Annotated in this window: 42 protein-coding genes, 1 tRNA gene and 4 pseudogenes (2 of these 47 cut by a window edge); 28 read left to right on the top strand and 19 right to left on the bottom strand. The window is 62.7% G+C overall.

Translation table 11 applies throughout. The features are described 5' to 3' along the window. Positions 1-320: the 3' portion of a helix-turn-helix domain-containing protein gene (locus tag ACFWFP_RS13240; protein WP_379294978.1), read on the top strand. 88 nt of this gene lie to the left of the window's left edge; 320 of the gene's 408 nt are visible here — the last part of the coding sequence; the start codon falls outside the window, past its left edge; the stop codon is at positions 318-320. Between the two features lie 20 nt (positions 321-340). On the opposite strand, the gene ACFWFP_RS13235 is transcribed toward ACFWFP_RS13240, so the two are convergent. Next, positions 341-1,393 (bottom strand): fused (3R)-hydroxyacyl-ACP dehydratase subunits HadA/HadB, encoded by a 1,053-nt coding sequence (locus ACFWFP_RS13235; RefSeq protein ID WP_379294977.1) that lies wholly within the window; start codon positions 1,391-1,393, stop codon positions 341-343. A 49-nt stretch (positions 1,394-1,442) separates the two neighbouring features. Further along, positions 1,443-1,934 (bottom strand): DinB family protein, encoded by a 492-nt coding sequence (locus ACFWFP_RS13230; RefSeq protein ID WP_379294976.1) that lies wholly within the window; start codon positions 1,932-1,934, stop codon positions 1,443-1,445. Between the two features lie 423 nt (positions 1,935-2,357). Here ACFWFP_RS13230 and ACFWFP_RS13225 point away from each other — a divergent pair. The 3 genes from ACFWFP_RS13225 (at position 2,358) to ACFWFP_RS13215 (ending at position 5,124) form a co-directional block, all read left to right on the top strand. Beyond that, positions 2,358-2,431, top strand: a tRNA-Pro gene (locus tag ACFWFP_RS13225). 846 nt (positions 2,432-3,277) lie between these two features. Continuing rightward, complete coding sequence (locus ACFWFP_RS13220) at positions 3,278-4,216, top strand: DUF2510 domain-containing protein (protein ID WP_379294975.1); 939 nt, start codon at positions 3,278-3,280, stop codon at positions 4,214-4,216. Continuing rightward, on the top strand, positions 4,213-5,124 hold the full coding sequence (locus ACFWFP_RS13215) for a thermonuclease family protein (RefSeq protein WP_379294974.1): 912 nt from the start codon (positions 4,213-4,215) through the stop codon (positions 5,122-5,124). The genes ACFWFP_RS13220 and ACFWFP_RS13215 overlap by 4 nt, the downstream gene beginning before the upstream one ends. Positions 5,125-5,560: 436 nt before the next feature. Here ACFWFP_RS13215 and ACFWFP_RS13210 read toward each other — a convergent pair whose 3' ends face one another. The 3 genes from ACFWFP_RS13210 to ACFWFP_RS13200 form a co-directional block, all read right to left on the bottom strand. Further along, entirely contained in the window at positions 5,561-7,906 is a 2,346-nt protein-coding gene (locus ACFWFP_RS13210) for a WD40 repeat domain-containing protein (RefSeq protein WP_379294973.1), read from the bottom strand. Beyond that, positions 7,903-9,945, bottom strand: a complete 2,043-nt coding sequence (locus tag ACFWFP_RS13205) for a hypothetical protein (protein WP_379294972.1) — start codon at positions 9,943-9,945, stop codon at positions 7,903-7,905. Before ACFWFP_RS13205 ends, ACFWFP_RS13210 begins: the two co-directional genes overlap by 4 nt. Positions 9,946-10,017: 72 nt before the next feature. Then, positions 10,018-11,361: a lipase family alpha/beta hydrolase gene (locus tag ACFWFP_RS13200; protein ID WP_379294971.1), complete on the bottom strand. Its 1,344-nt coding sequence runs from the start codon at positions 11,359-11,361 to the stop codon at positions 10,018-10,020. A 106-nt stretch (positions 11,362-11,467) separates the two neighbouring features. Here ACFWFP_RS13200 and ACFWFP_RS13195 point away from each other — a divergent pair, with 106 nt between their 5' ends. Both ACFWFP_RS13195 and ACFWFP_RS13190 read left to right on the top strand, forming a co-directional pair. Beyond that, entirely contained in the window at positions 11,468-13,765 is a 2,298-nt protein-coding gene (locus ACFWFP_RS13195; RefSeq protein WP_379294970.1) for a WD40 repeat domain-containing protein, read from the top strand. Positions 13,766-14,607: 842 nt separating this feature from the next. Continuing rightward, complete coding sequence (locus tag ACFWFP_RS13190; RefSeq protein ID WP_379294969.1) at positions 14,608-15,381, top strand: glycerophosphodiester phosphodiesterase; 774 nt, start codon at positions 14,608-14,610, stop codon at positions 15,379-15,381. Between the two features lie 91 nt (positions 15,382-15,472). On the opposite strand, the gene ACFWFP_RS13185 is transcribed toward ACFWFP_RS13190, so the two are convergent. Beyond that, positions 15,473-19,645 carry a hypothetical protein gene (locus ACFWFP_RS13185; RefSeq protein WP_379294968.1) on the bottom strand — a complete coding sequence of 1,391 codons (4,173 nt, stop codon included), beginning with the start codon at positions 19,643-19,645 and terminating at the stop codon, positions 15,473-15,475. A gap of 19 nt (positions 19,646-19,664) precedes the next feature. Between ACFWFP_RS13185 and ACFWFP_RS13180 the strand changes: the two genes are divergently transcribed. The 3 genes from ACFWFP_RS13180 to ACFWFP_RS13170 all read left to right on the top strand — a co-directional run bounded on the left by ACFWFP_RS13180 (position 19,665) and on the right by ACFWFP_RS13170 (position 23,137). Beyond that, positions 19,665-21,050 carry an esterase/lipase family protein gene (locus ACFWFP_RS13180; RefSeq protein ID WP_379294967.1) on the top strand — a complete coding sequence of 462 codons (1,386 nt, stop codon included), beginning with the start codon at positions 19,665-19,667 and terminating at the stop codon, positions 21,048-21,050. Positions 21,051-21,125: 75 nt separating this feature from the next. Continuing rightward, entirely contained in the window at positions 21,126-21,563 is a 438-nt protein-coding gene (locus ACFWFP_RS13175; protein ID WP_379294966.1) for an NUDIX domain-containing protein, read from the top strand. Positions 21,564-21,922: 359 nt separating this feature from the next. Further along, the gene (locus ACFWFP_RS13170; protein ID WP_379294965.1) at positions 21,923-23,137 is read left to right on the top strand and encodes a cytochrome P450; all 1,215 of its coding nucleotides are present in this window, start codon (positions 21,923-21,925) and stop codon (positions 23,135-23,137) included. Positions 23,138-23,201: 64 nt separating this feature from the next. On the opposite strand, the gene ACFWFP_RS13165 is transcribed toward ACFWFP_RS13170, so the two are convergent. The 3 genes from ACFWFP_RS13165 to ACFWFP_RS13155 form a co-directional block, all read right to left on the bottom strand. Beyond that, a protein-coding gene (locus ACFWFP_RS13165; protein ID WP_379294964.1) for an IS5 family transposase occupies positions 23,202-23,998 on the bottom strand; the annotation gives its coding sequence in 2 pieces (ribosomal slippage) (positions 23,202-23,653 and positions 23,653-23,998; 798 coding nt in all). A gap of 141 nt (positions 23,999-24,139) precedes the next feature. Continuing rightward, positions 24,140-24,862, bottom strand: coding sequence for a restriction endonuclease (locus tag ACFWFP_RS13160; protein WP_379294963.1), 723 nt, complete (start codon positions 24,860-24,862; stop codon positions 24,140-24,142). 807 nt (positions 24,863-25,669) lie between these two features. Continuing rightward, a complete protein-coding gene (locus tag ACFWFP_RS13155) occupies positions 25,670-26,656 on the bottom strand; it encodes a hypothetical protein (RefSeq protein ID WP_379294962.1) in 987 nt (328 codons plus the stop codon). Positions 26,657-27,557: 901 nt separating this feature from the next. Between ACFWFP_RS13155 and ACFWFP_RS13150 the strand changes: the two genes are divergently transcribed. Further along, positions 27,558-29,054: a tetratricopeptide repeat protein gene (locus ACFWFP_RS13150; RefSeq protein WP_379294961.1), complete on the top strand. Its 1,497-nt coding sequence runs from the start codon at positions 27,558-27,560 to the stop codon at positions 29,052-29,054. A gap of 77 nt (positions 29,055-29,131) precedes the next feature. Here ACFWFP_RS13150 and ACFWFP_RS13145 read toward each other — a convergent pair whose 3' ends face one another. Further along, positions 29,132-29,326 carry a hypothetical protein gene (locus ACFWFP_RS13145; RefSeq protein ID WP_379294960.1) on the bottom strand — a complete coding sequence of 65 codons (195 nt, stop codon included), beginning with the start codon at positions 29,324-29,326 and terminating at the stop codon, positions 29,132-29,134. Between the two features lie 809 nt (positions 29,327-30,135). On the opposite strand from ACFWFP_RS13145, the gene ACFWFP_RS13140 reads away from it, so the two are divergent. The 10 genes and pseudogenes from ACFWFP_RS13140 to ACFWFP_RS13095 all read left to right on the top strand — a co-directional run bounded on the left by ACFWFP_RS13140 (position 30,136) and on the right by ACFWFP_RS13095 (position 41,492). Beyond that, complete coding sequence (locus tag ACFWFP_RS13140; protein WP_379294959.1) at positions 30,136-30,642, top strand: hypothetical protein; 507 nt, start codon at positions 30,136-30,138, stop codon at positions 30,640-30,642. Positions 30,643-31,087: 445 nt separating this feature from the next. Beyond that, positions 31,088-31,606 (top strand): hypothetical protein, encoded by a 519-nt coding sequence (locus tag ACFWFP_RS13135; RefSeq protein ID WP_379294958.1) that lies wholly within the window; start codon positions 31,088-31,090, stop codon positions 31,604-31,606. 1,250 nt (positions 31,607-32,856) lie between these two features. Further along, positions 32,857-33,332 (top strand): annotated as a pseudogene (locus ACFWFP_RS13130) (DUF6283 family protein). A 201-nt stretch (positions 33,333-33,533) separates the two neighbouring features. Continuing rightward, positions 33,534-33,716 (top strand): DUF2510 domain-containing protein, encoded by a 183-nt coding sequence (locus tag ACFWFP_RS13125; protein ID WP_379294957.1) that lies wholly within the window; start codon positions 33,534-33,536, stop codon positions 33,714-33,716. Positions 33,717-34,325: 609 nt separating this feature from the next. After that, a pseudogene (gene groEL, locus ACFWFP_RS13120) lies at positions 34,326-35,642 on the top strand (chaperonin GroEL); the annotation flags it as partial. A 12-nt stretch (positions 35,643-35,654) separates the two neighbouring features. Next, positions 35,655-37,313, top strand: coding sequence for a CHAT domain-containing protein (locus ACFWFP_RS13115; protein ID WP_379295136.1), 1,659 nt, complete (start codon positions 35,655-35,657; stop codon positions 37,311-37,313). Between the two features lie 14 nt (positions 37,314-37,327). Then, complete coding sequence (locus ACFWFP_RS13110; protein ID WP_379294956.1) at positions 37,328-38,503, top strand: hypothetical protein; 1,176 nt, start codon at positions 37,328-37,330, stop codon at positions 38,501-38,503. Between the two features lie 1,453 nt (positions 38,504-39,956). Beyond that, positions 39,957-40,382, top strand: a complete 426-nt coding sequence (locus ACFWFP_RS13105) for a hypothetical protein (protein WP_379294955.1) — start codon at positions 39,957-39,959, stop codon at positions 40,380-40,382. Beyond that, complete coding sequence (locus ACFWFP_RS13100; protein ID WP_379294954.1) at positions 40,375-40,734, top strand: hypothetical protein; 360 nt, start codon at positions 40,375-40,377, stop codon at positions 40,732-40,734. Before ACFWFP_RS13105 ends, ACFWFP_RS13100 begins: the two co-directional genes overlap by 8 nt. A gap of 128 nt (positions 40,735-40,862) precedes the next feature. Next, positions 40,863-41,492, top strand: coding sequence for a hypothetical protein (locus tag ACFWFP_RS13095; RefSeq protein ID WP_379294953.1), 630 nt, complete (start codon positions 40,863-40,865; stop codon positions 41,490-41,492). Positions 41,493-41,591: 99 nt separating this feature from the next. Here ACFWFP_RS13095 and ACFWFP_RS13090 read toward each other — a convergent pair whose 3' ends face one another. Then, on the bottom strand, positions 41,592-42,362 hold the full coding sequence (locus tag ACFWFP_RS13090; protein ID WP_379295135.1) for a class I SAM-dependent methyltransferase: 771 nt from the start codon (positions 42,360-42,362) through the stop codon (positions 41,592-41,594). A gap of 32 nt (positions 42,363-42,394) precedes the next feature. Here ACFWFP_RS13090 and ACFWFP_RS13085 point away from each other — a divergent pair, with 32 nt between their 5' ends. Beyond that, complete coding sequence (locus tag ACFWFP_RS13085) at positions 42,395-42,847, top strand: hypothetical protein (RefSeq protein WP_379294952.1); 453 nt, start codon at positions 42,395-42,397, stop codon at positions 42,845-42,847. Positions 42,848-43,926: 1,079 nt separating this feature from the next. Here the strand turns inward: ACFWFP_RS13085 and ACFWFP_RS13080 are convergent. After that, a complete protein-coding gene (locus ACFWFP_RS13080) occupies positions 43,927-44,760 on the bottom strand; it encodes an enoyl-CoA hydratase/isomerase family protein (RefSeq protein WP_379294951.1) in 834 nt (277 codons plus the stop codon). 122 nt (positions 44,761-44,882) lie between these two features. Between ACFWFP_RS13080 and ACFWFP_RS13075 the strand changes: the two genes are divergently transcribed. Both ACFWFP_RS13075 and ACFWFP_RS13070 read left to right on the top strand, forming a co-directional pair. Continuing rightward, positions 44,883-45,263, top strand: coding sequence for a winged helix-turn-helix transcriptional regulator (locus tag ACFWFP_RS13075; RefSeq protein ID WP_379294950.1), 381 nt, complete (start codon positions 44,883-44,885; stop codon positions 45,261-45,263). Then, complete coding sequence (locus ACFWFP_RS13070; RefSeq protein ID WP_379294949.1) at positions 45,260-45,418, top strand: hypothetical protein; 159 nt, start codon at positions 45,260-45,262, stop codon at positions 45,416-45,418. The genes ACFWFP_RS13075 and ACFWFP_RS13070 overlap by 4 nt, the downstream gene beginning before the upstream one ends. 37 nt (positions 45,419-45,455) lie before the next feature. Here the strand turns inward: ACFWFP_RS13070 and ACFWFP_RS13065 are convergent. Then, positions 45,456-47,008 (bottom strand): annotated as a pseudogene (locus ACFWFP_RS13065) (DNA/RNA non-specific endonuclease). A gap of 246 nt (positions 47,009-47,254) precedes the next feature. Between ACFWFP_RS13065 and ACFWFP_RS13060 the strand changes: the two are divergent. Next, on the top strand, positions 47,255-48,658 hold the full coding sequence (locus ACFWFP_RS13060; RefSeq protein WP_379294948.1) for a sulfatase: 1,404 nt from the start codon (positions 47,255-47,257) through the stop codon (positions 48,656-48,658). A gap of 16 nt (positions 48,659-48,674) precedes the next feature. Here ACFWFP_RS13060 and ACFWFP_RS13055 read toward each other — a convergent pair whose 3' ends face one another. The 5 genes from ACFWFP_RS13055 to ACFWFP_RS13035 all read right to left on the bottom strand — a co-directional run bounded on the left by ACFWFP_RS13055 (position 48,675) and on the right by ACFWFP_RS13035 (position 54,245). Next, positions 48,675-49,598 (bottom strand): formylglycine-generating enzyme family protein, encoded by a 924-nt coding sequence (locus ACFWFP_RS13055; protein ID WP_379294947.1) that lies wholly within the window; start codon positions 49,596-49,598, stop codon positions 48,675-48,677. Then, positions 49,595-51,490 carry an adenylyl-sulfate kinase gene (gene cysC, locus ACFWFP_RS13050; RefSeq protein WP_379294946.1) on the bottom strand — a complete coding sequence of 632 codons (1,896 nt, stop codon included), beginning with the start codon at positions 51,488-51,490 and terminating at the stop codon, positions 49,595-49,597. The genes ACFWFP_RS13055 and cysC overlap by 4 nt, the downstream gene beginning before the upstream one ends. After that, positions 51,490-52,446 (bottom strand): sulfate adenylyltransferase subunit CysD, encoded by a 957-nt coding sequence (cysD, locus tag ACFWFP_RS13045; protein ID WP_379294945.1) that lies wholly within the window; start codon positions 52,444-52,446, stop codon positions 51,490-51,492. Before cysD ends, cysC begins: the two co-directional genes overlap by 1 nt. After that, positions 52,443-53,234: a Stf0 family sulfotransferase gene (locus ACFWFP_RS13040; protein ID WP_379294944.1), complete on the bottom strand. Its 792-nt coding sequence runs from the start codon at positions 53,232-53,234 to the stop codon at positions 52,443-52,445. The genes cysD and ACFWFP_RS13040 overlap by 4 nt, the downstream gene beginning before the upstream one ends. A gap of 585 nt (positions 53,235-53,819) precedes the next feature. Next, positions 53,820-54,245 (bottom strand): hypothetical protein, encoded by a 426-nt coding sequence (locus ACFWFP_RS13035; protein ID WP_379294943.1) that lies wholly within the window; start codon positions 54,243-54,245, stop codon positions 53,820-53,822. Between the two features lie 320 nt (positions 54,246-54,565). Between ACFWFP_RS13035 and ACFWFP_RS13030 the strand changes: the two genes are divergently transcribed. The 3 genes and pseudogenes from ACFWFP_RS13030 to ACFWFP_RS13020 all read left to right on the top strand — a co-directional run. After that, a complete protein-coding gene (locus ACFWFP_RS13030; RefSeq protein ID WP_379294942.1) occupies positions 54,566-55,015 on the top strand; it encodes a helix-turn-helix domain-containing protein in 450 nt (149 codons plus the stop codon). 207 nt (positions 55,016-55,222) lie between these two features. Further along, complete coding sequence (locus tag ACFWFP_RS13025; protein ID WP_379294941.1) at positions 55,223-55,426, top strand: recombinase family protein; 204 nt, start codon at positions 55,223-55,225, stop codon at positions 55,424-55,426. 48 nt (positions 55,427-55,474) lie between these two features. Continuing rightward, a pseudogene (locus ACFWFP_RS13020) lies at positions 55,475-55,717 on the top strand (recombinase family protein); the annotation flags it as partial. Between the two features lie 118 nt (positions 55,718-55,835). Here the strand turns inward: ACFWFP_RS13020 and ACFWFP_RS13015 are convergent. Continuing rightward, positions 55,836-56,639, bottom strand: coding sequence for a SigB/SigF/SigG family RNA polymerase sigma factor (locus ACFWFP_RS13015; RefSeq protein ID WP_379294940.1), 804 nt, complete (start codon positions 56,637-56,639; stop codon positions 55,836-55,838). Between the two features lie 687 nt (positions 56,640-57,326). On the opposite strand from ACFWFP_RS13015, the gene ACFWFP_RS13010 reads away from it, so the two are divergent. Beyond that, positions 57,327-57,671 carry the start of an anti-sigma factor RsbA family regulatory protein gene (locus ACFWFP_RS13010; RefSeq protein WP_379294939.1) on the top strand. It continues 585 nt past the right edge of the window, so the window shows 345 of its 930 coding nt (coding positions 1-345); it begins with the start codon at positions 57,327-57,329; the stop codon falls past the right edge of the window.

Genomic DNA, 57,671 nt, shown 5'->3' with positions numbered 1-57,671 from the left:
AGATGCTCCAGGCGGCCGGTCACCGCGTCTCCGCACCCTATCTATCCCAGCTACGGTCCGGGCATCGCGACAACCCTTCACCGAAAACTGTTGCGGCGCTGGCCGAGTACTTCCAGGTCAAGCCCGATTACTTCTTCCTCGCGGCGCATCATCCCGGCGTCGACGATCACACCCTCATCCGAGCGCTCGAACTCGAAGAACCGCGCGCCCTGCTGCTGCGTGCCGTCGGCTTGTCGAGTGAAGCCATGGATATCCTCGTCGCGATGGCCGAGCGTCTCCGCGTCAGCGACAGATTGCTCGCCATTTGCCTCGACGACTGACGTGGGGTTCCGGCTGCTAACTAGCGGTCCGCGCACTGGATCACCGCGACCGCTCGTCCGAAGATCTTCCTGCCGTCCTGTTTTGCGGTGATCGCGATCGTCGCGGTCTTGCGGTCCGCATCGACCGCCTTCACTTTGCCGGTATATTCGACGATCGCCCCACTGTCGCTGACGTAGACCGGGCTGGTCAATCGCACCGCGTATTCGGTCACCACACCGGGTCCGCCCGCCCATGCGGTCACATACCCCGCGCCGATCCCGATCATCAGCATGCCCTGTGCGACAGGCCATTCCAGATTCACCGAGGCCCCCGCCGCCCTGCTCCAGTGAATGGGGTTCGGGTCACCGGCCACGCCGGCGTAGTTGACCAGGTCACCCAGTGTCACGGCCACGATCCGCGGCGGGAGCTCGTCGCCGACGGCGACGGCGCTGAACGGCAACATGTTCCGGTTCTGGTCCGCGGTCGATGCCGGGCGCGGTGGCACGGCATGCTCGGGTGCGTGGTGTTGTCGCGGAATCGACGTGCCGTGCCGGAAGTTCTGCATCAGCAGTCCGTCGCATACACGCGCTGCGGCGAGATCGACCTCCGGCCGGCCGACGAACGACGTTCGGGTGATGACGACCTCGTCGCCGTGCTGGTTCGTGACCACACACTTGAATCCGAAGATGTCGCCCCCGAACGCCTTTCGGCGCGATTCGAGTTCGACCTCGAAGCGCAACGCATCGCCGGCGAGGATCGGCCTGGTGACGGTGAGGCAGTGGTCGGTCTGCATGATCTGGCTCAGGTCATAGCCTTTGGCGACTCGATCGAACATCTCGATCTGGGCGAGAAACGCCGGGATCGAGACGAAAGTCAACGGTGCGACCAGGCCACCATAACCCTGGCCGTCAGCCGCCTGCTCGCAGCGGTGAGCGGGATGATCATCCTGCACCGCACGGGCGAACTCCCGGATCTTCTCGCGCCCGACGACATAGCAGTCGCCGGTTCGATAGGACTGCCCGACCGCCGTCGCGGAGGCGACCGAATCGGCGAGTGAATCGAGCAACCTGGAGTCGTCTGGAGTTGTCCGCACACCCAGTAAGGTAACCACTCGTTAGCCGTGCGAGTGATATTTGCTCTTCTCAGAGTGTCGCCGTCTGATCGATCTGCTCGCGCAAGATATCGCCGTGACCTGCATGGCGGGCGAATTCCTCGATCATGGCGAGCAGAGTCCACCGCATGCTGACAACCCCCTCGCGGGGATTGAGCTTGGTGTCGTCCAGATCGAACCGGGCGGCAATCGCCCGTGATCGGCCGCTCGCACGCTCGAACTCGGCGATGACGTCGGCCAGCGACTCGTCATCGGCCACGGCGAACGTGCCCTCGTCGCGTTTCGAGTACCCGTCGCACTCGGCTTCGTCGAGCCCCGCCCAGAACCGCTGGAACCAGATCCGCTCCGCGGCGGCGGCATGCTTGATCAAAGAGATCGGTGTGGTCAACGACGCGACAAGCCGCCGCCGCGCATCGCCATCGGTCAACCCGCGAGCGGTCGCGATGAGCGCCTCACGGTTGCGATCGAGCGTGTTCTCGATGAGCGCTCGCTCGGCGCCGGTGGTAATCGTGTTGGTAACCATGGACTTTCACTCCATTCTCTTGCTGATCGAAGACTCAGCGGCATCGGCCGCTCGGCGCGATGCAACTCGGTGACCCGGCGCAGCGAATCCGTTGACGGAGACGGACCAGGGGATCTACACGCTTGCCGCGGAAGGCGAGCTGAGGAAGGCGGTGCGGGACGATCTTCACCGCAACCGAGACCGGTCGAGCGCCGAAAACTCGACGCCGCCTCCCGCCAGTCTGTCATGCCACCGCACACCGCGAAACCCCGCGCATCGAACCCGGAACCAAGTGGAACCTCGACGAACTCAGCGCTCTCGTCAGCTCCGCCGCAACACTGCCGACGCTCCTCAGGATCGGCAAAAGGTGCATCTACCAGCCGATTAGTACCTTCGCCACGAGGTGAGGTAATCTTTTCGAGCACCCGGAGACGGGGGCAAGAACGGGCTGTGGCGCAGCTTGGTAGCGCACTTGACTGGGGGTCAAGTGGTCGCAGGTTCAAATCCTGTCAGCCCGACAGTGAAAACCCCCTCTGACCTGGGTCGGAGGGGGTTTCGAATTTTCGGAGATTTGACGTTTTTCGGCCAAATCCCACAGAAACCCCACGTTTTTGAACTTCGCGGCCTGCCGAAGACGCGGGAGTAGCCACCCTCGCGGCGCCCGTCGGCGAGTTCAGCGTGACTCGCTTTCACCCTCACTCGGAGGGGTTCCATGAGTCCACCGCCCTCGGTCGGCCCGCCCCAATGTTCAAGCGTATGGCGGGGACCTGACGGCTGATTCTCGGGGCGGCGACCGGTGAGCAGGAGGCATGGGAGGACCTACATCTCGGGATATGGACTGCTCAGTTGTCACGCTGCTGGCACCTATGGGCGCCGCGGCGGGGGCAGCGAGCAGGTTCGCGTGTATGACCTTGTGGCATTCGTCAGTCGGGAGGTCAATGCGAAGGAATGCGGGACCCATTGCTGCCGAACAGGATCCGAGCCTGCGATGTCAGGTAGGCGGGGAGCTGGCGTTGCTGTCTTCACCGGCACTTGGCCCTCGGCTCGACTTGGTTTCCGTCATCCGTTCTTGCCTCCGGTCGGTCGTGAGTTCTCTAGCCTGCGTGGCCACGGCCTCCCAGCGTTGGTGCTCGACGCTTGGGCGGCATGCATCGACAAGCTAAATGACCTCCAGATCGTCACCATCAACCTGGGTCGCTTTCTTACCGGAGGGGACGTTCTGGTGACCGCATCCACCTCGTCAGAAGGACCCGGGATTCGAGCCGGTTCTTCGGTCAGTTGGGCGCGAGCCGATCAAAGCCTGAGTAACAAACTGGCTCTGTACTGCGATTTTGCAGTTGTATACCGAGCGAGGTGAGCGACCGGTGGACGACCAGGAAAACGAAGGCGGCGGGCAGACCCGTGCTGCTGGGCCTCCGACCTCGAGGGCAAACCCGGCGGAGGTGCAACCGGGCCCGCCCAAACAGAGCTCGCGGACACCGCTCGCGCGGTCGATCATCGTCAAAGGCCACGACGGCACCGTCACCTTTGATGGCTGGTGGATCGAAATACAACGCACCGGTGGCCTCGCAAGGATCTCGGCCAAGATCAACTCCTTCGAGTCGAAGTGTTTCCCGATCAGCCGTGTCGAGCAAGTCGTGTGGAATCGCCCGTCGATGCTGGTCAATGGGTATCTGGAATTCGTGGTCAGGGGCGAGCAACGTCTCCACGGCAAGATCACGGCGGCCGTGGCCAATCCCTACGCTGTTCTGGCGACAAAGCAGATGGCCAAAGATTTCGAGCCGCTGTATGCGGCACTGTTGGAAGCGCTCGCCGACAGCCGCCCCACCGGGACCCCACTGGTTCGGCACACCTCGCACGAGTCCGCGAAGGCGGTCTCAGTATCTGTTGCTGCACTAGCGGGGTGGTACCCGGACTCCGCTAACCCGGAGGTCCTGCGCTGGTGGGATGGTCGGGCGTGGACCGAACACATCACTGCCACCGCGAGCTACAGACCTGGCACCGAGACAGTCCGCGGCACTGAGCGCGCGGGCACCGGTAGACGTGTCGAGCATGCGCCTCGTCGGCACCTGACTATGTTCGCGTGGGCCGGTCTGGCTCTTGGAACCTTGTTCGCATCCGCCGCCGCCGTCGACGTCGAGATCGGGATCTTCCTGCTGTTCGGTGCCTTGGCTGGGTGGTGCGGCTGGTGGCTCATCCGCCGCGATCGCGAACAGGACCGAGCCGAGCAGGAATCCTTCGGGGCACCAGCTGATCGGCACGGTCGGCAACCGCTTCCGAACCGGCCGAGGAGGGTCCGATGACGGGCACCGCGAAGATGGTCGTCGCTGTCGCGGGTGTGGCGGCGCTGGCAGGTATCGGCATCGGGCTGGCCCCGGACCAGGAGCGTTCTTCGGTTTCCAACAGCACCAGCTCAGCGCCGGTCACGACCGTCACTCCATCGGCACAGTTCGTCTCTCCCACAGTCGAATCCGACGATGTGAGCACCACCTCCGGACAGTCGAATGAAGGTATTGCCATCGCACCGACGGGGGTGCCGGCCGACGCGCAGCAAGCCGTGGTTCGGCGCATTGTCGATGGCGACACGCTCGCGGTAGCCGCGGTGACAGCGGGCGCGGCATTGGCCTCTACCAGCACGGTCGACGTTCGACTGCTCGAGATCAACGCGCCGGAGACAAAGGATCCGAACACGCCGGTCCAGTGTTTCGGCCCGGAAGCGACCGCGGAACTTACGCGCCTCGCACCGGTCGGGTCAACGGTGTGGGTGCAGCGCGATCAGGAGTTGCGTGATCGGTACGGCCGATACTTGCTGTACATATGGGATCCCCGAGGCGAGTTCGTCAACCTATCGCTGGTGCAGTCCGGTCATGCCGAAGCGGTCCTGTACCAACCCAATGACAAACACTGGTCGATGATCAGCGCTGCGGAGCCGACCGCGCGAGCAACGAACGCCGGAGGGTGGGGGACATGCCCGGTATTCGGAGACCGTGCACAGGAGATGGTGACCACTCAGCCACCGGCACCAGCCCCGCAGAATGCGCCACCACCACCGCCACCTTCACAGCCACCTGCGCAGACTGGTCTTCCGAATCAGCGGATGGGCCCCGATACCGACTGCAGCGACTATCCGGGGCCTGTTGTTGTTGCGCCCGGAGATCCGCATCGGCTCGACAGGGACGACGACGGCATCGGATGCGACGCCAACGGCTAGAAGATCGGCCGTGACCAGGCCGCCGAATGAAGGTCGACTCCTGGACCATGCTGACCACTCAGCCGTGTGTTTCCACCAGGTGATGCTCCGCAGGCGCAGCCGGAGAAGTGTTTGCGCAGGCAACGCGGCATGGATTTCCTAGACCAGGCGGGCGCCCGTGTGGGGTGCGTGTTTGGTACCGATCGCGGTGAGTTTGCGTCGACCCGCGGCCCTGATTCTTCGCGCAGTTCGCGTTCGCAGTTCGCGGCGAACCACTTGATCAACGTAGAACCGCTGGGCACCGCGGGTGGCGAGTCCGCGGCGCACGGCGATGCCGCAGGAAGGGCAGCTCTGGGCCAAGAGGATCTGATCGTGTGGACAGCACACGGCGATCCCCAGGCGCCACCACAGTTTCCAGATGCAGTTGGCCACTATTTTGTCACCGCCACTCACCGTTTCACAGCAGTGCCACTCGTCCTTCTGATGAGGCCAAGGCTCTCAGGTGAATCTCGCTTGAACCGCTAGCCAATAGCAACGAACGATCGGCGCGGACCCCGAACGCCACAGCAAACACCTCGCCAGTGTGGCCGGTCAACGTGGGCCCGACCGTTTGTTCGGTCTCGGGATCCCACACCCGCACTGTGCCGTCGCCGCTGCCGGAGGCCAACAGCGAACTCCCGTCGGGGCACGACCCGAACGCCACCGACCACACCGGGCCGGCGTGTCCGGTCAACGGCGACCCAACTGGTTGCCCGGTCTCGAAGTCCCACAACCGCACCGTGTTGTCGATGCTGCCGCTGGCCAACAGCAGGCTCCCGTCAGGGCGCGAACCGAACGCCACCGATCGCACTGGGCCGCTGTGACCGATCAGCGGTGACCCGACTGGTTGCCCAGTAGTGGTGTCCCAAACTCGCACCGTGCAATCGTGGCTGCCGCTGGCCAACAACAGGCTCCCGTCGGGGCGCGAACCGAACGCCACCGACCACACCCAGCCGGTGTGGCCTGTCAGTGGTGGCACGACCGGTTCCCCGGTCTCAGGATCCCACACCTGCACCGTGTCATCGTGGAGGCCGCTGGCCAACAACAGGGTCCCGTCGGGGCGCGCACCGAACGCCACCGACAACCCCGACTCATTGTCGTGGCCGGTCATCGGTGATTCGACCTTTCGCCCGGTCTCAAAGTCCCAGACCTGCACCGTGTCATTGGCGCTGCCGCTGGCCAGCAACAGGGTCCCGTCGGGGCGCGCACCGAACGCCACCGACCGCACCCAGCCGGGACCGGTAACCGGCAACCCGATCGGTCCCCCGGTCTCGGGATCCCACGCCTGCACCGTGCGATCATCGCTGCCGGAAGCCAGCAACAAACTCCCGTCGGCGCGCGCACCGAACGCCACCGACCGCACGGGGCCGGTGTGGCCGGTCAGTGGTGACCCAGTCGTTCCCCCGGTCTCCAAGTCCCAGACCCGAACCGTGTCGTCGTGGCTGCCGCTGGCCAGCAGCAGGCTCCCGTGGGTGCGCGAACCGAACGTCACCGACCGCACCGGCCCGCTATGGCCGGTCAACGGCGACCCGACCGGCGCCTCGGTCTCGGGGTCCCATACCCGCACCGTGCGGTCGTCGCTCCCGCTGGCCAGCAGCAGGCTCCCGTCCGCGCGCGCCCCGAACGCCACCGACCACACCCAGCCGGTGTGGCCCGTCAACGTCGGCCCCACGGGTGATCCGGTCCCGGTATCCCACAACCGCACCGCACGATCGTGGCTCCCGCTGGCCAGCAGCAGGCTTCCGTCCGCGCGCGCCCCGAACGCCACCGACGACACCACACCTGTGTGGCCCGTCAACGTCGGCCCGACCGGTTGTCCGGTCTCGGGATCCCACACCCGCACCGTGTAGTCACGGCTGCCGCTGGCCAGGAGCAGGCTTCCGTCCGCGCGCGCACCGAACGCCACCGACCGCACCGGGCCGCTGTGGCCGGTCAACGGCTCCGACCGCACTATGCCAGCGTGCCTGATCGTCGGCGGCCCGACCCGTCTCCCGGTCTCGGGATCCCACACCCGCACCGTGCCGTCATCGCTGCCACTGGCCAACAGCAGGCTTCCGTCCGCGCGCGCCCCGAACGCCACCGACCACACCGCGCCGCTGTGGCCCGTCCACGTAGGCCCGACCGGTTGTCCGGTCTCGGGATCCCACACCCGCACCGTGGCGTCATCGCTGCCACTGGCCAACAGTAGGCTTCCGTCCGCGCGCGCCCCGAACGCCACCGACCACACCGGGCCGGTGTAGCCGGTCAACGGTGCCCCAACCGGTTGCCCGGTCTCGAAGTCCCACAACCGCACCGTGCCGTCGATGCTGCCACTCGCCACCAGCAGGCTCCCGTCGGCGCGCGGACCGAACGCCACCGCATTTACCTCGCCGACGTGGCCGGGGAGTGTGCGGTGCAGGGCGGTGCTCGAGGAGGTTGTCGCGTGTGGTTTCCAGGGGTGTTCTGGTGTGGTGGTGAGGCTTTGAATTGCTTGTGGTTCGTCGCGGAGGGCGTAGGCGTGCAGGATGGTGGCGCGTTCGACAGGGTCGGTTGTGGTGCGCAGGGTATCGAGTGCGCGACGCAGCAGTCGAGTGATCGGGGTATCGGGCAGGTCGTGGCCTGTGAGTGCCAGGCTGAGGCGGTCGATATCGGTGTAAAGCCAGAATCGGGTGTCGCGCAGCAGTTCTGGGAGAACATCGCCTGTCGCTGCGTGTCCGGACAGGTGTCGGCGCAGGTAGGGGTTGGTGTGCGCCCAATCGCGTTGAGGTTGTTGTGGGGTGGTCATGAGGGGTATGTGAGGTCGAGGAGTGTGTGGGTGATGGTGCGTTGGACCCAGGCGTGGTCGATGTTTAGTTGGAAGTAGTCGTTGAATGCTTGGTGGTAGAGGCGGTAAACGGTTTGGCCGTCTTCGCCGGATTCGATGATGTGGGCTCCGGCGTGTTCGAGGACCCAGGCTATGTCTTGTTCGGTGTAAGTGATGCCGGGGCGCGAGAGCGCGTTGGCGAGGGCGAGCCAAATGTCGCGGCGGGGCAGCCCGGCGCCTTGGGCCCATGCGAGTGGAGCCAGGAGGTCGTAGACGCGGTCCCGATCGGATCCGTAATGGGTAAGGTCTGCCTCGAAAGCTTCCCTGACTCCGCCGTTCAACAACCCGTCGGCGTCGCTGGTGATGAGGTCGAGGGGCGTATCGCGGTTGATCAGGGCCCGGGCGATAAGACGAGCGAACAGGAAAATGCCGTTGCTGTGGGCGGCGATGATCCCTGCGGTGGTTCCGGCGAGGGAGATGTCACCGCGGTAGGGAGAGGAAGTAGCGGGGTCGAGCAGGCGGTTGGTGAGATAAGTGGTGATGGCGTGGGTAGATCCGGGGTCGATGTCGAGGCGGATAACCCGGCTGGATTCGGTGGTCAAGGCGCGGATCAGTGGTCCGTCTGCGGTCCAAGGACCATCGGGTGTGATGGCTCGGTTTCCGGGGTCTTCGCGGTTGGGGCGTGTTCCGACAATGACACGCACGCGGGGTTGAGCGGCGAGGGCAGCGAGCAGGTCGACCGCTATGCGGGATTGGTCAGCGGGGTATGCCTCATCGAGGGCGTCGAGCAGGATCGTGACCGGGTGACCGTTTCGTTCGGCAAGGGCGGCGATCCGCTCGACCAGGGGGCCGGGCTCTTGCCATCCGCCTCCCGGTGGGGTGAGCTCAAGCGCATCGCCGAGGAAGGCGACGCATTCCTGCAGGGTGTGTTGTTTGGCATGGATTCCGGCATCGATAGCACCCTCGGGAGGAAGATCGATGTCTGCGAGGTGGCTGATTTTGTCAGCGGCTTCCCTGTGGTAGTCGGGGGTGGACATCGCGGCCAACCAACCGAGTAGTGCGGATTTGCCGGAGCCCGGCGGGCCGGTGATCACGAGCATGCCGTCGCCGGTGGACAACCAGTCTGTGATGCGGGCTTGTGGAGCGGGGCGAGGCGCGTAGTACCAGCCATCGGCGCTGGGGGTGTCGATGCCGCGGAACTTGACCAGGAAGTGTTCGAGTAGATCGGTGTCGGCGAAGGCCCGTTCGCGCAAGGTATCGACGGTGACGTCGGGGCGGTGCGGGTGGTGGCGTACGTTCTCGAAAAAGGGGAAAAACCCGTCGACGGCGCGTTCTTGGGCGAAGTCAGGCCGTTGATCGGCGCCGCTGTTGTGCAGGTGGACACAAAGGGCCTTGTAGAGTTCGGTCGGAGTGATCAGCCTGTCACGGGCCGTCCAGCCGTGGTAGGTGTCGGTCGGTGGTGGTGGGCCTTCGGACAGGATGTGATCCAACGCGGCGGCGAAGACCCCGTCACGGGCGAATTCTTTCGTCCGTGCTGAACTCAGCACCGCAAGCCCGGGTTCATGGCCGAGGGCGAATTCGCGATCCTGAACTGTGTTTCTGAAAGCATTGACGATTGCCCCGACACCGACACCGCCTTTGCACACGTCGAGGATGACGACGATCTCCACCGCAGAACGCGAGGCCAAGAGTTGCCCCAGGTCGCGCCCGGAGACTTTCGTGAACGGGTGGTCGTGGTAATAATCGCCACAGAACAAGGCGATGTCGTCACCGAGTTCCTGGGCGTGGCCGGTCCAGTACAACAACAACCGCCGCGCGGACGGTTTCCACCCGGTCAGCCACTGCTGCACTTGCGTGGCGGTGGTGTCGCCCTCGCGCAAGTCTTCGGAGAACCCCAGGCTCCGCAGGACCGCGGCGACTTTGGCGGCATGCTTGTCGATATCGGGAAGGTTCAGTGTCGGGTCGTGGTAGTCGCCGATGACGACCGTCGCGAACCGTCCGTGAACGTCGGTTTCCTCCATCTGCTCCTACGCCCTCTGTCGCTGGCTTTCCGGTATGGGCTATCGACGCTCGTAGTTGTGATAGGCCGGGTGTCACACAGCGGTGATGAGATCCTCGACGTACGCCCGCGGTTTTTTGGTGATCTCTTCGACCCTGACCTGCCACACGCCCGCTGGCAGCGTCACGACCGTCTGGTAACGGCGCCCGCTTGCATCCGGTCGCACTGGGACAGGCGTGTCGCACGGTTTGTCGTCGGCGTCGAACACGCTGGCCTGCAACCGCAGATTCGCTGACTCACTGGTCACTACGAGCTCGACCGGTTCGTCGGCCGCGGTGACTTCGGGTAGATGCAATGACAGTTCGTCGAGCGGAGCGAGGATGGCGGCGAGTTCACGGGAATTGGCCTTGGCGATCACATCGTCAAGCAGATCCCGATGCTTGGCCAACGGGCCGTGTTTGGCTGGACGGAACGAGGCATTCTCGTCGCGTGCCCACTCCGAGGGGACCGCGCTGAACGATGGCACCGTTCCGTCTCCGCGGTGATCGATACCTTGCTGAGTCTGCTGGAATCCGATCTCGGTGCCGTTGACCGTGATGCTCTGGTCGGTGGTCTGGAGCTTGCCCGCGAACACATGCAGCGCATACTGTCCGCCACCGTTGCGGGCAACAGCTTCGTCCAACTCGTCGTGGAAGCGGCGACCGCGCACCACCATGTCGGTCGGCAGACCGGGGATCTCGATCTCGGTCAGACTCAATGGTTCCGAGTCCGGACCGGTGTCGACGCAGCGGTAGGTGGGTAGCAGTTCAGCCACCGACGGAAACGTCTCCGCCACCCGGGCAACCCGTTCTCCCAAGCCGGGAATCCGGGGATACAGACCACCGGTCACCGCTTTCACCGCTTTGACCGACCCGCTGAACGGGGTACCGATCGTGATCAACCGGGCCGCGTACGCGCTGCCACCCAGCACCTCCAGGTAGTAGCGGGTGATCAGCCCACCCATCGAGTGACACACAAAACTCACTTTGCTGCCGGGGAATCGGCGCAACGCTTCGTTGACAAACTGCTGCAACTGTGACGCCGTGTAGGCATTCGGTAGCCGCCAGTCGTAAGCGAATGTGAGCACTCGTCCTGGGAGAGCTTTTTCCAGTCGATCGATCAAACTGCCGTACCCGGACCCATGCCAGAATCCTGGCCAAACGTGCAGTCCCCGAATCACTTCCGGTGACTCCAACGCCAACCCCTCATACTCACCTGGGTCACCGGCCACAGGCGGCAGCCGCAACTCGTCGAGGACGTCGCTGGTATGCAGCACCCCCCGGCGCAACGCCGCGGCCGACAAACTCCACAACTCACGCTGGCCGTGAGCAAGCACGCTACCGGTGATACCCGGCACAACTACCACAACATCAGCGCTCATAGAAATCTCGTTTCCCACCTCGATAAGTCCACCCGGCGCAGCCAAAACTAGCCCACTACAACCGATCCCGCCCGACAATCACCACACACCCACCGAGGGCCAACCAGCAAGAGGGACTACCCGGATGAACCCACCACCCGAACGTGACATCCGCCGCCGCGACTGGGCCCACGCCAACCCCTACCTTCACCGATACCTGGCATCACACGCCGCAGCCGGGGAGGTCATCGACGAACTCCTCGACGACTCCCGCTACCTGCTCTACACCGACATCCGCCGCTTCGCCCGCGCCCTCGCAATCACCGACACCGAACACCACCCCAACGCGCGATTGTTCTGGCGCAGCCTCGCAGACCTCACCACAACCACCGACCCCACTCAACGCGCCTCCATCCTCCAAAACACCGCCGCCCGAGACGAACCCAGCAGCGCCGAACTGCTGAACACCTACCCCGAACGCTTGACACGCCTCACATGGACAACCGCAACACCGCGGTCCTTCCACCGCCCACTCCCCGGCCACACCGGCTGGGTGCGGTCGGTGGCATTCGGAACCCGCGCCGACGGGAGCCTGCTGCTGGCCAGCGGCAGTACCGATCGCACTGTGCGACTGTGGGACTCCGAGACCGGGGAACCGGTCGGGTCGCCGTTGACCGGCCACACCAGCACGGTGAACACGGTGGCCTTCGGAACCCGCGCCGACGGGAGCCTGCTGCTGGCTGCCGGCGGCCACGATGGCTCAGTGCGGGTGTGGGACCCCAGGACCGGGCTACCGGTCAGGCTGTGGTTGACCGGCCTCACCTGCCCGGTGTGGTCTGTGGCGTTCGGGGCTCGTGCCGACGGGCGCCTATTGCTGGCCAGCGGCAGCGACGATGGCTCGGCGCAGGTGTGGGACTCCGAGACCGGACATCCCATGGGGGCACCGTTGACCGGGCACTCCAGCACCGTACGGTCGGTGGCATTCGGGGCCCGCACCGACGGGAGCCTGCTGCTGGCTTCCGGCAGCGCTGATGGCACGGTGCGGGTATGGGATTCCGCGACTAGACAACCGGTGGGGACACCGTTGACCGGCCACGCCGGCACGGTGTACGCGGTGGCTTTCGGAGACCGCGCCGACGGGAGCCTGCTGCTGGCCAGCGGCAGCCACGACGGCACGGTGCGGGTGTGGGACCCCGAGACCGGGGAAACGGTGGGGACACCGTTGACCGGCCACAGCGGCCCGGTGTACGCGGTGGCTTTCGGGGCTCGTCGCGACGGGAGCCTGCTGCTGGCCAGCGGCAGCCACGACGGCACGGTGCGGGTGTCGGACTCCGAGACCGGGGAAACGGTGGGGACACCGTTGACTGGCCACACCAGCGAGGTGACATCGGTGACGTTCGGTGCCCGAGCGGACAGGAGCCTGCTGCTGGCCAGCGGCAGCCACGATCGCATGGTGCGGGTATGGGGGGACCCCGAAACTGGACAACCGGTCGGGTCGCCGTTGACTGGCCACACCAGCGAGGTGACATCGGTGACGTTCGGGGCCCGAGCCGACGGGATCCTGCTGCTGGCCAGTGGCAGCAACGATGGCTCGGTGCGTTTGTGGGACTCCGAGTCAGGGCTACCGGTCAGGACACCGTTGATCGGCCACATCGGCGCGGCGAACGTGATGGCGTTCGGGGTCCGCAGCGACGGGAGCATGTTGCTGGTCAGCCGCGGCTACTCTGGTTCAGCGTGGATGTGGGACTCCAAGACCGGGCAACGTCCGTGGTTGAACGGCCCGGTGTGGTCGGCGGCGTTCGGAATCCGTGCCGACGGGAGTCTGCTGCTGGCCAGCGGCAGAGACGATGGCACGGTGCGGGTATCGAACACCGAGACTAGAAGGCTAGCGGAGATAACGTACAGCGGCCACAGCGGCCCGGTGTACGCGGTGGCTTTCGGGGCTCGTGCCGACGGGAGCCTGCTGCTGGCCAGCGGCAGCGCCGATGGCACGGTGCGGGTATGGGATCCGCAGACCAGACAACCCGTCGGGATGCCGTTGACCGGACACAGCGGCCCGGTGCGGTCGCTGGCATTCGGCACCCGCACCGATGGAGGCCTGCTGCTGGCCAGCGGCAGCGATGATGGCACGGTGCGGTTGTGGAATCCTGCCACCGGGCAACCGGTCGGACCGCCGTTGACCGACCACACCGGCGCGGTGTACGCGGTGGCGTTCGGAGCCCGCGCCGACGGAAGCCTGCTGCTTGCCTCCGGCAGCGCTGATGGCACGGTGCGATTGTCGGATCCCGAGACCGGGCAACCGGCTGGACCGCCGTTGACCGACCACATCGGCACGGTGTACGCGGTGGCGTTCGGGGCTCGTGCCGACGGGCGCCTGCTGCTGGCCAGCGGAGGCAATCAGCTCAACGTCGAAATGATCCTGCCCCGCGAGCATCACCCATGACGGACCCGCAGTAAGTCGTGCCCAGGCGTTCGGTGCCTAGGTCTGCCCGTATGGACTACCCACAGACGCCACTGCCGCCTGGAGAGGACAACGCTCTCAGATGAATCTCGCTCGATCCGCTGGCCAACAGCAGACTCCCGTCGGCGCGGGTCCCGAATGCCACCGAAAAGACCGTGCCGGTGTGGCCAGTCAACGACCCGACCACAGTAGCAGACTTATGGAATATTCCTTTGCTCGTTGATCTCGTGGTCAATTCTGTTCGAATGCGTCTGCTTTGCAGAAGTAGCCCACGTCGACCTCTGGTTCAAAATGATCCGCTTAAGCGATTCCCGGATCGCTACGTTTGGGGTTCCAGGATCTTTCGCATCGAGCTCCAACACGTCCAAGTCATAGAAAGCAGTCCTATTCGAATGCCACTTTTCTTCGAACCCGCCAATGATGCTTAGAGTCGTTAGGAGTGCGGCAAACGAAGCGCAAATGGTTGCCAGGTTCCCTAACGGCGCTTCAGGTATCTGTAGCGCTAGCGCTGCACTGGCACTCAAGCTAGTTGCACCGATCAGACAAAAATGGTATGTAGTCGCCCAGCCGGCGGAGCCTCGTCGGTACTTCTTGCGCATTTGTTGTAGCTCACTGATAAGATCCGACCGTTGATCGGCGTCAAAGTTGTCGGCTGTGTCGCTGTTAGTCACATTGATCATCCTGACGGAAACAAGCTTCCAAGGGAAGGGCTGCGGGAGGGACTGTAGGTTGCACGTCCTCAGCGCGACCCCCCCGCGAGAGCTGACCTCGGTGCCGCTTGCGGCGCGATCACGTTTTCCGCACGCGTCGAAAGGTCACGGCTTGTGATTCACCACAGGTTACATCCATTTCTAGACTCGCCAACACCGATCGCTTTTGCACATAGGGGGGATGCCACTCATGCTCCGGAGAACACACTTCCCGCTTTCGAAGCTGCCGCGCGCCTCGGCTATCAATATGTCGAAACAGACGTTCACGTAACTAGTGATGGAGTTGTTGTCGCTTTCCATAATCAACGTCTCGACGGTTCCACTAATTGCACGGGAAGGATCGATGAGCTACCGTGGTCAAAGCTTCGGACGGTACTCGTCGATCATCGTGAGAATATTCCAACTTTGGAAGAAATCCTAAGAACCTGGCCGGAAATGCGAATCAATATTGATGTCAAGAGTGATGCGGCTGTAGCTCCATTGGTCGATTTAATAGTCAAGTGCAACGCAAGCCACAGGGTTTGCATCGGTAGCTTTCGCGAACATCGTGTTCGCAGCATTCGCTCGGCGTTGGGTGAAGACGCATGTACTTCTATGGGCCCATGGGCCGCCATTCGCCTGCGCCTTTCTGCATATGGCTTCCCGTTACCGATTGCCGAGGTGCAGTGCGCCCAACTGCCTGCTCGGCCATGGAAGCTGAAATTCATCGACCCAAATGTAGTTGAACTTGCACATAGGCGCGGCATCAAGGTTCATGCGTGGACGGTCAATGAGAAGGATGAGATGACCAGGCTCCTCGACGCCGGAGTGGATGGCATCATGACTGACAGGCCGATGCTACTACGCACGATACTCAAAGATCGCAACCTGTGGCCGGGGCAGCAGTGAACCACATTCGCGGCAGTTCCCAAGTGGCGCGAAAAGTGCCCCAGACGAACCGATCACAAAGTATGAGATTCAAACCGCCAAGGTGAACTGCCTACATCGCATTCTTCAAACTCAGAACTCCCCGATTAGTTGCAAAGAACATCGACTCTCCTGTGCAAGCTACCGCATTTACGCCGTCGATGGGAATACGCACAAGCACACCCGAATCAGGTCGCCACACAATCGCTTCTTCCGACGCCGCTACGATTAACACCACTCGTCGACCTCTGAACAAGCTGGCCGAAATACTGGTTATAGCGCCATCAGTGACCGATTCCTGGAGCACCAGAGAACCGTCAAATTGCCACAGGCGGACAATTCCATCATCACCTCCCGAAACTATCAATTGCTCACCATCGATTACCGTGGGCAAGACCGCTCGAACCCACTCTCGATGGCCACTCATGATTGCACAACACCGCCCGGTTTGCCACTCCCACAATCTCAAGCTGCCATCTGTACTAGCAGTAACCACATACTCCACTTCTCCAACTGTTACGAATCTATTATCACGGATCCACTCGGAATGTCCCGCGAGCGTCGAAACTACTGTTCCGCTGGCCAGATCCCATATCGAAACCACACGATCTTCTCCTCCGACGCAAACAAACTGCCGACCAAGTGATACATGAATATCTACCGTTTGCAGAGACTTCGAACTAGAATACTCAATAACCTTCTGGCCAGAGGTCGACCATAAACAAACACGACCATCGTGACCGACACTAGCGATCGACCAGACATTCAGATCACCAATTGAGGTAATGGCAATATCGGTAACTTCTCCATGATGCGCACGCCATTTTATACGCGGTCTTCCATTTGAACTATCCCAAATTTGCAAAAAGCCAGCAGAATCACCTGACACAACGAACTCAGACCCGCAGCTTAAACTCGCAGAGATCGCGGTAGTGTTCGCAACTATATTCGTCAAAGGAGGTGTTTCAATCTCGCCTCCGGTTTCAGACCAAATCCTAACAGTTCGATCCTGCCCCGCACTTGCAAACAGCATTCGCTGTTGGTTCGCTGGCAGCTCGGTCACCGACCACACAACACCAGAATGACCCTCGCAGATGCGCAAGCACTCGCCACTGAAAGGATCCCAAACCCGCACCGTGCCGTCGTTGCTAGATGAAGCGATGCGAACCTTTCCTTGATCAGAAACCCGCGCGACCCCGGACACCCAGTCGGTGTGACCATCCAAGGTCTTCATCAACTCCATAGCGACAGGATCCCAGACTCGGATCGTTTGGTCCATGCTGCTCGACACAAGTAGGTTCTCACCGTGACTACCCGCTATAAAAGTAAGGTCGGTAACAGAGTCTTCATGTCCATATAGATGCCCGCATTTACCCCAGTTTCCATTGGAGTATGACCAGAGCGAAATAGAATTTTCGTCCCCTCCGCATGCAAGGAGAGTTTCATCGGCGACGATCGCGGACGCCACGGCACGAACCCAATCTCCATGCATCAACTCGCCTGAGCATCGATTTTCATTGACGATCCAGATTCGAACACTTCCGGTATCGCCGGCGATTGCAAGAGCATTTGCACGGCCAGGCAACGAACAGAAATCGAGTATCTCACCGACGCCAGCATCAAAACTATCGATCAACGTAAACGAATCTGAGGACCACAGTTTCAATATCCTCCCCTCGGCAGAAAAGAAACATCCATTGTTTTCTGTAGACAGCCCAACCGATCTAATCCACGTCGAACTTGGACTCAGACGGCCAATACTGCTACCGACGCTCAGATCCCAGATTAGTGCAGATCCGTCCTGCGCTCCGGAGATCAGCAACGGCCTATCTAATAACTTGCCTCCTGATACCGTAAAAACTGGACCGCGGTGTCCAAGCATTTTCCTGTGAAACGCTGGCGGCCTAATTGCCGCCCAATTGGGCCACCAGAGACTGTCATCTTCACTGCGGTACGGGCAATCGATTCTATTTATCGCGAACTGTAGAGCCAGCATCGCTCTGCGCTCTGCTGGTGTTCTGCCACGCAAAGATTCTCCGATTTGAATGTAAAGGCTGAGCAGTCCGATGATAGGTAGCGTACGACACGACCAAACAGACTCGATCAAAACTTCGGGATCAGCTACTACCATGAAACCAGGATCATTTACTAGATCGGAAAGATCATTGCTTGCGCCAGCATGCGCACTCAGATAATGCCGGATATATGGATTGGCATCTGCCCATTCTTCACTTTTTCCGATCTCTATCATACATTGAGTTACTCTATGAGAAATCTCTGCAGCCTCCTCGGGGTCACTCGCCAGAGCTGCCGACAGGAGATCGCTGATTGCCTCATGGAAGATTCGATAGACAACCTGATCACCTTCCAATGATTCAATAAGGTACCAGGCACCTTCATTGACCAAAGCTAATGCATCGGCTTCGGTGTACGTACGGCCAGTGGGTGAAATTTCGCTCGCTACCGCGGGCCATATCTCACGGCGCGGCAGCCCTTTTCCATATGAATATCCTAGAGCGCTCAGCATATCTCGCGCCCTTTCGTAATCATCAAACCTCGCGAGATCCCGATCTACTGCAGCCTGCAAACCATTCGATGCGACATCACCAAGGACCACAGAAACCCACGAAGGATCGTAGACACAATTACTATTACGTCCTTCCAAAGCCCGCACAGCAAACCGGGCAATAAGAAATACGCCTGCTGCGATGGCAGCTACGCCTGTACCAGCAACCCGAGTCGCCTCTAGATCAGCCCAATTCTGCGTGAGCCGCTTTTCCACGTAGGCTGAAATACTTGAATCTGCGTCCGCATCATCCCTCAAATTGAAGGCCACAGAGTCACCGTCGGCGTCAAGTATCAATCCAATGATACTACTCGGCCCGTCACCAACCGGCGTACTTGTTGTCACCTCACGTGTTCCCACAATGACGCGAACTCCTGGCACCCTAGCCAGACCGACTACTAATTCGGACGCAATTGCAGCAACATATCCGTGCAAAGCCTCGTCAAGTGCATCGAACAGAATGAGGCGAGGTTTTGCAGATTGTGCCAGCAGGCATTCTATAACAAGTGACGCAGCAGGTTCCAAGGTCGAAGTCGGAATATTCAACGCGTGTGCGACTTCTCGCACAGAATCGTTGAGGCTTCGGTTCTTCAGATGAATGACAGCATCGAATAACCCAACTCGTGGACGCATGCCAGGATCCCCTGTAGTTAACCCTAGCGCCTCACACGCGCCTTGACTATTGAGATCTGCGAGTACGGCGAGTCGCCCGAGTATAGCCGATTTTCCCGATCCTGGCGGCCCCGTCAGTACGAAAACTCCGCGGTCGGCGTTATCTGCCCATTCAAGAATACGAGACGTCACCGAGCGCCGACCAGAAAAGTACCATCCAATATCGATCACATCCGCACCGGATGCCTTAAGTAGGAAGTGTTCACGTTCATTCGCTCGCAGGTGAGATAATAGATTGCCAAACTCTGCTGGTCGATCCGGGGCAGGCGGCACGAAAAGCGGATTCGGTATGATCCGGATCGAATCGCGCCCGGCGACTGTAGCGTATTGGTGGCTCCCCAATCGATCGACCAGTTCATCACACAACTCTCCAGCAGTTATGAAAGGATCTATATTCCGCCAATGCGCTTGCCCCACTGATCCATTGACGATGGCTTCAACTACTGCCTCTACAAATAACCCCGAATAGGAGAGTTCATGATGTAACGCTGACGCGATGACAGCGATCCGCGAAGGAGTGCTAGCTACGGAGTATGTGTGGCGTCCAAGAACCTGTTCCATTTCTAATGCGCCAGACCCCGACCGACAGCCATCGATCATCACCAACGCCTGGGTGACTCCACTGTTAACGATACATTCAACGATGTCGATCGTACTTATAGCATTTAGTGCCGTATACGGTGGCTTCGCTGGGCTGTTCCGAGCTAAAAGAAAGTAACGGCCCATATGCAGCCTACCATGAGCGCCTATATACAGGACTAGTTTGGCCGAAGGCATAGACTGCGCGCTGCTTGTCGCCCAGTTGGTGATAACTTGTAGTATCTCTATCGAGTCGGCTTGCTCTATCTGTTCAGGGACATGACACGCCGGGAACCCCAGCTGGCTGAACAGTCCAGCCAACCTCTCGGCACCGCTAATAGTCTCCGGCAGCGGAGGATGAGAGGTTCCTGCATAGTCAACCCCGATAGCGAGGATCGATCCCACATCTGGGGGGCGGAGGGTGTGCACGGGTGCCATACTATGCGAAATGACCTCACCGAGGTACCACTACGAAGTTTGGACAAACAAGGTGCAAGATTTCGTCGTTTTCATACCTGGAGTTCTCGGCAGTGTCCTAAAAAAGGACAGCACCGAAGTGTGGGGATATCATGCTTTGCTGGGGAGACCCGGCAGCGTCCGTACACGCTTGCTGAACAACCTAACTCTTCCAATAGATGCATTCGATAGTGAGGCAACTTCATCGGGAAGTCAGATCGCAGCCGATCGTATACTTCCGACTCCCGCACTTCTGCCTGGATTCTGGCGAACCGCAGGTTACAGGACTATTCTTAGCGCTCTTGAATCGGTCGCACCCGGAAGGGTATTCACCTTTCCGTACGACTGGCGACAATCAAATCGGATTACTGCACGCCTGCTGCGAAAATGGTTGTATGGCGAAATATTTCAATCCAATGGTATCGGTTCAGGAAATAGGATAGTCTTTGTCGCTCATTCCATGGGCGGTCTCGTGGCTCGATATTTTGCCGAATGTCTCGACGATGCACGCGTCACAACCAGAATTATAACGATCGGTACACCCTACCTCGGTGCAGCCAAAGCTCTAGCTTCGATCATGGACGGCACCGTCAAAATTGGGCCTGTCAGTTTGGGCTTGCGAGAGCTTTTGCTTTCATTTCCATCTGTGGCCGAACTGCTTCCGGTCTATCCATGTATAGTGGACGACTTATCTGCGTCACCGCGGAGGGCGAACCTTGCTTCGTTTGATCAGCGCGTTCTCGACCTTCTTGATCATGGAGATAGATTCCATCGAGAACTACATATTCGTGCTAAAGAAAATGAAGGATCAGGCCCGCGATACAGTGCAATACTAGGCAATCGAAGCAGGACAGAACATATGTTCCGATGGGATGGCAAGAACCTTGCCAGCCATGAGACCACTGACCCCTATTCCGATGGGGACGGCACGGTCTCCAGAATCTCTGCATCGCCGCCAGAATGGTTTGACGACTCCGCAGCAACGTTTGTAAATGGTCGACACGCTACCTTGCATGAATCCAGGCGAGTTCAGCGTCAGATTTGTGGAATAATTTCCTCACGTCCGCGTGAACCGATGGATGTCGGATTTTCGGAGTTTACTATTGATTCGATCGATGAAGTTGTCTTGGCCGGCGGCATACTTAAAGCTGCCGTCAGATCGACGTCCGGCTCGCCACTACCGCCGTTGCTTTTTTCACTTTTCGACTCTACTGGGCGACGGGTAGGTGACGTTGTACCGTTCCGTTCTCATCGACACACAAATTCGATCGCGGCAATGACTCTCGAAAAACCAGGTGTTTACAGTTGGGAGATCCGCTCTCCACTGGGTATGAGCTCAGCGATAGACCCTATAACTGACGTCGTTTGGGTGGCGTGATTGGCACTAGCGGAACTCTATTGACAGTTCAAATTTGCGATTCGGCAATAATTAGACAGACAGAAAGGCTACAAGATGCGTCCTCAGGACCAGACTTTCGATAGAAATACAAATGCGATGCAAAAAGTTGGTGCCGTCATCATCCACGATCGCAAAATTATGGTTGTGCGAAAGAAGAACGAAGAGCAGCTTGAGTGCATCATGCCAGGGGGAAGAATGGAGCTTGGCGAATCGCAACTCGAGTGTTTGACTCGAGAGTTGGCCGAAGAATTGAACGTGAGACTTCTGCGCGAGGAATACATAGGAACGTACAAAGATATTGCCGTCTTCGAGGGCGTACCGTTGGTGATCCACGCATATCTTGCAATCATAGAAGGCGATCCTATGCCTGCCAATGAGATAAAAGAATTTTTGTGGATAGACTCCGCCTTCGAGCAGGATGGCATCCGTGTCGGATCGATAATGGCGCGTAAAGTAATTCCAGAAATGAAGCGACGAGACATTATAGACTGATGGTTAGCGGGTGCCTCGTCATGCAGTCTTACTTAGGTAACCAGGCTGCGGCTGGCGAAACTGTCCGCAAAATCATATATCGGTCGATCGCCGGGCTGCAAGGTTAAGCCTTGCGAGGTCATGTATATAGTCGGAGGTCAGTGTGCAATGGTCGGAAGGAGCGATGGCATTAGCGTAGTGCCGACAGTTTGCTGCGACGTGCGGCTGGCGATTCACTAGCGCATGTCATACGCGCTGCTAGACATTGCAACCTTGAGTTGCAAGATAACGACGATCAGTACTGATTCATATCGAAACTAACTACTTGGGCGAAGCGCTGGTTGCCGACTCGGTGTGGCAGATACTCGAAGGTAGGATATATGCTCAGATTCCCGCAAGATTTTCCAGTATCTGGAGATCGTCCGATCCCGTCTAAGTTGCTACACATACTCGAATCAGGTTCTATTGTTAAGGTAGAAATGCCTAGTAGCGAGTGCGCCTGGTTAATTACCGGGTATCACAACGTTCGTAGGTGTCTTTTGGATCCGGCACTATCGCGTGCGATTGCGTATGGTGGCGCACCACGTCTATTCGGCGATGACATTACGTCGGTGCCCGGCTGCGTTTTTAACATGGAAGGACGACGTCATCAGCAACTTCGTGGCGCGATTTCGCCGCTGTTTACGGAGTCTGCGCTGAGGCATTGGGAATTCCGTGCCGGGGTGATAACAGAGCGACTGTTCAGAGACATCTCTGAGAGCTCAGCATTTGACGCCACCGATGCCATCGCGAAGCCGCTTGTGCTGCGACTCGTGAGTGAAATGCTCGGGTTATCCGTTGCTGAGGCACAGACTGTCAGGGCTTTGATCGCCGAGCAAACAAGTCTGGTCGGCGACCCCAAAGCTGTGCGGTTAGCAACTGAAAATATCGTAAGGCTGGCAGAGACTCTTTTGATGAACGTACCGCAGCACGGATTGTTTTCAACACTGTCCCGTCAAGGAAAGAAATCAGCGGCAGTACGCGAAGACGAACGCGTTGGCACGGCGGCGATGCTTCTCTTCAATGTTGTGGAGCCAATGGTTCCCATTCTGGCCTTTGCGATGGCGCGATCTGTCTTATGCATGTCTATTATCGCGCCCGACGGGACAATTGCCCTCCCTGCGACACCAGATATTTCGCTGCTTCGAGGGGTCATTGCGGAGGTGCTTAGATTTTACAATAATGGACCTATCAATATGCCGAGAGTCGCCGTATCGAAGGTTGATATAGGTGCCGTTTCGATCAAACGTGGCGACGCTGTACTTACATCAACGCTATCCGCGGGTTGGGATGGGAGTGTATATGCTAATCCGGAAGCATTTGATCCGTGGCGGCGGACTTATCATTCCCTTGCCTTCGGCACAGGAAGACATCGGTGCATGGGTGCAGAATTTGTGCAACGTGTTTCCGCTGTGGTCGCTGGCCGTTTCTTGGCTTTGCTAGCACATCGCGGAGTGCTTGCCATAGATTCTTCTTCCGCTCCTCCGCTGTTTAATCGTGAACGTAGCTCGAATTTTTTGTATAGCCCGAGCTCTTTTGTATTTCACCTACGATGACCCGACTTGACAACGCCTTTTTCTGGTCGTCGCCTGAGCAATCGTGAAGGGCTTAGAGCTCCGATCAGATTCGATTGCTGAGTCGTCGCCAGCAGATCAGCGCAGCGGCGAGGTCGAGAAATCCTTGATGGATGTCGGTGCGACGTTCCCAACGGACGGCCAAGCGCCGGTATTGGTGCAGCAAGGCCAGTGTTTGCTCGATGATCCAGCGGCCGGCGGTCACTTTGTCGCGGGTGCCTCGGCGTGGGATGTAGCCGGTGATCCGCCGACGTTCGAGTTCGTCGTAGACCCGCGGATAGTCGTAGCCCTTGTCCGCGATCAGGGTCGTGATCTTCTCGCGTGGTCGCCCGAGACGTCCTCGTAGCGGCCGCACACGATCGAGCAGTTCGGGCAGCACGAGATGGTCGTGCACGTTGGCCGCTGACTGAACGACCGCGAGCGGGAGCCCATTGCCGCAGGTCAGGATGTGGTGTTTCGCTCCGGTTTTGCGGCGGTCGACCGGGCTTGGACCTGTGTCGGTGCCCCTTTTTTCGCCCGCACGTGTGAGCCGTCGGGGATGACGCGGCCGAAATCGATCAGTCCCGCGCGGTGGCAGTGGGCGAGCATCGTGGTGTGCATGGCCTCGAACACCCCGACGGTCTGCCAGTCACGTAGCCGACGCCAGCAGGTCATCCCAGACCCGAACCCCAGCTCCTGTGGCAGGTCTTCCCACCCGATGCCGGTGATCAGCACGAACAAGATCCCTTGCAGGACGAGCCGATCGTTCATCCTTGCTGGTCCCGGTGTTCCCGGCGGCTTGACCGGTAGTAGCGGTTCGATCACTGCCCACAGCTGGTTGTCCACGATCCACGGCGCTGCCACGACGAAACATCTTGCACTACAATAGAACTCGTCGCTACCTACCAGAACCTGTTAGGAGCTCTTAGCTCCAAATAGACATCCAGGTCAGAACCGGTTTCAAACCGGTTCTGACCTGGTATATTCGGCCCAACCGGACCCGACTTATTTGGATAGATCCGACTTTGGACTGATCAGGTCGAATTCGGCAGCCAGCGTCGGCCAGCGTCGCAGCATCCGTTCGAGTTCACTTGATGACCACAGTGTGATCAAGGGGCGGTCGCCGGCGCGGTTGTGGTTCTCAACCCACTGAACAGCGTCGCGGGTGAATGAGCCGGATGTAGCGATAGTCAGCCGACGCACCGGCTCACCCTCCCACAGCGGCATTTTTGCGTACACCAGGTCGCTGATGTCGGATGTGCTGACACCTCGTCCGGGCCAGTGCTTGGCTTGGACGATCAGACGCTCAAGTGTTTCCGCTCCAAGACCATCGCTGACCTGTAAGAAGGCCTCGATGTCGCGGCCACAGTCGGGTGCGTTAACGTTCATCAGACGGTTGATCTTCGTGTAGGCTTCCGACACTTCCAACAGCCGGGCGATCAACTGCTCGAACCGGTCGGCGTCGACGCGCTGCCAGTTCAGTGTCAGCTGACTGAGTACGTCAGCGGCGCCGAGGATCTCGATCAACTGCCGAGCTGACGCACGGTCGAACTGCATCGAGGCGCTGGACTTGAGCTGGCCGTGGCGACCTTCCCGGAGGCTCAAATGCAATAAAGGCGTTCCGTCGTCGGCCTCGATCACGTGGTAGGTGCAGATCTGGTGGTCTCTGACGCGGTGCGGTCTCGGAGACTCTCCGACCCCCGGCTCGATGTTGGTAATAAGCGCCATCGCAGTCCCCTTCGAAGGTCGGGCAGTCATCAACTTTGGCTGCACATCGGATCCCGTGGGTAGATGATCGCACTCCCTACCGACAAGTTCAGCGTGCCGAGATCGCCGCTCACTCCGACGGTTCTGGTGCGGTGTCTACGCTGTGTCAGCGATTGGCATTGGGAGGATTTCGACCCCCGGTGGCCTTTGGCAGGTGCGATCGGTGTAGGGCACGCTGACCGCGCGGATATGCATAACCGTGCAGGTACTTGAGGGTGGCCTTAATGTCCTTGGTCAAGAGATAGGGATCGAGACTCGTGGAGTCATTGGGATCGAGAGGCTCGAATCCGAAGCGGTGCCACCAGTGGTACGCATCCACGTTCCGAGCTTGACCAGAACTGTCCGGAATGCGGCGGTTTCATTCAGGCCGACAGCCACCGCGAGGATGTGGGAGACCATTTGTGTACCAAGACCATGGGTTACTTCACTCTCGTCGGTGGCCAACCGCCCGATCGAGAGTGCCGGCACTTACGACCCGACACCGGCAACAACGGCCCGATCCGAGCCCACGCCCGGTCCGCCACCTCACCCGACCAACCACCACCCAGACGTAGCAGTCAACTGCCGCAGTCAATTACAGGACATGGTCTAGATGCTGCTCACATATCGCGGTGGGATCGCCGGTCGGTTCCGAGTCCAGCTTCGGTTCGTACTGCGGTACCGGCTGGACTGCTATGAGTCTGTGTCATGCCTGGTTAGACGTTGCAGAACATGAAACGGTTCCATCGAGTTTCAAGAGACCTCCCGCTCCGTCGACGTGCTCTGCGGTCACTCGACTGTCGGTTGCTGGGTTAGTCGGCGCAGGAATGTGTACTTGGAGAGGTAGTTCGTTTTTGCCGGGATAGCTAGGTCTGCGAGGTGCCGGGTCGTCCAACCCCGAAGCGAGTTGAGTTCTTCGATCATCTCGCTACGGCACTCGCGTTCGGTACCACGGGATCGGAGGTATTCGATCTCGAGCTGCTGGAGCACCGTGCCGGGATGCTCGGGGAATACGCAGCGGTCGGCCATGATCGAGTAGATGTGTCCGGTGTTGACGCTTTCGACGTTGTTGTCGAACCGGGTACGGGTGAAATCCCCGAGGTAGCTGACTTCCAGGCCGAGTCGCTGGTGTAGGTAGGACTGCATCTGCGCGATGTCGGTGAGGGCCTCGGAGACAGTGGTTTTGGTTTCGTAGCGGGCGAATCCGTCCTGGGTGAACCGTTTGCGTTTGATGACGTGACCGCCCGCCCGGCGTGGGATGAACGAGGCGTATCCGCAGTCGGCCGAGGTCGGTCCGGTGACCTCGAACATGTAGCTGTGGAAATGCCACATCTCGCAGGCGTTGGCGAACTCGAGCCGCAGGTAGTCAGGCTCGCCGCGCTCGATCTCGGCGGCGATACCCCGGGTGAGTGCGTAGATGTCGGTGTCGGGGTCGAGGGTGAACTTGTGCTCGTACTCCACCCCGGCGTCGATGGTGAAATACCAGCATTCGTGGCTGCCCACCGTGGCCGAGAACTCCGGCAGCCGGTCCACAACATCGGCAAGGACCGCCGCCGAGGGCTCCGTCGTTGTGGCGCGGCTGTTCTCGGCGAAGCTGAAGACGTGGGCGATCTCGGCGACGCGGTGGAAGAGCCCCGCCTCGTCGTTGAGGCGGGAAGGCACATACACCACCCAGCACCGCTGCCGGAGGTCCGCGGCGAGAACGGCCAGCGGCATCGATTCTCGCCGCGCCGACCCCTCGACGCCGGTGGTGTCTTCGCGCCAACGGTGCGACACCGCGAAGGTGAGCGGTCGTTCTCGTCGATATCCTCGGCGGCGCGTTGTGCGCGAGTCAGTGCTTCTTCGCATTCGTTCCGCAGGTCGAGCACTGCGTAGGCTTGTGCTTGTTCGGCGCCGATTCTGGCTCGCGCGGCAGGCTGCAGGTAATCGGAGACGCCAGCGGCCTCCTTGAGGATCCGGAGTCCGATGACGACGTCGCCATCGGAACTGATCAACGTTGCCGCATCCGAGCGAAGGTTGCTTTCGAAGATGCGCGCGATCCCGCCCATCGTCTTGTCCTGGAGTTGGTCGGCGAGTTTTCGGGCGAACGCGCAATGTGTGAGGGCCATCGGTCGGTCACCGATGGCGCTCCACACCCGGCTTGCCACAACGGATGTCCCGCCCAGTAGTGCCCCGGCGCGCAGCTTGATGCGGTCGTCGGTCGCAGCCCGGAACAAGGATGCGACGGCGTCTCGGTGGGCTTCTATCGGGCCGATCAGCGCATCAGGTGCGATGCTTTGGCGCTGGCCCGCCAGTAGATCGGTGACGGCGGCAAAGCTACCGAGAGAACCTTCTGAAGCCGCAAGCGAGCGCATCAGCGACGAGGCCGCGCTGCCGTCGAAGACTTCGATCGTTCTCCGATCGCTCTCCGCTGGCAGGTAGCTGCCTGTTGGAGTGGCTGTGAGTGCCGCGCTCGCCGGTTTGGCGGTCCCGCGTGAGGTCGCGGGTCGTCGGCCGCTCCATGCGGCCTCGCCCTCTGCGACAATAGGACCGCGTTAGAACCGTAGCTCGACGCGAGCTCGACGCCCTTTACACCGATCATCTAATCACCGAAACCGCACCAGGCCGCTACAGATTCCACGACCTTCTCGGCGAATATGCGCGCACTCTCGCCGCGGAGGATTCTGTCGAGGATCAGATGGACGCGTTCGGCCGACTCGCCGACTACTACCAGCACACCGCGTTGGCAGCCATCAGCCACGCTGACCAATCTAAACCCGACGATGGTCCATCGCGTGTAGCGGCCCCGAAGATCGCTACCTATCTCGAAGCCTCGGCCTGGATGCGAACCGAGCGCCCGAATCTGTTGGCTTGCTTGTTGACTGCGGCATCGCACGGCCAACTCCTGCGAGTGATCGACTTGACTAACGCCCTTACCGGCGAAGTGCACCTACATGGCAACTGGCAACAAGCCGTGGCCATACAACGGCGAGCAGCGGTCGCTAGCGACACCATCGGTGACCGTGCGGTCGAGACCTTCGCCGTCAAGGACCACGGCGTGGCCGGAATTCTCGCCGATGACTACGCCACCGCCGCTGAAGCACTGCACGAACTCCTGATGTCCGCTACGGCTGACGATCGAACCCTCGTCGCGGCGCTTCAGGCTTTGGCCCGCGCCTACTACGTCGCCGGTGACTTCGCCGGCGCGATCACGGCACTGCGACAGGCTCAGCCTCTGTGCCGTAGCGTCGGGTCCCTCAAGGCCGAGGCGACAGTGTGCAACACCTTGGGCTGGGTGATCCACCTCACCGGCGACTACGCTGCCGCGATCACCGTCGTGGAACAGGCATTGACTCTGCATCACGACCTCGGCAACCGTGCCGGTGTCGCTGCCGCGCTGAGCTCACTGGGATGGATTCAGCACCTGATCGGCGACTACACAACAGCTTTCGACCTACTGCAACAATGCCACGACATCTATCGCGACCTCGGAAAGCTGACCAGCCAGGCGTTCACCGCCAGCACCACCGCATGGCTGAGATATTTGAACGGCGACTATGCAATAGCAGAACAAGCCGGCTTGGCCGCGCTGAGGATCTATCGCGAGTTGGGCAACATCGTCGGCGAAGCGACGATGCTCAGCAACTTCAGTTGGCTGCACCTGGTCGCTGGTGACTATCCGGCCGCCGAAGCCTCCGCTCAACGGGCACTGACCATCTACCGCAGCCTCGACAACAAACCTGGCGAAGCGAGTGCACTCAACAACCTCGGGCGAATCCGCGCCTGCGACGGGGATGTCGAGACCGCCAACGAATTCATCGAGCTGGCCGTGCAGATCCACCGCGGTATCGGCAACCGTATCGGCGAAGCCGAAGCACTCAGCAACCTCGGATGGATCCGATCGCTATCAGACGATCACCGCGATGCATATTCGCTGTTGAAGCGTGCCGTTGCGACATTCCGCAGCACCGGACACCGATCCGGGGAAGCTGAAGCATTGAACCGGATCGGTGAGTTGTTGGCTCGGTCTGGCAAGATCACCGAATCGGCGCAGGCTTATCAGCAAGCTTTCGAACTCGCCCACCGCATCAATAATCGCGTCGAACAGGAGAATGCGTTGCGAGGTCTCGCCGGCTGTCACGCAGAACACGATCGCTCACCGTTGGCCCGCAACGAGCCACACGAGTCCCCATGATCCACGGCGATCTGCGGCGAACAGTGCCGACTGGCCACGATGCCGACACACGTCCCTCATGTGTCGGCATCGCGGGCCTATAGAGCGCCGAGATGCACCAACAGCACGACGACGAGCGTGACAGTCCCAGCGAATCCGACACAGCCGTCGCGGATCGCGGCGGTGAGCTGCTCGCCATCGGCGTGGGTGAGCAAGCCACTGAGAAGTCCGACGATGATCCCGATCAGTATCGAGATCGTGACCAGCAAAGCCTTACGCGTCGTGCTGAGCATGGCAATCACCCTTCCCGTAACACGTCGCGCCATGACCGCAACGATGCGGTGCCGCGTACCCCTCTTTCCGGATGTAAATTTTCTCTCCAGAACAACCTCTGCAGCGAGCTGATTCTCGATCGATCACGCACGACCGAACGGTGCCCCTGCCTTCAGCAGCGTCAATTAGCATGGCCTGCCTTCTTTTACGTACCAATGGACGACATCGCAGGTACAGAGCGGGGATAGTGAGTTCGGTCTTGACCTGCGATGACAACCACAGACGCTAGAGACAACGGCGCGTCGGCACAGGAACAGTCGCCCGCCAGGATACGAATGTACACAGGTGACGATGCGAATCCGGACCGGACAACCTGAGCTTCGGCCGGAGGAACCGGACACCTATACCCGAGAAGGTCCCAGATCGAAGTCGGTGAGTTCACGCCTGAGGTTCGGACGTGGAGGTCGCGCGGTCCTTCGCGGGGCGTGGTGTCTGTCTCTCGCGGCGCGGCTTGCTTGATGGCTATCGCGACGACAACGAGCATCAAGGGCGCCTGCGGCGTCGCTACGCGATGGCTGCGCCACCCTTGACGCGCGCCGCCGTCGTAATCGAGTCGCCATCAGGCCACACCGGGAGGGACAGACACCACCCAGGCCGAGCAGCGCTCAGGATCGGGAGATCGCGGCCGAGGCCGCGGAAAGGAAATCCGCTCGCCGCGGGGACAGGCCGCCCAAAATGGCGGGCAGGAGCAGATCGGCTGACGGGCGGTTATCGCTGCTCACGGGCGTGTTGACAGGAGATTGCACGGTCCTCGAGTAGATGTATTGGCATGAAGCTTTACGACTTGTTGAAGATTCCACGCTCGGGTAACGACCTAGTTGCAACACTGGAGGAGTTCCTGGCCGACCCCCGAGTTGCCCAACTGCAATGGCCGAGGGATGTCGTGGACCAATGGTTATGGGAGCACGGCAACCACCCGGAGTTCCTCGACGACTACGGAAGCCTGGCATTGGAGGCGGTGCATTGGACTCTGGAGTGGCGTCCGCTAGCAGAGCTGGTGCGTGTACCAACGGGTCCGAGCGAAGCCGATGTGTTGGAGATATACGCGAAGTCCCATGACCATTGGGTTCAAGGTCGCCGACCTGAGGTCTCGAAAGCGTGGGAGATGGACGGAACATGGCTGCAACCTCCGATCCTGATCGAGCGCGCGTTGCTGAACCCGCTGGACAGCGGTCTCCAGGTTGTCGAAGGGCGGACGCGTGTTGGTGTGCTGCGCGGCCGTCATCGTGCCGGGCGTAATGTTGCCCGCCTGCACAGTGTGTGGGTAGGGCGCTAGCCGCGCACCAGCGGTACTGCCAGCGCAAATACTGTCGAACTTGCCCCAGAAACGCAGTGGTGGCAGATAATCGAGTACGCCCAAACGGGGCCTGATCCAGGACGATCTTCGGTCCAGGCACCGCTCTCGCTTGTTCTTGGTATGACTCTCCGCGAATTGACCGTGCTGTAGGTGTCCGAGAGGTTCTATGTCCGAGCCGCCATCCACGAACGAAGCTACGTCTCCTGCCCCCGACACAAGCCCGCCTGCGCCTGCTGCGTCGACTCAGGCTGCGTCTCCTGCTCCTGACTCAAGCCCGCCTGCGCCTGTTGCGTCGACTCAAGCTCAGAAGTGGGAGCGAATAGCGACGATCGCAGTGGGAGTTGTCGGCATCATCGTAGGGATCTGGGGTGGTACCAGTAGTTATCGATCTACAGAGCTAGCCGAGGCGGCCAATCGAAACGGCATGGCAGCGAATGAGATCGCGCGCGAGGCTAGTCAGCACGTGAAGGACATCGATACCCGTCAGCAGACGACCGAAAGGCTCCGCCGCGCCGAGAATGTCGTCATCACAACCGATCCACTGCGAGCGGGAGAGACGACCTTTACCGTGGTCATCTCGAACTTCAATCCATACCCAATCAGCGGCGTGTCTGCCGTCCTGGGATACGGAGTCAAGGGCGAGCCCCAGGTGAAATACCAGACCCTGCCGGGCTGTCACTCAATCACTGCAATCCTGGTGGTCGATCGACCACTGCTTGCCTCCGGATACTCCACATGGGCACAGAGCTCGTTTCTCGCATTTACCGATGACACCGGGCAACACTGGGTCCGTGTCGCCTCTTCCCCACCGACTCCCGTCGGCGTCGACTACCCGCACGGAATTCCGTGGATGCCAGGCATGTTCCGGCCGACGGACGCTCAGAAGGTCTCGTTTGAGACCACAACGGAACCACTCCCGAACGTCACCTGTACGCCGAAATAAGTTGCGGGCTGGAAGGTGCGAGGTGTCTCGCTACTCAAGACGGCAGTTTGGCGGTTGCCGGGTAAAAACCCGCCACTCAGAGTGAGTGAAATAGCATGTAGCGGGTAATTTTGGGCCGAACTGCGGGCATGGCTTGCGCGGCTACGCGACGTTGCGTAACCGCCCCCTGGAGCTTGGGACCACGCTGGGACCACACGTCAGTCCCGTAGCGCCCACCACCGCTTTGTAAGTCACGTGGGCAACCGTGCGTGACGTGCGGATACGGCAGATTGCCCGTTCTGGGGGTCAAGTGGTGGCAGGTTCAAATCATGTCAGTCTGTTAGGTCAACTCTCTGCCGGATTCGGGGCTGTTTCGACCGAGACACGCTGTACTGCAACGATCCTGATCGCCAGCAGTCCGAACCTGTGGTCGCGGTACGGATCGACTCCGTTGTCGGGGTGCGGCTTCGTCGCGAGTTCGGTGACGAGGCGTCGGCTGCTGCCCAGGCTGTCCGGTTGTTGTCGACGGGCAGCCGATCACCTCACAGCCGCCAGGCACCGAGCCGTGGTAGCCAGCGCGGGTTCGGTGTCGGTTGTGTCAGGCACGAGGGGTTCCATGGAATCGGGAGTTCACCGAGATCGCAGACAATGCCTGGTACGGCTGAGACAACGGTTGGGTGTCTCGTAAAAGCGGGACCAGCGCGACCTCACCGCTTGTACGGTTTGCAACAAAGGAGGCCCCGATCAGATGACCGGGGCCTCCTTTGCGTGTCCGGAGGGGACTGGACCACTACGCACACCAACTCGCGCAATAAACGGCGCTGGTCGTCAATTGAACATGAGCCAAATCGAAGGCTTTGTGTCACTTGCCATTTGCACTGCGCGCGAGGCCCAATTCCCATGCCTGGCTGCGGCGGCACCCGGCTCCGGTATTCGAGATGCTGAAGCGCCCAGGATGGATCATGCCCCGCGATCGCGGCGCGCCTGGGCGCACGGGGAAGACCACGTCGCCTCACCAGCGCTCAGGGTGGCAGTAGATCCGGGTTGCAGTGGCATGGCCGCCGATAAGGGGGTCTTACTGTCGTCCAGACGGGCCCGCCAGTTTGCGGTTCGCGTACTTGGCTGCTTGCGACTGGACAGGAGAAACCACTTGGACTGGAAGCTAAGCCCTTCGTACGCGCGGCACAGGCTCATCCAGGTGGGAATCTTTGGGTCGGTGATGCTGTGTCACCGATAGTCTATGGATTGGGCGGCCGAAGTGAGGGGACGTTGTGGAACCGAACGATGCGGCGGGCGCGGACGAGGTGGGGCCGCCTGCGCCTCGGCCGTGTGCGAGTTGTCCGTACCGGCGTGATGCTCCTAGTGGGGTGTGGGATTTCGCCGAGTACGAGAAGCTGCGTGCCTATGCGGCGATATGAGTGTGCAGGCTCCCCAGTTGTTTCAATGCCATCAGACCGATGCGGACTCGACGGGTCGGCGCATGTGTGCGGGTTGGGTGGGTTGCCACGGTGGTCGGCAGTTGTTGGCTCTTCGTCTGGCGCTGATCCAGGACCGAATCAGCGGCCATACATTCGAGGAGGCGGGAGCGTACGAGTCTGGGGCGCCGTTGTTTGCGTCGGGTGGCGAGGCCGCTGACCATGGTCAGCGGGAAATCGACAAGCCGGGTCCGGACGCACAGCACGCGATTCGGAAGGTCGCTCGAACCCGTTCAGATTTGGTCGCCCCTGAACTCCATTCGCGCGACTGAGTCGATTGCCAGAACACCGGATTTAGTCCAGGATCGGCCTGAACCCTGAAGGCAAAGTCGTTCCCGGCGCCCGTGTTCGCCTTGATCGAGATCTGGTAGCGCAGCAGCGGAGCCACTCAAGGCGATCGTGGCTCCCGTCGCCGACATCGACCGCGATCAAGCTCGCTCCAGACTCCGGGGGGCGGTGCCGAACTGTCAGTAGTGACGCGTCGCGTTCCTGGCTGGTATCCCGACCCTCGAGACCCAACCGCCAGTCATCGTTGGTGGGATGGCGCTCGGTGGACGGAGGCACTGCTGCCGCAACCGGCGCCATTGTCGCAGCGACCTCGGCTCCTGGGGTCGCCCCGTACGCAACGGCGACTGGAGCCGCCACGCCCAGCGTGACGTTCGATGCTTGGCACCACTGCGGCCGGGTGCTCACGTTCCTGCTGTTTGCGTATGGGCCAAGATCCGGCATCCGGGACCGCCGCCTTGCCGGTCCGCCTTTGGCGACACCAGTTCTCGGATGGCGGCGCCGGAGACAATCGAGGGTCGGACCGAGTGAGGGATCATCTCATTCGTTGGTCCTCCGAACTCTCGCAGTGGTGTGGGCGGCGGCTACATCCTTCAGTGGATCAAGTAGCCAGCTTCTCCTATTCGCATTTCGTATTGTCGTTCGACAAATACGCAGCGTGCTGGGGGCCAGCACGAATCGTGAGGGCCGAGTTGTCGGCGCTCGGCTGTGTGGCGCTGCTGGATGATCGCAATGAGACCTCGGCGAGTGACACGCTGTACCGGTGATCAGACGCCGCGTCCGCCGCAGGGAACGAACCTATAGCGAGGCGCTCTCGGTTGTGAAACTGCTGTTCAACGCGTTGAAAATGGAGGTATCCTAGACACCCGAGGGCTGGTGCGTGCGCTGAAGCCGAGGATCATATGTCTGGGTCGAGTTTCTTTGATGACGAGGGCCAGAGCGGCCCCGGAAAGACTCCGGGTGCCCCTGCGACTACCAGCGACGGTACGGCCACCGCTACCGTGCTCGCCGAGGCGCTCGTGCGTGAAGTGCGCAACGTTGCGGCCGATGCGAACCCGCTCGGCCTGAAGCGTGGCATCGAGAAGGCCGTCGAGGCCGTCACCGCCAAGCTGCTCGATACCGCCAAGGAGATCGACACCAAGGAGCAGATCGCTGCTACCGCTGGTATCTCCGCGGGCGACCCGGCCATCGGCCAGCTCATCGCCGAGGCGATGGACAAGGTCGGCAAGGAAGGTGTCATCACCGTCGAGGAGAGCAACACCTTCGGGCTCCAGCTGGAGCTCACCGAGAGCATGCGCTTCGACAAGGGCTACATCTCCGGTTACTTCGTGACCGACCCCGAGCGTCAGGAAGCGGTCCTCGAGGATCCGTACATCCTGCTGGTGTCGTCGAAGATCTCGACCGTGAAGGACCTGCTGCCGCTGCTGGAGAAGGTCATCCAGGCCGGCAAGCCGCTGCTGATCATCGCCGAGGACGTCGAGGGTGAAGCCCTGTCGGCCTTGGTCGCGAACAAGCTCGGTGGCAGATTCGATTCAGTCGCCGTCAGCGCTGAACCACGCCTGCCGGTGGAGCAACGAGATCCTCTACAGCCTCGATACGGGATGTTGCGTGAGGCGATGTGGGGCGATCTGGTCGCCGTGACCGGCGGTGAGGTTCTCGGTGGTGGGGGCCGCTCCGTCGAGGGCGCTGACCTGACGTGGCTCGGTCACGCACACAAGGTCATCGTCAGCGAGAACGAAACCATCATCGTCGGAGGAGGGGGCGGGCAAGACTACCTTGCACGTCGCATCGAGCAGATCCGGGCGGAGATCGCCTCCTCCGGTGACGACCGCGCTCAGGAGGCATTGGCAGGGCGTTTGGTCGGGTTGCAACATGGTGTGGCGGTCATCCGAGCCGGTGCCCCGACAAAGATCCAGATCGGGGAGCGTAAGCGCAGCATCGAGGACGCGATCCGATACACGAGAGCTGCTGCCGCGGAAGGCGTCGTTGCCGGTGACGGTGTCGCACTACTGAAATCGGCGCGAGTACTGGACGACCTGAATCTCACCGGTGACGAAGCATCTGGTGCTGCGATGGTGCGCGCCGCACTCGAGGCACCGCTGCGCCAGCGGGCCGCCGACGCTGGATTCGAGCCCTCGTCGGTCGTAAATCGAGTCCGTTCACTCGATGGAGCCATGGGTCTGAATCTGGGCAACGGTAGGTATGAGAATTTGGTCGCATCGGGCATCGTTGAACCTGTTTCGGTCTCTCGGACGGCGTTGAAGGACGCCGCGTCCGCTGCGTTCCGGGTCCTCACCGCTCGTGTGCCCATGCCCTGTGAGTCTCGTGTGCCGATGCCCTGTGAGTCTCGTGCGCCCGTCCGTGAGAGTCGTTGGGTCGAACTCAGGGAGAGGTGGGAGGCGTCGACAACCGCGAGAGAGCGGGCTGCGTCCACGAACTCCGAGGGCGCGGCATCTCCGAACTCCGCCAACGACGGTGCGCGCGACGACGTAGTCGACCGGCAGCCCTTGAATGAGACCGAAGGCTTCGGCTTTCGGCGGCCCCGACACCTTCGAGCAGTTCTTCCCGAGCGTGTGGAGACGGGCCGGACTGTGAGTTTGATCGTGTCTATTACCGCCGCGACGAACGGCGCCGGGATATCCGCGCCACTCAAAGACTTCGATGTTCCCTCGGAAGGGGCAGTCGTTACGCTCAGCGTCTCCTCGCGGGGCCTGGTGCCGCGCGGAGAGTCCGAACAGGACATCCGAGTGCCCTCCGATGGAGATTCTGAACCGCATCGATTCGCCTTTATCGCTGGTCCTGTGGGATTGCATCATGTGAACGTTGACGCGTACCGCGGTGGAACGCACTTGGGAACCGTGCGTCTGGAGATATCTGTCGAAGCGAACGCCACGATTTCGGAGGCGCGAGTTCGGACCGCCGAACTGTCCACCGTTGCTTTCGAGCCCGGTGAAGTCACCCTCCAGGTGCGGCTGGAAGAGCAGGGCTACCGGTTCCAGCTACTGGGTGACACGCTCTACTCTGACGTGACCGCGATGATGGGTGATTCGCGTGATTCTGTGGAACAACTCGTCGCCGAACTCCACGCCATGGCCGCAGACCAATCTGACTACGCCACTCCTGGGCTGGTTCGTGACCGACTGAAAAGCTTGGGTATCGAGCTGTGGTCGTCGGCGGTTCCGAAAGGTATACAGGAACAGTTCTGGGAGCAGTCCGACCGGATCCGGATGCTCACCGTTGCAGCTGACCACGATGTCATTCCCTGGGAGTTGCTGTATCCGTTGAACGGCAGCAACGACAACGGCTTTCTGGCCGAGCAGTTCCCAGTCATGCGGCGTGCTTACGCAGCACGGCGTGTGACGACTCTGCCGATTGGCGGTGCGGCTTATGTGGTTCCACCGGCCTCGCCTTCGGATGCCATGGTCGAGGTTGAGGCAATCCGTGCGTTGCTCGGGACTCGGGCTGGGGACCACGGCGTGCTTTCGGAACTGTCGGATGTGCGTCGTCTGGTATTGGGCGACCTTGGTCTGCCCGGAATCATGCACTTCGCCTGTCACAACACATTTTCCGACCGGTCGGGATCGTCGATCACCCTCGACGGGGGTCCGTGGAAACCTAGCGATCTGGCCGAGGCCGTGCAGCGAGCGACTCTGGCGGATGCTGCACCACTCGTCTTTCTCAACGCGTGCCGCTCTGCGGGGCAGATGGCGTGGTTTTCTCAAATGAGCGGTTGGGGAACAAAGTTCATCGAAGCCGGGGCAGGTGCGTTCATCGGCTCATTGTGGGCGGTGCGCTCCAGCGCAGCTCGGGCGTTCGCCGAGGAGTTCTACCAGCAGTTCGTGGGAAAGGGGCAGCCACTGGGAGCCTCCTCGTTGTCTGCCCGGCAGGTCGTTCAGTCCGATGGTGGTGATCCGACCTGGCTGGCCTACACCGTATACGGCAATCCAGCCGCGGTAGCGACATACTAGGAAGGCAATGACTGATGACGACCCCAGTCTTCGTGATTCATGGCATCGGCAATCGGGATGAGTCAGCCTTCGGCCGCACTGTCGATGCTCTCGCAGATGCGATCGGTGGCATCACCGCTTACCCCATCTACTGGGGCGACCTCGGCGCCGAGTACGAATGGATCACCCACACCGTTCCCGGAGTAGCCGAAGTCCGAGATAGGGGACCGGAATCCCGCGATCAAGAGGACGGCGTCGGAGCCCGATTTCTCCTGGCCGACAGTCGAACACGCGACGGTGCCGAAACACGTGACACATCGGCTGTGCCAGACGAACTCATTGATGCCGTGATTCAGGCCCTGACCTCGGCTGCTGGTCGCCGCTCCGAGGTTCGCGGTGCAGCGTTCTCGTCGGATGCCGTTGCCGTGAAGTCCGCGTTGGCTGCGGCGTGGCCGGCCACTACATGGTTGCCCTTGTCGAACGATGCGGAGCTGCTGAGCTCTGTCGGTGCGGCGATTGCAGGGCCTATCGCTGACGGTGCTGCGACACACGGCGGGACCGGGGTAGAAGTGCGGGGTGCACAGGTGCGTGGACTGGACATCTCCGCGTTCGTCCGAAAACGGTTGCAGGAAATCGACCGTGTGGTCGGCGCGGCAATCGGAGGAGCGGCCGGCCGTCTCAACAGCAACCTTCGAAACTCGTTCCTGCCGGGTATTACACGAGGTATCGGGGACATCCTGGTCTATCAGCGCCACCGCGAAGCAATCAGTGAGCGGATGCGACGCGTGATTTCCGACGTCGACCCCGAGCTCGGCCGAACCCCTGATCACCCGGTTGATATCGTCGCACACAGTTTGGGCGGGGTGATCACCGTCGATATCGCCACTTCTGTAGAGCCACTGTGGATCCGCAGGTTGGTCACGTTCGGATCCCAGTCGCCGTTCTTCCACGTTTGCGACCCTCGAGGCGGTGCATTGACGTCGTACATAGGTAGGCCGGTCCAGCTGCCCGACTCGATCGGAGCCTGGTCTAACCTGTGGGAACCGTTAGATCCCGTGGCCTTCATCGCGGATCGTGTCTTCCGGCTCTCCGACGGGTCAAAGCCGAAGGACGTCAAGATCGCTCATCTAGCGTCTTCTGGGGTGTGGACCCACACCGACTACTGGACTCTGCAGGACGTTATCGAAGCCATCGGTCAGGGCCTTCGGTAGCCACGTGAACGTCAGTATGTCTGAGCCGAGCCGTAGATCGGCCGCTACGTCTCTCTGCGGACGGCCATGATTCCGAACGTTGTGCCGGACGCGCTCCGCGCACGCTGTTTGAGCTACTTGAGTTCGCCGACGTTGCCGATCACCCGGCTCCGTTGGACCCTGGCCCTCGGACAGTTGTAGGTGACACACGCGCGATGGCGAGTGAGGCCTGGATCTTCTCGGCGATGGTGCTCGATCGTTGCGTCACAAACAGGCGGGTCTCCTCCACGTGCCGTGCTTCGAGTTCGTCGCCGAGCTCAGTCCTTCGCGGCGGCCCAGCAGGATCGACGGGATATCTTCCTGGCGGCAACAGGACTTGTATGCGGCATATGCCCAGTTCAGGCCGCTGGCCGGTATTCCCGCGGCGGCGACGTAGGTCATGTCTTTCCCAATCGAGCTTACGGTTCTCCTCCGCGATGCCGGGAGCCTGGTTCTCCGAGGTCTGACCCCGTACTTGATGCCGATCGCCGAGGCAGCGTACCGGCAGTTGCGGGGTGTGCGAGAGTGACGACGAGCTGGCGTCGGGATATTGCCCCTAGCGTACGCGCAGCGAGATAGCTTCGAGCACAAAGGGTCTCGGCACTTTTCTGCGGCCTTGCGCGCCGGTGGAGTGCCACAGCAGCACTGTCACGGTGCGCATCGGTCATCCGGCCCACATACAGCCGGTGACGTGGCAAGCGACGGTCGTCTGGCGCCATAGTCGTGAGCCGACATCTATCCCGAGCTGAGCCTCGACCACCATGGATTGGGTGAGGTTCTCGCTGGCGCAACTGTACTGCTGGATCGCTACGACGATGCCGAAAGGTCAAGCGGCGGACAGTCACATCACCTGCGGAACTGGTGCGTGTCCGCCAACGTCGAACAGTGCATAGGCAGAGATTCGATCGACCGGCAAGCGTTACTCGACACTGGGCTCGACCTCGACGATCCGACCGTATGGGAGACCCAGTTCCGAATATCGGATCTGCTGGTCTGTCGTGGCGTGGCGGAATGTGGCGGCGACCGGTACCGACGCGCGTTGAAGACGTTCGAAGGCGGGTAGGTGAAACATGCACCGGGCCGGAGGCGAGGCTGGCCGCGTGGTCGCCGAATGGTTGGGATCGTGGGCCGCGCAGCGCGTAGCAGTGTTGGGCACAAGCGAAGGGGTGGCATCGTGTGAACTGCTCCCCGGAAGTTGGACTGAGAAAGATCAGTTCCAATCTTCGGAGAGGAGTCCTGCTGTGGCTTCCATCACATGAAGGAACGGTTTGAGGTGGTGTCGCGTCCAACCCGTATGTACCGCCGAGTGACGTTGGCGCACAGCTGGTATCCGGCACGGCGCAGGGACCAGCCGCGAAAGGTGCACTGTTCGACTCCGGTCGAGAATGGGGGAAGCTCGATGTTTCGATCTTTGATGGTGGCGGCGGTAGCGGGTGTGATCGCGACGGCGGGCACGTTCGCCGGGGCTGGGTCAGCGAACGCGAGTCAGGTGTGGGCAGCCTGCGGGATGTCGTCATCAGAAACCAAGGTGGTCGCGACGTATCCCAAAGCGCGCCTGCAGTGCGGAACCGCGAACTGGGGGTTCCTGCACATCAAGGCCCGCCACCTCGATGAATGGCAGAACCTGGCCAACATCGAGGGAAAGAACTGGCGTGACATCGCGGATATGGCGATCGAGAAGTCGTTGACCACCCCGGACAAGAGCGGCCCGGCCGGTGGCAGCAAGTACTGCTATTCCGGGCAGATCTACCTGGTCAACCATGTCAACGGTCGGATCGAGAAGACCGTTCAACCCACCGTTATCGTGGGTGGGGACGGAACGATCATCACAGCGTATCCAGGAGGCGGGTGCCGTGGCTGACCCCACTATCGAACAGCTGTCCGAATCGGTTGCCACGGCTGGCGCGGACTGGGGAGCGGAGATAGGCCGAGGCCCCCACGGCCGCTTGCAGATCGTTCGCCGCCACGGCGAACTCCTGTATGCGCCTGTGGAATTCGCTGTTACCGACGCCGAGTTGCGTGCCTACTATCGCCGCATCGCCGAAGAAGCTGAGCGGGGTGCGGCACCGGAACCGGCGTGGGAGTGGTGGATGACGCTGATGTCGACGCACCTCGCTGAAGCACTCCACGACCTAGACCGTGAAAAGCGGCCTTGCGTCGTCATTGTCGGTGACACCGGATTCGCTGCCACCCCGGTCGATTCCGATGATTGAGTGAGCCTTCCTCACGCCGTTTGAACTCGGTTGTTGCACTGCGTGAATGACCTAGTGGTCGATCGGCCTACAGCAGTTGAAGGGGTGGCATCGCGTTTCGCGGTGCCACCCTCCCATGGGTTCGCAAGGTGATCTCGGAGTGGCCGGATGCGGTTGTTCTGTCAGGTTTTCAGCGTCGACTGGAATCCGACGATCTGGCCGAATTCCTCGGCCGGAGAAGGGCTGCACACGTTCGAGATCGAGACGGTGCACGAGTTGGCCGCCTGCTACGACAGCGGCGACTGCGAACAGCAGATGCGCCACGCTCTTCGCCAGGTCAAGGTCGGGCCCAAGACCGTCGACTATATCGCGATCTTGACCGGCTCTATCTCGCCACCGGCATTCCGTATCGGAAGGCGCTGAAGGATTACTTCAACCAGGAGGGCAATGCGAAGGTCTGGACTCTGGACTACGGTTACCGTGCCGGCGATCTCATCTTGACCGCCATCCAAACTTCACCGTGGATGTTCATCGCGCTCGAAGTCGCGCTGACAGGCGGCGCCGAGGGGACCAGCATCCAGGTCGACGGAGGCCGCAGCGTCGAGTTCAACAACGGCATCCTGGCCGACGCCGGTTGCCAAGCGCGCCGGGATCGATCGGTTCGACTTCCAGCGCTATTACAAGGGCTCCGATGCTCGACGCATCTGGAAGGCACTCGACGAGGAATGCCGGCTGAACAAGCCATGGTTCACTCCCGAACGCTGGACCGATCTGCATGACGAGTGGGAATGACCGCAGATCCGTCGCCCCTCCTGCCTGGTGGGAATTGGCACTGTCGGAGAAGGGCGGGCTCGGGCTCGACTGGCCCCGCTCGCCGGTCAGCTGTCCGCGACCGCGGTGACGACCGCGAGGTACTCGTACTGTTCTCGCAGCAGGCTACTCATGCCGGAGTGCGGCGAAACGGGTACCACATCATCTCCCACCGCGATCCCGGTCAGGAACAGGCCTGTTCCATCGAGCAAGAGCATCAGATCGGCGGGTGTGTAGCACCGCAGGGTCTGGCTGATGGGGTGGTCGGGATCGGCCGGTTCCCACCAGGTGTCGACCACGGTGCAGGTCACCGGGTCGAAACGGACCCGCTCTCTGAGCTCGTGGTCGTAACCGGCAGCGGCATTCGGCATCCGATGCTCCTCGTTGCCGTCCCAACCGGCCCAGACGAACGGGTTGAAGACATCGATGAGGGCTGTTCCGCCCGGCCGAAGCCACTCGGATCCGATCCGGCGGAGCAACCGGCGCTGATCCGCATCGGAGCCGACTCCGAATCCGTTCCAGTAACACACAGCATCGAATCGTTGGTCGAGTTGGACTTCGTAGAAGTCGGCCTTGTGGACGGTCAGGCAGTCGGCCGCCACGTCCTGAGCCAGTCCGGCGGTGAAGTCCGCGCGGTCGCTGATCTCGACCGCAGTCATCACGTATCCTGCCAGGGCAGCCGCCACGGCAGTCGAGCCATACCCGGACCCCAGTTCCAGAATCCGTCCCTCCGGGCTTCCGTGCGCACGGAGAAGATTTACCCGGCGATGGTCCCGCTCGGTCAGCCGAGCCTCGGCTCCACCCCACCATGAACCGCTCCTGGAGTAGAACTCTCGCACCCATTCCACGGACGCAGTCAAACAGATGCCACGTGACCGAACCAAGCGAATTACGGGCAGCACTGGTGCTTCGGAACCATCTGGACTGCGAGATGGTCGACGTCTCGGTAGCGGCCGAGCGCGGCCGCCCACCGCGACCGCTGCGCGTCACCTCCACCTGTCCTGTCGCGGTGACCCGCCGCTTGGCCACGGTGCTCGCCTACGCGCCGTGCGCCACCGGCCACATCGAACTCGAACGCCTCCTCACCGCTGCTGACGACGTGACCGAACCGATCCACCAGCTTTTCGCCTACTGGGCCGACCAGCCCTTGCTCACCCGATTCGACGGGCGCGGCCTGGCCGATGGCGTGGTCGACGAGCTCGACCCACTCGCCGGCGCCGAGGTCGCCGAGATCGTCGCCACACGAATGGCATTCGACATCCCCGTCGCCCGCCGATCTGGACCTGGACTGCTACGCACGCGGTATCGCCGCCCCTGCCCGTGAGATCAGCGATGACCTCGACGAGCTATTCGCCCGGCTCGATGCCATCGCCGATCCGCTGCTCGACCTCAGTCGCGAGTCCATGCGTACCCAAGGACTCACCCCCGACTAGTCCCGAGGCAGGGTAGGAGCGCGATCAAGCCCTGCCAAAAACCCGCCGGGACCGGCGCTGACCTGTTTCAGGTCGACACTGGCCCTCGGGGTCCTAACCGAGTTCAGCCCGCAGATCGCGGGCCGCGGCCGTGCCAGCAACCGCCACACATGATTGCGCTGCCAGCCACGACCGCCCGCCGGCTTGGGGATACCGTCCTCGGTCAGAGCGCGTGATCTCACCGTAGGACGCTCCGTCGTGGTGCATCGCCAGCGCGCGAGCGAGCACCGCCGCCGGGCACCGCATCGGCGGTCCGGGTCGACGTCGGGCGCTCAACCGGAGATTGTGGATGTGGGTGAGCGTGCGAAGCCGGTGGGTGTGGTGGTGTCGTTGCCGCCCGCCGAGGGGTCTAGAAAGTTGGGCCTGTTTCGCGAGGGCGTCGACGGCGCCGGGAGGGACGCGCCTGGGGGAGAAGCTGTCCCAGCCGACGGTGTTGAGGACGAGGGGAAACGATGTGGACGTTTCGGTGGAATCGAGAAGTGTCTCGTCGGTGGGGCAGGAAACGAATGTTCCTGCCGACCTAGTCCTGCTACATCTCGAGCCGATTTCAGGTTCACCAGCCGAAGTGGCAATCCTCAGGGCGCCTTCCTTGCTCGTCTCGCCGGACGCGGAGCTGTTCTACTGCACCGACTGTCAGGGGGCTCGGTTCACCACGGCTAGCGCGAGTTCCGCGCAGTGGGCAGCGCCGGGCATAGGCCAGCACCGGAGTGATGGGGGTGCCACCGCTGTGCGATGCCACCTCCATCAGCACGTCCGATGAAAGCTGTTGGCCGTGTTGGCATATAAGCGACGTCTCCGGTAGGTGGTTCAGCGACCAAACAAACCATGATTCCCCCGCCGAGTCGCCGTCACCGACCACGTGCGCGACAAACCCGAACCGTATTACTCACCCGTTCCGTCGCCGCCGCGTCTCACCGTTAGTAGCCGGGTGCTATCCGGCCAGACCCCGGAGCAGACCCTCCAGATCGCGCTCGCCCGCGCGGGTCTGGGCACCGTTCGCCATTCCGCCGCGGATCAATCGCTCGGCCGCGGGACGAGCGAACGTACCCGCCCAGGCGAGGTGCTCACGCAGCAGACCCTCGCCGAGGTCCTCAGGGGCGACGGCACTTTTGGCCGCCGCGATCACCCCCTCGGGCAGGGCCGCGATGTTGCGGGCGAGGCGGTCGACCAGGTCGTCGAGCTCTTCGGCGGGAACAGCCCGGTTGACCCAGCCGTAGCGCTGCGCGGTCTCGGCGTCGAACAGCTCGGCACCCAGCACCGCCTCCAGCGCGCGGTGCCGCCCGACTCGGGCGGCCAGGTACTGGGTGCCGCCACCCCCAGGGACGATGCCCATGAGTACTTCGATCTGACCGATCCCTGCGCGACCGATCGCCGCGAACGACATGTCCGCGGCCGCAACGAATTCCGCTCCGCCGCCGCGCGCTATCCCGGCGAGTTTGACGATGGTCACCTGGGGTTGGTGTCGGAGCAATTCGCCGAGGGCTTGGAAGACGTTGACGCCGTCCGGCAGGTCGGCCGCGAGTTCCGCGAAAGCGTCGGGTGTGTCGACCAGCGACATGTCGACGTGCGCGATGAAGAACTCTGGGTCGGCGCTGTCGAACACGATCACCCGAATCGAATCGTCGTCCCGGACTGCGGTCAGCAGGTTCCGCAGGTCGCTCATCAGGGCGACATTCAGCACGTTGACCGGCGGGTTGTCGAGCGTGACGTAGGCGATGCCTGCTGCGCGGCGCACTCGCAGGGTCGTGTAGGTGTCGTGGTTCATGGAGATCTCCGATCCGTACCCGATAGGCACCTAGGTTCCTGATGCATACTTACCTTGCGGCGACGGGAGACCGGCGTCAATAACGCACTTTCAGCATCGTAAGGATTGCGGAGGATACCGATATGACCAGCTCCGACCCCGGCATCGTCTTCCGATCCGACTGCCCGAGCCGCCCGATCCTCGATCAGATCGCCGATAAGTGGTCGATGATGGTAATGACAATTCTCGACGAGCCCCGCCGGTTCAACGAGATCAAGCGCCGCCTCGACGGTGTGACCCAGCGGGTCCTGACCCAGACCCTGCGGCGGCTGGAACGCAACGGGATGATCGTTCGCCGCGTGCTGGCGACGTCCCCGGTCGGGGTCGAGTACTCGCGCACTCCGCTCGGCGAATCCCTGCGGGAGCCGTTCGACCGGCTATATGCCTGGACGGTGGCCAATGCCGACGAAATCCAAGCGTGCCAAAAGGATTACGACCGAAGGGAACCCGCGCCGAGCCGGTGACGGGAAGTCATCCGAACTCCGAAACAGTCGTCGGCGTGCTCGTGGTCGCGATCTTCCCCGGGCCGATCCCGATGGTGGTGGTCGGCACGGCGTTGACCGTGTGCGGATTCGCCGGGGCCCAAGCCGTATCGGTGAGCCTCGCGATGGGGAGGTGACGAAATCAGCCATTTGACGCCGCGGATGGACCCGACATCACACGAATTGGATTTGATGAACGTTGTCGAGTTCGGTGTCCGGGCTTTCCGGTTCGCGGTACGGGTCCAACGCGGTGAGGTCACCGAACGACAGCCCTGCCTTCTGCTCGATCCATTCGAGCCGGCGCTGGGTGGTCTTGTGCTGACCGAAGACGAACTCCTGCTCGGAGAGGAACTCTCCTTGCGACAGGCTATAGCCGGTCGCGGTGAGTGCGCCGGTGGTGTCGTGGATGAAGACGATCACCTTCCAGAACGCGACGGGAATTCGCACGTCGAACTTGATCGGGTCGTCGTCGTGGAGGAAGGGGCCGGTGATCACCGAGATCCTCATCTGGTCCCGTCGTGCGTTCTGCAGCGCGTAGTTCTCGAGGTCGAGCCAGACTCCGGCGTTGAAGGTTTGCATCTGCGGGCAGCGTTGGTCACGTGCATGGAGTCGTTGTTGGCGCGTGCGGCGACGGTTTCTGGACCCCAGACCGGATCTTCGCGTCGAGCCATGTGGCCGCGGGAGAATTTGGGTGCCGGGCCGTAGCACTCCTTGCTGATCTGCGCGTGGTCGGGGATGCGAGGGTCGCGCCGCCACTGCGTTCGATCGGCTCTGGCTCGTTGCTGGCCGTCGATGTTGACCGCACTGTAGAGGCACATGCGGCGTGTTCTGCTCATCACGACCGAAAAGTGTTCGTAGTTCAGCACAGTGCCGTCGCGACCGTTGTCATCGAAGACCAGGACATCGTCGCGATTGTTGACCATCGGCAGTGTGACTGCCGCATCCGAGCCCAGGAATGTCTGCGAGAATCCGCTGCGGCCGAGGTAATCCGCAGCGACTCCCTCTACGACGAGGTCCTCGGCTGAGAGCCCGGGCGCGGGGGCAGTGGCCGTCGTGGGCGCCGGAGCAGATACCGCAGTGGTGTTGTCCGCGTAGGGATCTCCGATTTCGACGGTGATCCGCAAAGGTACGACAGCACTGAACCGCGTCGGCCCGCCTTCGGTCTGTGCGGCACTGTCGAATGTGCCGGCACCGACAGTGTCCACGGTGACCTCGGGAGTCGCCGGTCTTGCGGGCCTGCCCAGCACTGCGGCCAGGCGTTGTTGGACCACCGGAGAAGCGACAGCGAAGTTGGCTTCGAAGAGGCGTCCGGCGAAGTGCAGCCTGACCGCTTCGCCGGTGGTCAACGACACCACGACCGACCCGGAGTTCCCGCCGAGGGTGGTGCAGTCGTGCAGGATCAGCGGTCCTTGCTTGCGGGTCAGTCGCCCCGGCGCCAGGCGCTTCTTGTTGTAGAGGTTGCCGTAGATCTGCTCCATGAGCGCTTGATCGGCTATCCGGCTTTCCCGCGCGGGATATCCGATCGCCGCGAGGAAGTCGTCCACCACCGGGTCTTGCGACATCGGTATCGGAGCGGGTGTCCCGGGAGCGGTTTGATCCACCCGCAACAGGGCTATGTCGGTCCGGCGTCGTCTTCGATGTGGAGGGTCTCGGTCATCGCGAAGGTCAGGTCGTCGGGACGGTTCGCTTCCTCGAGAAAATCGATGGAGGCTGTCAGGTTCCCGCACGGATCGACGAAGGCGGCTGGGATGGCTCGGGCTTGGAGTCGCGCGAGGTTGATCCCTCAGGGATTTCTGCCTGGACGTAGGAGCGCAAGGCTTCCGTTGGTGCCAGCATGATCGCGGGCCCTTCGAGTTCACGAAGGTGCCTCGCCCCCGGCCCTGTTCCCGGCCCGGATCGCGAAAGCCGAACCTGTTGAATTCAGTCTGATTCCAACCGACCACCGCGACCGGTCACCCTGGCACCATCGGGAGATGGGCCTCAACGGTGAGAACGTGATTCTGGTGCACTGGCACGACCTGGGTCGGCATCTGACCTGCTACGGCGCCGAGAACGTGCACAGCCCCACACTCGACCGGCTCGCCGCCGAGGGCATCCGCTTCACCGACGCGCACGCCACCGCGCCGCTGTGCTCGCCGGCGCGCGGATCCCTGTTCACCGGACTGCACCCGCACCGCAACGGCCTCGTCGGCCTGGCGCATCACGGCTTCGAATACCACGACCACGTCCGCACGCTGCCCTCGCTGCTGGGCGAGGCCGGATACCGGACGGCGCTGTTCGGCATGCAACACGAGAGCGCCGACCCCACCCGGCTGGGCTTCGACACCGTCGACGTCTCGGACTCGTTGTGCGACCACGTGGTGGCGCGCTCGCAGGAGTGGTTGCGCGACAACGCCGATCAGCGCCGCCCGTTCTTCCTCACGGCCGGATTCTTCGAGACCCATCGCCCCTATCCGGTGGACCAGTACGAGCACGCCGATCCCGACACGATCGGCGTGCCCGGCTTCCTGCCCGACGATCCACGGGTCCGCGCCGATCTAGCCGGTCTGCACGGCAGCATCGCCCAGGCCGACGCCGCCGTCGGACGGTTGCTCGACACCGTCGCCGAACTCGGACTCGACGAGAACACCTGGATCGTCTTCGTCACCGACCACGGGCTGGCCTTCCCACGCGCCAAGTCGACCCTCTACGCCGAGGGCACCGGGGTGGCGCTGATCGTGCGCCCGCCCCGGCAGCGCGCCCTGGCTCCCCGCGTGTACGAGGACCTGTTCTCCGGGGTGGATCTCACCCCGACCGTGCTGGACCTGCTGTCGGTGCCGGTCCCGCACAGCGTCGACGGCGAATCCCACGCCCCCGAACTCCTCGAATCCCACAGCGGCCCGGTCCGCAGCGAGCTGTTCACCCAGAAGACCTACCACGACGCCTTCGACCCCATCCGCGCCGTGCGCACCAAGGAATTCAGCTACATCGAGAACCTGGCGGACCGCCCCGCCCTGCTCCTGCCGCTCGACATCGCCGACAGCCTCTCGGGCCGTGCCCTCGATCCCGGCGCCGTCGCCGCGCCGCGACCCCGGCGCGAGCTCTACGATCTGGCCGTCGACCCGTACGAACGTCACAACGTCGCCGAGGAACCCGCCTACCAGTGGGTCGCGCGGCGCCTGTCCGGTCTGCTCGCCGACTGGCGCGCCGAGACCCGCGACATCGTCCCCGACGACCGCACCGGAACCGCCATCGCCCAGCGGTTCATGGCCGCCTACTTCGCCACACAGGCCGCGAGCCGCGACGAAGAGGACCTGCCTTCTCGACGCCCGCGTGGTGACCGTCGCGAACTCGTCCCGCCGGGTGGTACGTCCTCGGCCGCCGAGGCGGCCGGCTGAGCGCGCTCGCCGGAGTTCAGTCCTCGACGGCGGGGGCGACCGTGCGGAAGCCGATGTTGCCCGCCGTCGAGTCCGGTGTGTTCTTCGAGCGCGCCGCCACCCGGTAGCGATAGCAATAGGAGTCGTGGCACAGGTGGCTGCCGCCGCGCAACACCCGCGTGTTGCCTCGGTCGGGGCCGAGCGGGTCGTGGCCGGGCGCGGTGCGGTAGTAGCGGGCGGAGAAGCGGTCGGCGCACCATTCCCAGACGTTGCCGACCGCTTGATACAGGCCGAAACCGTTGGGGGCGAAGGACTTCGCCGCGACGGTGCCCACGGGTCCGGTGGGTGCGTCGGGGAAGTCACCGGGAAAGACGGCGACCTCGTCCTCGGTGGGGTGGGCGTCGCCCCACGGATAGCGGGCGCCGGTCAGGCCGCCGCGCGCGGCGTGTTCCCACTGCGCCTCGGTCGGCAGGGCGCGAGCGCTCCAGGCGCAGTAGGCCAGGGCGTCGTGATGGGAGACGTGCACGACCGGGTGATCCTCGATCGCGGCCGAACCGGGGCCGCCGGGCGCGCGCCAGCTGGCGTCGGGGACAGTGAGCCACCACGGCGTGCCGGGCACGGGGGTGCCCGTGGCGGGGTCGGCGGCGCTGAGATGGAACACCGCCGAGGCGCCGAAGTGTTCGGCCTCGGTCCGATAGCCGGTCGCGGCGACGAAACGAGCGAAATCGGCGACCGTCACCGTGGTCACGTCGATCGTGAAGGCTCGCAGCGTCACCGGATGAACCGGCGACTCGCCGTCCGCGCGGTACCCGTCGCCGTGCGCGTCGCCCATCGCGAACGTCGCCGCCGGGACAGCGGCCTGTGCCACCAGGTGGGCACCCGGACGGGGCCCACCAGCGACGGCGAGATCGGCGGTGAACCCGGCGGGCGCACCACCACCGCGCGGAATACAGCAGTTCACTCGTCCAGGATCCCACGCTCGACGAGCAGGGCGACGATGCGCTGCGCCAGCTCCTCCACGTCGGCATCGGTGGTGTCGAACCGCAGGTCGGGACTCAGCGGCTTCTCGTACGGCGCATCGATCCCGGTGAGTCCCTTGAGCTCGCCGCGCCGGGCGCGCGCGTAGAGGCCCTTGGGATCGCGGCGTTCGCATTCGACACGCGGTGTGCTGACGTGCACCTCGATGAACGGCAGCTCGGCGGCCTCGTTGAGTTCGCGGGCGATCTGTCGATCGGAGTGCAGCGGCGAAACCATCGAGGCGATGGCGATGACGCCCGCGTCGGCGAAGAGCCGGGTGAGGTGACCGACCCGGCGGATGTTCTCGGCCCGGTCGCCGGGGGAGAAGCCGAGATCGTCGGAGATGCCGTGGCGGATGTTGTCGCCGTCGAGCAGATAGGCCACCCGCTGCCTGGTCACCAGCGCCCGCTCCAGAGCCACCGCGACGGTGGACTTGCCCGAGGCGGGCAGACCCGTCAACCAGACCGTCGCGCCCCGATGGCCGGTCCGTTGCGCGCGTTCGGCGCGGCTCAGCGACGACGGGTGCCATTTGATGTCGTTGCGGGTGGCCTTGCCCGGCACCACTTCCCTGGCCAGGGTGATGGTGCCCGCCCCGACGGTGTCGTTGGACGCCTCGTCGATGAGGATGAACGCGCCGGTGTCGCGATTGTCGGCGTACCGGTCGGCGATCACCACCGAGGCGGTGCGCAGTGTCAGGGTGCCGATGTCGTTGAGCACCAGCTCGCTCGGGCCGACCTGGTCGATGAGCGACTCGGGGTCGAGGCGGCGTTCCAGCGACTGCACCGTCGCGCGCACGGTGGAGGTGGCGTGCTTGAGCGCCACCCGGTCCCCGGCGCGCAGCGGATGCTGCCCGAGCCAGCACAGCGTCGCCTCGATCTCGCGGGCGGCCACCGGCGTCGCGGCCTCGCTCGCGGCGCTGACCAACACGTCGCCACGACCCACGTCGATGTCGTCGGCCAGCTCCACCGACACCGACAGCGGCGCCACCGCGACCGAGCGGGCGTCGTCGAGCGTGTCGAGCGTGGTGACCGTGCTGCGGGCCCCCGAGGGCAGCACGACCACCTCGTCGCCCACGGCGAGCGTGCCCGCCGCGAGCCTGCCCAGATAGCGGCGACGGTGCGCGCCCGAGGGCCGCGCCACCCACTGCACCGGCAACCGCAGCTCGCCCGGGGTGGGCGAGGGTGCGTGCAGTTCGATGTCCTCGAGGTATTCGAGCAGCGTCGGTCCGGTGTACCAGGGGGTGTTCGCCGAGCGGTGTACGACGTTGTCGCCGTGGGCCGCCGCGACCGGGATGGCGGCGATCGGGCCGGAGCCGAGCTGGGTGGCCAGCTCGTCGAGTTCGGCCTGCACCTCGGCGAACCGCTGCGCGGAGTAGTCGACCAGGTCGATCTTGTTCACCGCGGCGATCACGTGCGGCACACCGAGCAGTCCGGCGATCCGCGCGTGTCTGCGGGTCTGGCGCAGCACGCCGCTGCGGGCGTCGACGAGCAGCACAGTGACATGGGCAGTGGACGCGCCGGTGAACATGTTGCGGGTGTAGCGCTCGTGGCCGGGGGTGTCGGCGAGGATGTAGCTGCGGGACGCGGTGGAGAAGAACCGGTAGGCCACATCGATGGTGATGCCCTGCTCGCGTTCGGCGCGCAGGCCGTCGGAGAGCGCGGCCAGGTCGATGACGCCGGCGTCGGAGGTGACTCCGGCGAGGTGATCGGTGGGCAGGCTGCCGGTGTCGTGCAGCAGGCGACCGATGAGGGTGGACTTGCCGTCGTCCACGCTGCCCGCGGTGGCCAGACGCAGCAGCTGGCGGTGGGTGTCGACGGTGGGAACGGTGGCGGTCATCAGAAGTATCCCTCGCGTTTGCGGTCTTCCATGGCGGCGGCCGAGGTGCGATCGTCGGCGCGGGTCTCCCCGCGCTCGCTGACGGTCGCGGCGGACACTTCCGCGATGACGGAATCGATGTCGGTGGCGGTCGAGCGAACCGCACCGGTGATGGTCAGATCGCCGACGGTGCGGTAGCGCACCGACTCGGTGCGGACCTGCTCGCCCGGCCGCGGCTGGGTGAAGGGCGAGACGGCGAGCAGGATGCCGTCGCGTTCGAAGACCTCGCGCTCGGCGGCGAAGTAGATCGAGGGCAGTTCCAGGCGCTCGAGCCGGATGTAGCGCCAGATGTCGAGTTCGGTCCAGTTCGAGAGCGGGAAGACCCGCACCGATTCGCCCCGACGGATGCGGCCGTTGTAGATCGACCACGGTTCGGGACGCTGCGCCCGGGGATCCCACTGACCGAACTCGTCCCGGAAACTGAACACCCGTTCCTTGGCGCGGGCCCGTTCCTCGTCGCGGCGGGCGCCGCCGAACGCGGCGTCGAACCCGCCGGCCTCCAGGGCGTCGAGCAGGGTGCGGGTCTGCAGGCGGTTGCGCGAACCGGACGGTTCGGTCGACTCGGCGACCTTCCCGGTGTCGATCGAGTCCTGCACCGAGGCCACGATCAGGGTGATCCCGTCGGGATTGCGGTCGTCGGGCCGCACCCGGCGGTCACGGAACGCGATGACCTCCTCGAAGTTGTGGCCGGTGTCGACGTGCAGAATCGGAAACGGCAGCGGTGCGGGCCGGAACGCCTTCTCCGCGAGCCGCAACAGCACGATGGAGTCCTTGCCGCCGGAGAACAGCAGGACCGGTCGTTCGAGCTCGGCGGCCACCTCCCGGATGATGTGGACGGCTTCGGCCTCGAGCGCCCGCAACTCGTCGACGTGATCGAGGCGTTCGGGGGCGGAGACGGCGAGGTCGGTGACGGTCATACCGGGTATCCGTTCTGCGCGGCGTCGGCGCGGTAGCGCGCCACCCACTCCGCGGAGCGGGCGTTGGACTGGGGCTTGAGCGGGGGAAGCGGGGCCAGTGTGGGGTCCTGCCCGATCGCCTCGAGCACCCGAGCGGTGGCCTTGGCGGGATCGGCCACCAGGGTGGGGAAATCGATCTCGAGCGGTTCGATGCCCTCGGCGGTGAACCACTGTCGCCACGAGCGCTGCTGCTCGAGCAGCACAGCGGCCAGGTGCGCGATGCCCTCGGCCCGGTACACCGCGCCGTCGTCGGTGTCCTCGGCGACGTCGGGATCGTCGCGCCACACGCGGGTCTGCACCGCGCGCCACATCGACACCGCCTGCGCCACCACGTCGGGCCGGTGCACGTGCACGTACACCGGATCGGCGCCGTCGAACAGCGAACGGATCGCGGTGCGCAGCGAACCGGAGGCGGTGCGGGTGCGGGTGATCAGCAGCGAGGTCTGATTCCACATCAGCTTGCCGCCCCACACGCCGTTCGCGGTGCGACCACCGCCGCGCAGGTCGGCCAGCCACTGCTCGGCGTCGCGCGAATCGACCGTGCCGGGATCGAGGGGGTCGAGCAGCGCGAGCAGTTCCGGGTCGGTGACCCCGGCGAACCATTCACGGGGCTGCGGAGCCTGCGACGAGGACGGGAAGTACTGGAAGAACTCCTGCGGGCGGCCCGCGACGCCGGTGGCGGCGAGCGATTCCACGAGCAGGGTGCTACCACTGCGCTGCGAGGCACAGACGAGGTAGTCGGTTGTCATGAGGCTCAGTGTGCCGAAGTACGCTCCGCCGGAAACTCATTGAGATTGGTGAGACCTGATGTCTTGACAGTTCGATCGATCGGCGCCGGCGACTTCGCGTGCGCGCCCTGTCCTTGATACATACCTACGAGTCTGTGACGATGCTCGACACGGTCGCCCGGAATCCGGTGGAGCAGGAGGTCTCGCGGTGATGGATCTCCTGTCGCACACCGGAATTGCGAAGTAGGACATCTACTTCGGACAGCCGATGGCCGTGTGGCTATCGATCTGCGAGACGGCCACCAATGGAGGGCTCCTGCGCAGGACTCGTCGACGAGGCAGCCAAGGATCATCGTGTCCCGGCCTACGAGATCTTTCGCGCGCTGACGGCTGGCGCTGCTCGCCTTGATGGCTGTCGTCGTGTCCGTCGGAGCCGACAAGATCATCGGCAACGAAGGTGGCGAGGCGACGGGTTCGGCCCCCGACCTTGCGGTGGGACTTGCGGATAACGCCTTGGGGCAGGTGCACGATGCGAGACTCGCCGAGTTCGGTGACAACGCTCAGCACGGTTTCCTTTTCAGCGGTGCGGGCAAAGGCCGGTTGAATTCAGTTGGCGACAACCAGGAGACACGAGGCGGTGACCAGCAATCCGACTGCGCCGATATCAATCCAGGCGACACGTCGGGTCTCGGCGTTCACGCCAGCCGGCCAGGTGCGCATGGTCAAGCCGATGAAGCTGACCAGACTGATCAGCGCGGCACAGATGACCACGGGTCTGATGAGGGGCGTAAAGGACGCGATAATCAATCCCACGCCGATGAGCGCGAGCACAATCGCGCGATGTCGGAGCAACAGGACCAGATCGGGGTCCTCGACAGTTATGCCGTACACCGCCGACGCTCGACGCGGGGAAAGCGCGACGATGCTGGGAAGCACATGGACGACTCCTACCACCACCAGTAGCGTCGCCGCGATCTTGTCTGCCGGCACGGTAGCCTGCTTTCCTCGTTCATCCCGGTTGATGTCGTGCAAGCATGGCGAACATGGGTACGCGACCGCTTCCAGAAACGTGCTACCCCTCACCCGCGAGCACGGACGTGTGGTTGTGGATCGGCCACGCGGTCTACCGTGGTCCTTCGCTGCGGCTCGACCGCCATTCAGGGTCGGTGCACTGCCTCGCCGTCGGCGTCGATGCCCCGTTCACCCTGCACGCCGATTCGTTCGGTCGACGCACAGTTCGCAGCGCGTTGATTCCCCCGCGCACCCTCCACCAGGTAGGCGCGCACGAGACCCGGATGCTGTTCTGCTACATCGACCCCGGATCACCTCGTGCGCACCCCTGCTGGGAGCAGATGGCCGAGCGCGTGGACGAATTTGGCGTCGGCCACCACCTCGAAGCCGCGCTGATCCGTCTCGCCGAACATGAAGACATGGACCCTGCTGAGGTGATGGACATCGCCTGCGGCCCCACGCAGATCCCAGTCGATCCGAGGATTGTCGCCGCGACAGCGATCGTGCGCGCGCACCCGACTCGATCGATCACCGCCGAAGTACATCTGTCGAAATCTCGGCTGCTGCATCTGTTCACCGAGCACGCCGGCACCACCTTCCGCCGGTATCGTGTCTGGGCGCGCATGCTCGCCGTCGGCCGTGCGGTCGCCAAAGGCGCCGATCTCACCACTGCCGCGGTCGACGCCGGATTCGCCAGCCACTCTCACTTCAGCGATGCTTTCCACGCCATGTGCGGGCTCAGCGCCAGTGAGTTACTCCGCGCCGGCGCGCGAATCAACATCCTGGACTGACTATTTCGCGGGTGAGGTCAATGCGGAGCGCTTCGGATATCCGTGCAGCCGACTTCGAACATCGACAGCCAGGACGGCCCCGCCGACACGGTGTCGAGAAAGCGTGTTGCGAAGTCGGAGTGTTCAACAATCCGTTTCAGCGCGTCTCGTACATGACCACCAAGTCGACGCACTCGATACCCCGGAACCGCTTGTCCTCGGAGGGGGATGCGCTCGATCCGATCGGTAGCGGGGGGAGCGCTCGTCGGCTACGGCCGAGTCTCGACCACCGGCCAACTGCTCGACCGCCAGCTCGCCGCGCTCACTGCGGCCGGATGCCAGAAGATCTTCACCGACAAGAAGGCCAGCAAGGAGGATCGGGCTCGGCCGTTCGTTGCAGGACCTGTTTGCGATCGTCGGTGGACTCCGTAAGCGCGACATCGGGTTCCGGTCGCTGCACGAAGCGATCGACACCACCACCCCGGCGGGCGCCTGGTATCCCACGTCTTCGCCGCCATGGCCGAATTCATCCGCGAACTCATCGCCCAAGGCACTAACGAGGGCCTGGCCGCGGCGCGTGCTCGCGGCCAGCGTCTCGGCCGCCCACCGGCGATGACCGAGGAACAGATCCGCCAGGCGCGCGCGATCCTGACTTGCCCCGCAGAAACCGATTCCTCGGTCGCTCGGCGTCTCGCGCTCGATGATCTACAGGTGCGTAGCTGAACTCGCGTCCACCGCGCAGGCGGGTATCGACGCCTCTGGGACCCCGATCACGACCTGATGCCGAAGGTAACCCAAGCGAGTAGGCCGACTGCGAAGCGGTCGACGGCGCAAGGAGAGTTCAGGCCGCGAGCGCGGGTTGGTCGTCGGTGGTCTGGGCCCGCAGATCATTCAGCAGCCTGGTGAGCTTGCGAGACACACTCATCTGGGAAACACCGAGGCGCTCGGCGATCTCGCCTTGGGTGAGTGTGTCGTAGAACCGCCAGATCAGCAGCTGCTGATCCTCCGAGGACAACCGCGCCAACAAGGGCGCGACGGTGATCGTGTCCTCGGTCAGTTGGTACCGGGGGTCTTCGTCGCCGAAGGTGTCGGCGATGGTCATGCCGGGATCGCCGTCGGTCTCACGCGCGGGGGTGTCGAGGCTTCGCGTCTGAAACGCGTTGGCCGCCACCAGAGTGCGGGCGATATCGGTGACCGGAACATCGAGCTCGGTCGCGAGTTCTTGAGCGGTGGGCGAGCGGTGGAGTCGACGGGTCAACTCGTCGGTCATCACCCTGACTTTGCCCTGGAGTTCCTTTTCGCGACGCGGCACGTGCAACGGCCAGATGTGGTCGCGGAAGTGTCTGCGCACTTCGCCCATGACGGTGGGGACCGCGAAACCCAAGAACGGTGAGCCAGCGCTCACGTCGTAGCGGTCGACAGCCATGACCACGCCCAGGCGCGCGGTCTGGAGCAGATCGTCGAACACTTCACCGCGGCCGGCGTATTTGCGGGCGACGTTCTCGGCGAGCGGGAGGCAGACCTCGATGATCTGATCGCGCAGCGCATCGTATTCGGGGCTGTGCGGGTCGGTCAGCGCCAGCTGCGCGAACAAGGGTTCGGGGTGCTCGTAGGTGGGGAGGGCGGCGGCGGTGGTGGTGGACATGCGGATCAGCTCCTGGCGTTCGTAGTGCTCAACGGGAGAGGTGATTCAAAGGCCGTCGAGGCCCAGCATTTTGGAGGACGTCGTCATCGCCGGTCGGCGACCCGTCGAGACGGTCGGACCTAGCAGAAAGAACACGCAGGTCGCCGAGACAACACGCAGGTCGCCGAGACGATGGTGCTGGTCAGATCCATGCTCGGCGTACTCGGTGCCCGATTACGTGCGTTGGTCATGAGAGAAGGGTTCACCGCCGAGCAGGCAAATAAACCGGAACCGGTCGTCGATGTTGATATTGCGCCAATTTCGGACTTTGGGGTTGAAACACCCGCCCGTGGGTAAAGGCCGGTTCATGTCTCGCCCGAGCCAGTGGCCCGGTACATACATTCGAGTACCGACCACTGACGCGTGAATCGCCCCGCGAGAGTGTGACGATGAAGTACCGGTCAGGCTGAGGGCGCGCGCCGAGCATCAGCTGCCCGAGCAGGCGTCGAGCAGGTCGGCACTCTGTGTCCGATCGTCGGTGCTCGACGCGGCGGGCTACACTCGGCGCCCGGAAGGATCTCACCTTCTGCCGATTCCGACTGAGAGAGTCAGCCGGCGGTGACGAAGGAGTCCGCGCGTGGATACGCCCGTTCGGTGGCCGCGTCTATCACTGTTGTCCGCCAGAACCGAATCGACGGTAATGCCCTGATGAGCACAGCGACCGCACATGAGGCGTTCGAACACCCCGCCCTCTTTTATGGGAACGAGCAGGAGTACACGCAGCAGACGGTGGCATTCCTGCGCGAGGGTTCAGCGGCGGGTGAGCCGATGGCCGTCGCGGTACCGGGGCCCAACCTCGAGCTGATCAAGGACGAGCTCGGCGTCGATGCTCACGGCATCTTGTTCCTCGACATGACCGAGGTCGGCCGCAACCCGGGGCGGATCATTCCGAAGGTGCTCAAGGGGTTCGCCGACGCGCACCCCACGGGGCGGGTGCGCATCATCGGCGAGCCGATTTGGGCTGGGCGCAGCGCCATGGAATACCCCGCGTGC

This window comes from Nocardia sp. NPDC060249, assembly GCF_042728755.1.
Lineage (GTDB): Bacteria > Actinomycetota > Actinomycetes > Mycobacteriales > Mycobacteriaceae > Nocardia.
The sequence above is the reverse complement of the archived record's forward strand: the minus strand, read 5'-3'. Positions and strand labels throughout refer to the sequence as shown.

What these genes read in the sequence shown, in the direction of transcription:
- ACFWFP_RS13015 (WP_379294940.1), bottom strand. Translation starts at nt 56,639, where the DNA reads ATGTCCACCACCACCGCCGCCGCCCTCCCCACCTACGAGCACCCCGAA.
- ACFWFP_RS13115 (WP_379295136.1), top strand. Translation starts at nt 35,655, where the DNA reads ATGCCCTGTGAGTCTCGTGTGCCGATGCCCTGTGAGTCTCGTGCGCCC.
- ACFWFP_RS13075 (WP_379294950.1), top strand. Translation starts at nt 44,883, where the DNA reads ATGACCAGCTCCGACCCCGGCATCGTCTTCCGATCCGACTGCCCGAGC.
- ACFWFP_RS13175 (WP_379294966.1), top strand. Translation starts at nt 21,126, where the DNA reads ATGCGTCCTCAGGACCAGACTTTCGATAGAAATACAAATGCGATGCAA.
- ACFWFP_RS13110 (WP_379294956.1), top strand. Translation starts at nt 37,328, where the DNA reads ATGACGACCCCAGTCTTCGTGATTCATGGCATCGGCAATCGGGATGAG.
- cysC (WP_379294946.1), bottom strand. Translation starts at nt 51,490, where the DNA reads ATGACCGCCACCGTTCCCACCGTCGACACCCACCGCCAGCTGCTGCGT.
- ACFWFP_RS13205 (WP_379294972.1), bottom strand. Translation starts at nt 9,945, where the DNA reads ATGGAGGAAACCGACGTTCACGGACGGTTCGCGACGGTCGTCATCGGC.
- ACFWFP_RS13180 (WP_379294967.1), top strand. Translation starts at nt 19,665, where the DNA reads ATGACCTCACCGAGGTACCACTACGAAGTTTGGACAAACAAGGTGCAA.
- cysD (WP_379294945.1), bottom strand. Translation starts at nt 52,446, where the DNA reads ATGACCGTCACCGACCTCGCCGTCTCCGCCCCCGAACGCCTCGATCAC.
- ACFWFP_RS13160 (WP_379294963.1), bottom strand. Translation starts at nt 24,862, where the DNA reads ATGGCGCTTATTACCAACATCGAGCCGGGGGTCGGAGAGTCTCCGAGA.
- ACFWFP_RS13060 (WP_379294948.1), top strand. Translation starts at nt 47,255, where the DNA reads ATGGGCCTCAACGGTGAGAACGTGATTCTGGTGCACTGGCACGACCTG.
- ACFWFP_RS13025 (WP_379294941.1), top strand. Translation starts at nt 55,223, where the DNA reads ATGCGCTCGATCCGATCGGTAGCGGGGGGAGCGCTCGTCGGCTACGGC.
- ACFWFP_RS13040 (WP_379294944.1), bottom strand. Translation starts at nt 53,234, where the DNA reads ATGACAACCGACTACCTCGTCTGTGCCTCGCAGCGCAGTGGTAGCACC.
- ACFWFP_RS13230 (WP_379294976.1), bottom strand. Translation starts at nt 1,934, where the DNA reads ATGGTTACCAACACGATTACCACCGGCGCCGAGCGAGCGCTCATCGAG.
- ACFWFP_RS13140 (WP_379294959.1), top strand. Translation starts at nt 30,136, where the DNA reads ATGAAGCTTTACGACTTGTTGAAGATTCCACGCTCGGGTAACGACCTA.
- ACFWFP_RS13210 (WP_379294973.1), bottom strand. Translation starts at nt 7,906, where the DNA reads ATGACCACCCCACAACAACCTCAACGCGATTGGGCGCACACCAACCCC.
- ACFWFP_RS13145 (WP_379294960.1), bottom strand. Translation starts at nt 29,326, where the DNA reads ATGCTCAGCACGACGCGTAAGGCTTTGCTGGTCACGATCTCGATACTG.
- ACFWFP_RS13195 (WP_379294970.1), top strand. Translation starts at nt 11,468, where the DNA reads ATGAACCCACCACCCGAACGTGACATCCGCCGCCGCGACTGGGCCCAC.
- ACFWFP_RS13170 (WP_379294965.1), top strand. Translation starts at nt 21,923, where the DNA reads ATGCTCAGATTCCCGCAAGATTTTCCAGTATCTGGAGATCGTCCGATC.
- ACFWFP_RS13135 (WP_379294958.1), top strand. Translation starts at nt 31,088, where the DNA reads ATGGCAGCGAATGAGATCGCGCGCGAGGCTAGTCAGCACGTGAAGGAC.
- ACFWFP_RS13080 (WP_379294951.1), bottom strand. Translation starts at nt 44,760, where the DNA reads ATGAACCACGACACCTACACGACCCTGCGAGTGCGCCGCGCAGCAGGC.
- ACFWFP_RS13215 (WP_379294974.1), top strand. Translation starts at nt 4,213, where the DNA reads ATGACGGGCACCGCGAAGATGGTCGTCGCTGTCGCGGGTGTGGCGGCG.
- ACFWFP_RS13030 (WP_379294942.1), top strand. Translation starts at nt 54,566, where the DNA reads ATGGCCGAGCGCGTGGACGAATTTGGCGTCGGCCACCACCTCGAAGCC.
- ACFWFP_RS13150 (WP_379294961.1), top strand. Translation starts at nt 27,558, where the DNA reads ATGGACGCGTTCGGCCGACTCGCCGACTACTACCAGCACACCGCGTTG.